Annotated in this window: 60 protein-coding genes and 2 pseudogenes (1 of these 62 cut by a window edge); 27 read left to right on the forward strand and 35 right to left on the reverse strand. The window is 57.1% G+C overall.

Going from position 1 to position 55,828, the window contains the following annotated elements; translation table 11 throughout:
* Together KHU33_RS10195 and KHU33_RS10200 are read right to left on the reverse strand one after the other, a co-directional pair.
* The coding region (locus KHU33_RS10195) for a P-II family nitrogen regulator (RefSeq protein ID WP_329956040.1) at positions 1-109 on the reverse strand (109 nt) is incomplete at its 3' end.
* 195 nt (positions 110-304) lie between these two features.
* The gene (locus KHU33_RS10200) at positions 305-2,362 is read right to left on the reverse strand and encodes an NAD(+) synthase (RefSeq protein ID WP_211462742.1); all 2,058 of its coding nucleotides are present in this window, start codon (positions 2,360-2,362) and stop codon (positions 305-307) included.
* Positions 2,363-2,508: 146 nt separating this feature from the next.
* Between KHU33_RS10200 and KHU33_RS10205 the strand changes: the two genes are divergently transcribed.
* A complete protein-coding gene (locus tag KHU33_RS10205) occupies positions 2,509-3,693 on the forward strand; it encodes a GNAT family N-acetyltransferase (RefSeq protein WP_230414174.1) in 1,185 nt (394 codons plus the stop codon).
* A 5-nt stretch (positions 3,694-3,698) separates the two neighbouring features.
* On the opposite strand, the gene KHU33_RS10210 is transcribed toward KHU33_RS10205, so the two are convergent.
* From KHU33_RS10210 to KHU33_RS10225, 4 genes are all read right to left on the reverse strand, one after another.
* Positions 3,699-5,060, reverse strand: a complete 1,362-nt coding sequence (locus KHU33_RS10210) for an MFS transporter (protein WP_211462743.1) — start codon at positions 5,058-5,060, stop codon at positions 3,699-3,701.
* A 133-nt stretch (positions 5,061-5,193) separates the two neighbouring features.
* Positions 5,194-6,753: an aldehyde dehydrogenase (NADP(+)) gene (locus KHU33_RS10215; RefSeq protein ID WP_211462797.1), complete on the reverse strand. Its 1,560-nt coding sequence runs from the start codon at positions 6,751-6,753 to the stop codon at positions 5,194-5,196.
* Positions 6,754-6,881: 128 nt separating this feature from the next.
* Entirely contained in the window at positions 6,882-7,796 is a 915-nt protein-coding gene (gene kdgD, locus KHU33_RS10220) for a 5-dehydro-4-deoxyglucarate dehydratase (protein WP_211462744.1), read from the reverse strand.
* 401 nt (positions 7,797-8,197) lie between these two features.
* On the reverse strand, positions 8,198-9,097 hold the full coding sequence (locus KHU33_RS10225) for a LysR family transcriptional regulator (protein ID WP_211462745.1): 900 nt from the start codon (positions 9,095-9,097) through the stop codon (positions 8,198-8,200).
* A 97-nt stretch (positions 9,098-9,194) separates the two neighbouring features.
* Here KHU33_RS10225 and KHU33_RS10230 point away from each other — a divergent pair, with 97 nt between their 5' ends.
* Positions 9,195-10,076 carry an EamA family transporter gene (locus KHU33_RS10230; RefSeq protein WP_211462746.1) on the forward strand — a complete coding sequence of 294 codons (882 nt, stop codon included), beginning with the start codon at positions 9,195-9,197 and terminating at the stop codon, positions 10,074-10,076.
* 300 nt (positions 10,077-10,376) lie between these two features.
* Here KHU33_RS10230 and ppa read toward each other — a convergent pair whose 3' ends face one another.
* The gene (gene ppa, locus KHU33_RS10235; RefSeq protein WP_211462747.1) at positions 10,377-10,916 is read right to left on the reverse strand and encodes an inorganic diphosphatase; all 540 of its coding nucleotides are present in this window, start codon (positions 10,914-10,916) and stop codon (positions 10,377-10,379) included.
* A gap of 236 nt (positions 10,917-11,152) precedes the next feature.
* Here ppa and KHU33_RS10240 point away from each other — a divergent pair, with 236 nt between their 5' ends.
* The 6 genes from KHU33_RS10240 to KHU33_RS10265 are packed head-to-tail and all read left to right on the forward strand — an operon-like array spanning position 11,153 to position 15,532.
* Complete coding sequence (locus KHU33_RS10240) at positions 11,153-11,809, forward strand: GbsR/MarR family transcriptional regulator (protein ID WP_211462798.1); 657 nt, start codon at positions 11,153-11,155, stop codon at positions 11,807-11,809.
* A 4-nt stretch (positions 11,810-11,813) separates the two neighbouring features.
* The gene (gene cydP, locus KHU33_RS10245) at positions 11,814-12,053 is read left to right on the forward strand and encodes a cytochrome oxidase putative small subunit CydP (RefSeq protein ID WP_211462748.1); all 240 of its coding nucleotides are present in this window, start codon (positions 11,814-11,816) and stop codon (positions 12,051-12,053) included.
* On the forward strand, positions 12,050-13,642 hold the full coding sequence (locus tag KHU33_RS10250) for a cytochrome ubiquinol oxidase subunit I (RefSeq protein ID WP_211462749.1): 1,593 nt from the start codon (positions 12,050-12,052) through the stop codon (positions 13,640-13,642). The genes cydP and KHU33_RS10250 overlap by 4 nt, the downstream gene beginning before the upstream one ends.
* A 10-nt stretch (positions 13,643-13,652) precedes the next feature.
* A complete protein-coding gene (cydB, locus tag KHU33_RS10255) occupies positions 13,653-14,795 on the forward strand; it encodes a cytochrome d ubiquinol oxidase subunit II (protein ID WP_211462750.1) in 1,143 nt (380 codons plus the stop codon).
* 48 nt (positions 14,796-14,843) lie between these two features.
* On the forward strand, positions 14,844-15,020 hold the full coding sequence (gene cydX, locus KHU33_RS10260) for a cytochrome bd-I oxidase subunit CydX (RefSeq protein WP_211462751.1): 177 nt from the start codon (positions 14,844-14,846) through the stop codon (positions 15,018-15,020).
* Entirely contained in the window at positions 15,017-15,532 is a 516-nt protein-coding gene (locus tag KHU33_RS10265; RefSeq protein WP_211462752.1) for a DUF2867 domain-containing protein, read from the forward strand. The genes cydX and KHU33_RS10265 overlap by 4 nt, the downstream gene beginning before the upstream one ends.
* Before the next feature lie 5 nt (positions 15,533-15,537).
* On the opposite strand, the gene KHU33_RS10270 is transcribed toward KHU33_RS10265, so the two are convergent.
* The gene (locus KHU33_RS10270; RefSeq protein ID WP_211462753.1) at positions 15,538-15,786 is read right to left on the reverse strand and encodes a hypothetical protein; all 249 of its coding nucleotides are present in this window, start codon (positions 15,784-15,786) and stop codon (positions 15,538-15,540) included.
* A 105-nt stretch (positions 15,787-15,891) separates the two neighbouring features.
* On the opposite strand from KHU33_RS10270, the gene earP reads away from it, so the two are divergent.
* Complete coding sequence (earP, locus tag KHU33_RS10275) at positions 15,892-17,052, forward strand: elongation factor P maturation arginine rhamnosyltransferase EarP (RefSeq protein WP_211462754.1); 1,161 nt, start codon at positions 15,892-15,894, stop codon at positions 17,050-17,052.
* 138 nt (positions 17,053-17,190) lie between these two features.
* Positions 17,191-17,760 (forward strand): elongation factor P, encoded by a 570-nt coding sequence (locus KHU33_RS10280; protein ID WP_211462755.1) that lies wholly within the window; start codon positions 17,191-17,193, stop codon positions 17,758-17,760.
* 91 nt (positions 17,761-17,851) lie between these two features.
* On the opposite strand, the gene KHU33_RS10285 is transcribed toward KHU33_RS10280, so the two are convergent.
* Positions 17,852-19,108, reverse strand: a complete 1,257-nt coding sequence (locus KHU33_RS10285; protein WP_211462756.1) for an MFS transporter — start codon at positions 19,106-19,108, stop codon at positions 17,852-17,854.
* A gap of 150 nt (positions 19,109-19,258) precedes the next feature.
* Positions 19,259-19,702 carry an Rrf2 family transcriptional regulator gene (locus KHU33_RS10290; RefSeq protein WP_211462757.1) on the reverse strand — a complete coding sequence of 148 codons (444 nt, stop codon included), beginning with the start codon at positions 19,700-19,702 and terminating at the stop codon, positions 19,259-19,261.
* A 174-nt stretch (positions 19,703-19,876) separates the two neighbouring features.
* Between KHU33_RS10290 and KHU33_RS10295 the strand changes: the two genes are divergently transcribed.
* Complete coding sequence (locus KHU33_RS10295) at positions 19,877-20,164, forward strand: helix-hairpin-helix domain-containing protein (protein ID WP_211462758.1); 288 nt, start codon at positions 19,877-19,879, stop codon at positions 20,162-20,164.
* Positions 20,165-20,184: 20 nt separating this feature from the next.
* On the opposite strand, the gene mmsB is transcribed toward KHU33_RS10295, so the two are convergent.
* The 3 genes from mmsB to KHU33_RS10310 form a co-directional block, all read right to left on the reverse strand.
* Entirely contained in the window at positions 20,185-21,078 is an 894-nt protein-coding gene (gene mmsB / locus KHU33_RS10300; RefSeq protein ID WP_211462759.1) for a 3-hydroxyisobutyrate dehydrogenase, read from the reverse strand.
* A 35-nt stretch (positions 21,079-21,113) separates the two neighbouring features.
* Complete coding sequence (locus tag KHU33_RS10305; RefSeq protein WP_211462760.1) at positions 21,114-22,625, reverse strand: CoA-acylating methylmalonate-semialdehyde dehydrogenase; 1,512 nt, start codon at positions 22,623-22,625, stop codon at positions 21,114-21,116.
* Between the two features lie 82 nt (positions 22,626-22,707).
* Complete coding sequence (locus KHU33_RS10310; RefSeq protein WP_230414178.1) at positions 22,708-23,880, reverse strand: ABC transporter substrate-binding protein; 1,173 nt, start codon at positions 23,878-23,880, stop codon at positions 22,708-22,710.
* Between the two features lie 229 nt (positions 23,881-24,109).
* Between KHU33_RS10310 and KHU33_RS10315 the strand changes: the two genes are divergently transcribed.
* From KHU33_RS10315 to KHU33_RS10330, 4 genes are all read left to right on the forward strand, one after another.
* Positions 24,110-25,042 (forward strand): LysR family transcriptional regulator, encoded by a 933-nt coding sequence (locus tag KHU33_RS10315; protein WP_211462799.1) that lies wholly within the window; start codon positions 24,110-24,112, stop codon positions 25,040-25,042.
* A gap of 55 nt (positions 25,043-25,097) precedes the next feature.
* Complete coding sequence (locus KHU33_RS10320) at positions 25,098-25,934, forward strand: GNAT family N-acetyltransferase (RefSeq protein WP_211462762.1); 837 nt, start codon at positions 25,098-25,100, stop codon at positions 25,932-25,934.
* 11 nt (positions 25,935-25,945) lie between these two features.
* Positions 25,946-26,155, forward strand: a complete 210-nt coding sequence (locus KHU33_RS10325) for a hypothetical protein (protein ID WP_211462763.1) — start codon at positions 25,946-25,948, stop codon at positions 26,153-26,155.
* An 85-nt stretch (positions 26,156-26,240) separates the two neighbouring features.
* Entirely contained in the window at positions 26,241-27,290 is a 1,050-nt protein-coding gene (locus KHU33_RS10330; RefSeq protein ID WP_211462764.1) for a threonine ammonia-lyase, read from the forward strand.
* A 133-nt stretch (positions 27,291-27,423) separates the two neighbouring features.
* On the opposite strand, the gene KHU33_RS10335 is transcribed toward KHU33_RS10330, so the two are convergent.
* Positions 27,424-28,419, reverse strand: a complete 996-nt coding sequence (locus KHU33_RS10335; RefSeq protein ID WP_211462765.1) for a TAXI family TRAP transporter solute-binding subunit — start codon at positions 28,417-28,419, stop codon at positions 27,424-27,426.
* Between the two features lie 183 nt (positions 28,420-28,602).
* On the opposite strand from KHU33_RS10335, the gene KHU33_RS10340 reads away from it, so the two are divergent.
* Positions 28,603-29,544 carry a LysR substrate-binding domain-containing protein gene (locus KHU33_RS10340; RefSeq protein ID WP_211462766.1) on the forward strand — a complete coding sequence of 314 codons (942 nt, stop codon included), beginning with the start codon at positions 28,603-28,605 and terminating at the stop codon, positions 29,542-29,544.
* 177 nt (positions 29,545-29,721) lie between these two features.
* Positions 29,722-30,114, forward strand: coding sequence for a hypothetical protein (locus KHU33_RS10345; RefSeq protein WP_211462767.1), 393 nt, complete (start codon positions 29,722-29,724; stop codon positions 30,112-30,114).
* A gap of 112 nt (positions 30,115-30,226) precedes the next feature.
* Here the strand turns inward: KHU33_RS10345 and KHU33_RS10350 are convergent, their stop codons facing one another.
* Positions 30,227-31,123, reverse strand: coding sequence for a LysR substrate-binding domain-containing protein (locus KHU33_RS10350; RefSeq protein ID WP_211462768.1), 897 nt, complete (start codon positions 31,121-31,123; stop codon positions 30,227-30,229).
* 166 nt (positions 31,124-31,289) lie between these two features.
* Here KHU33_RS10350 and KHU33_RS10355 point away from each other — a divergent pair, with 166 nt between their 5' ends.
* Complete coding sequence (locus tag KHU33_RS10355; protein WP_211462769.1) at positions 31,290-31,700, forward strand: tautomerase family protein; 411 nt, start codon at positions 31,290-31,292, stop codon at positions 31,698-31,700.
* 71 nt (positions 31,701-31,771) lie between these two features.
* Here the strand turns inward: KHU33_RS10355 and KHU33_RS10360 are convergent, their stop codons facing one another.
* Positions 31,772-32,317: a DUF1439 domain-containing protein gene (locus KHU33_RS10360; protein ID WP_230414175.1), complete on the reverse strand. Its 546-nt coding sequence runs from the start codon at positions 32,315-32,317 to the stop codon at positions 31,772-31,774.
* A gap of 160 nt (positions 32,318-32,477) precedes the next feature.
* Positions 32,478-33,452, reverse strand: a complete 975-nt coding sequence (locus KHU33_RS10365) for a zinc-binding dehydrogenase (protein WP_211462771.1) — start codon at positions 33,450-33,452, stop codon at positions 32,478-32,480.
* A 95-nt stretch (positions 33,453-33,547) separates the two neighbouring features.
* On the opposite strand from KHU33_RS10365, the gene KHU33_RS10370 reads away from it, so the two are divergent.
* Positions 33,548-34,435, forward strand: a complete 888-nt coding sequence (locus tag KHU33_RS10370) for a LysR family transcriptional regulator (RefSeq protein ID WP_211462772.1) — start codon at positions 33,548-33,550, stop codon at positions 34,433-34,435.
* A 61-nt stretch (positions 34,436-34,496) separates the two neighbouring features.
* Here the strand turns inward: KHU33_RS10370 and KHU33_RS10375 are convergent, their stop codons facing one another.
* Complete coding sequence (locus tag KHU33_RS10375; RefSeq protein ID WP_211462773.1) at positions 34,497-34,835, reverse strand: cupin domain-containing protein; 339 nt, start codon at positions 34,833-34,835, stop codon at positions 34,497-34,499.
* Between the two features lie 115 nt (positions 34,836-34,950).
* Here KHU33_RS10375 and KHU33_RS10380 point away from each other — a divergent pair, with 115 nt between their 5' ends.
* From KHU33_RS10380 to KHU33_RS10410, 7 genes are read left to right on the forward strand one after another with little or no spacing between them, the layout of a single operon-like run.
* A complete protein-coding gene (locus KHU33_RS10380) occupies positions 34,951-35,235 on the forward strand; it encodes a hypothetical protein (RefSeq protein ID WP_230414176.1) in 285 nt (94 codons plus the stop codon).
* Positions 35,236-35,293: 58 nt separating this feature from the next.
* Positions 35,294-36,220, forward strand: coding sequence for an ABC transporter ATP-binding protein (locus KHU33_RS10385; protein WP_211462774.1), 927 nt, complete (start codon positions 35,294-35,296; stop codon positions 36,218-36,220).
* A complete protein-coding gene (locus tag KHU33_RS10390) occupies positions 36,217-36,978 on the forward strand; it encodes an ABC transporter permease (protein WP_211462775.1) in 762 nt (253 codons plus the stop codon). The genes KHU33_RS10385 and KHU33_RS10390 overlap by 4 nt, the downstream gene beginning before the upstream one ends.
* A gap of 40 nt (positions 36,979-37,018) precedes the next feature.
* Complete coding sequence (locus tag KHU33_RS10395) at positions 37,019-37,402, forward strand: nuclear transport factor 2 family protein (RefSeq protein ID WP_211462776.1); 384 nt, start codon at positions 37,019-37,021, stop codon at positions 37,400-37,402.
* A gap of 47 nt (positions 37,403-37,449) precedes the next feature.
* Positions 37,450-37,659: a hypothetical protein gene (locus KHU33_RS10400; RefSeq protein ID WP_211462802.1), complete on the forward strand. Its 210-nt coding sequence runs from the start codon at positions 37,450-37,452 to the stop codon at positions 37,657-37,659.
* An 11-nt stretch (positions 37,660-37,670) separates the two neighbouring features.
* Entirely contained in the window at positions 37,671-38,051 is a 381-nt protein-coding gene (locus KHU33_RS10405) for a hypothetical protein (RefSeq protein WP_211462777.1), read from the forward strand.
* A 58-nt stretch (positions 38,052-38,109) separates the two neighbouring features.
* On the forward strand, positions 38,110-39,165 hold the full coding sequence (locus KHU33_RS10410; RefSeq protein WP_211462778.1) for a permease: 1,056 nt from the start codon (positions 38,110-38,112) through the stop codon (positions 39,163-39,165).
* Between the two features lie 121 nt (positions 39,166-39,286).
* Here the strand turns inward: KHU33_RS10410 and KHU33_RS10415 are convergent, their stop codons facing one another.
* From KHU33_RS10415 to KHU33_RS10435, 5 genes and pseudogenes are all read right to left on the reverse strand, one after another.
* Positions 39,287-39,757: a (R)-mandelonitrile lyase gene (locus KHU33_RS10415; RefSeq protein ID WP_211462779.1), complete on the reverse strand. Its 471-nt coding sequence runs from the start codon at positions 39,755-39,757 to the stop codon at positions 39,287-39,289.
* On the reverse strand, positions 39,754-40,212 hold the full coding sequence (locus tag KHU33_RS10420) for a carboxymuconolactone decarboxylase family protein (protein WP_230414177.1): 459 nt from the start codon (positions 40,210-40,212) through the stop codon (positions 39,754-39,756). The genes KHU33_RS10415 and KHU33_RS10420 overlap by 4 nt, the downstream gene beginning before the upstream one ends.
* Positions 40,213-40,255: 43 nt before the next feature.
* Entirely contained in the window at positions 40,256-41,311 is a 1,056-nt protein-coding gene (locus KHU33_RS10425) for an alpha/beta hydrolase (RefSeq protein ID WP_211462780.1), read from the reverse strand.
* Positions 41,312-41,410: 99 nt separating this feature from the next.
* Complete coding sequence (locus tag KHU33_RS10430) at positions 41,411-42,847, reverse strand: MFS transporter (RefSeq protein ID WP_211462781.1); 1,437 nt, start codon at positions 42,845-42,847, stop codon at positions 41,411-41,413.
* Between the two features lie 96 nt (positions 42,848-42,943).
* A pseudogene (locus KHU33_RS10435) lies at positions 42,944-43,707 on the reverse strand (SDR family oxidoreductase).
* 161 nt (positions 43,708-43,868) lie between these two features.
* Here KHU33_RS10435 and KHU33_RS10440 point away from each other — a divergent pair.
* Positions 43,869-44,780: a LysR family transcriptional regulator gene (locus KHU33_RS10440; RefSeq protein ID WP_211462782.1), complete on the forward strand. Its 912-nt coding sequence runs from the start codon at positions 43,869-43,871 to the stop codon at positions 44,778-44,780.
* A gap of 26 nt (positions 44,781-44,806) precedes the next feature.
* Here KHU33_RS10440 and KHU33_RS10445 read toward each other — a convergent pair whose 3' ends face one another.
* The 12 genes and pseudogenes from KHU33_RS10445 to KHU33_RS10500 all read right to left on the reverse strand — a co-directional run.
* On the reverse strand, positions 44,807-46,132 hold the full coding sequence (locus tag KHU33_RS10445; RefSeq protein ID WP_211462783.1) for an MFS transporter: 1,326 nt from the start codon (positions 46,130-46,132) through the stop codon (positions 44,807-44,809).
* 122 nt (positions 46,133-46,254) lie between these two features.
* Positions 46,255-47,187: a hydroxymethylglutaryl-CoA lyase gene (locus tag KHU33_RS10450; protein ID WP_211462784.1), complete on the reverse strand. Its 933-nt coding sequence runs from the start codon at positions 47,185-47,187 to the stop codon at positions 46,255-46,257.
* Positions 47,184-48,371 (reverse strand): CaiB/BaiF CoA transferase family protein, encoded by a 1,188-nt coding sequence (locus tag KHU33_RS10455; RefSeq protein WP_211462785.1) that lies wholly within the window; start codon positions 48,369-48,371, stop codon positions 47,184-47,186. Before KHU33_RS10455 ends, KHU33_RS10450 begins: the two co-directional genes overlap by 4 nt.
* 121 nt (positions 48,372-48,492) lie before the next feature.
* Positions 48,493-49,425, reverse strand: coding sequence for a LysR family transcriptional regulator (locus KHU33_RS10460; RefSeq protein WP_211462786.1), 933 nt, complete (start codon positions 49,423-49,425; stop codon positions 48,493-48,495).
* A 91-nt stretch (positions 49,426-49,516) separates the two neighbouring features.
* Positions 49,517-50,200 (reverse strand): glutamate/aspartate ABC transporter permease GltK, encoded by a 684-nt coding sequence (gltK, locus tag KHU33_RS10465; protein WP_211462787.1) that lies wholly within the window; start codon positions 50,198-50,200, stop codon positions 49,517-49,519.
* A 29-nt stretch (positions 50,201-50,229) separates the two neighbouring features.
* Positions 50,230-50,958 (reverse strand): amino acid ABC transporter permease, encoded by a 729-nt coding sequence (locus KHU33_RS10470; protein WP_211462788.1) that lies wholly within the window; start codon positions 50,956-50,958, stop codon positions 50,230-50,232.
* A gap of 14 nt (positions 50,959-50,972) precedes the next feature.
* Positions 50,973-51,539 carry a carboxymuconolactone decarboxylase family protein gene (locus KHU33_RS10475; RefSeq protein ID WP_211462789.1) on the reverse strand — a complete coding sequence of 189 codons (567 nt, stop codon included), beginning with the start codon at positions 51,537-51,539 and terminating at the stop codon, positions 50,973-50,975.
* 20 nt (positions 51,540-51,559) lie between these two features.
* A complete protein-coding gene (locus KHU33_RS10480; protein ID WP_211462790.1) occupies positions 51,560-52,465 on the reverse strand; it encodes a transporter substrate-binding domain-containing protein in 906 nt (301 codons plus the stop codon).
* Between the two features lie 44 nt (positions 52,466-52,509).
* Complete coding sequence (locus KHU33_RS10485; protein WP_211462791.1) at positions 52,510-53,853, reverse strand: aspartate aminotransferase family protein; 1,344 nt, start codon at positions 53,851-53,853, stop codon at positions 52,510-52,512.
* A gap of 201 nt (positions 53,854-54,054) precedes the next feature.
* Positions 54,055-54,951, reverse strand: a complete 897-nt coding sequence (locus KHU33_RS10490) for a MurR/RpiR family transcriptional regulator (RefSeq protein ID WP_211462792.1) — start codon at positions 54,949-54,951, stop codon at positions 54,055-54,057.
* A 365-nt stretch (positions 54,952-55,316) separates the two neighbouring features.
* Positions 55,317-55,445 (reverse strand): annotated as a pseudogene (locus tag KHU33_RS10495) (amino acid ABC transporter permease); the annotation flags it as partial.
* 125 nt (positions 55,446-55,570) lie between these two features.
* On the reverse strand, positions 55,571-55,828 hold the 3' end of the coding sequence (locus KHU33_RS10500; RefSeq protein WP_211462793.1) for a DotU family type IV/VI secretion system protein. Its footprint extends 492 nt past the window's final position; only the last 258 of its 750 coding nucleotides appear in the window; its start codon lies off the right edge, out of view; the stop codon is at positions 55,571-55,573.

The raw sequence follows: 55,828 nt of genomic DNA on the forward strand, positions 1-55,828 counted from the left end.
CAAAACCCTTTACTTCAGTCACGGTCAGGCCAGTGACACCCACTTCGGCGAGGGCTTCGCGCACTTCGTCCAGTTTGAAGGGTTTGATAACGGCGGTAATTTGTTTCATGACAACTCCTTTAGGCATTAAACATAAATCTTTGCGGCGCGCGTATCCGGAACCGCGATACAGCTTGGTGAAAGCACAATCCAGAGAGTATATGAAAATCTCTATTTGTCTATCACCGTAAAACAATATGTACATCTAAACGCATAACATCGCGCTTTTTTTCTGCGCATTTTCCCATTTTGGGTAGGCGAACGCTCAGTCGGGAATATTCGCCAGATCATTCAGCCACACGGTCGCTTCCGAATCGCTAGGCGCGCGCCAATCGCCGCGCGGCGACAAGGAACCGCCGCTGCCGACCTTGGGCGCGTTCGGCACACAGGAGCGCTTGAACTGGCTGGTGCGGAAAAAGCGGTCGAGGAAGATTGCCAGATTGCGCTTGATCGCCGCCAGATCGTACTGGTTCCGGGCCACCTCGGCGTCGTGCGGCCAGCTGCCTTTGGTCTTGTCTTGCCAGGCAGAAAATGCCAGGAAGGCGACTTTCGACGGTGCGAAGCCGTAACGCAGGATGTAATACAAATTGAAATCCTGCAACTCGTACGGCCCGATGACGTTTTCCGTAATCTGTTCAGGCTTGCTCCCAGCCCCGGCCTTTCCTGGCACCAGCTCCGGACTGATCTCGGTGTTCAGCACATTCAACAGCACATCCGAACCCTGGTTGCCGATAGCGCCGGTCTCGGCCACCCAGCGCACCAGGTGGCTGATCAGGGTTTTCGGCACGCTGGCGTTGACGTTGTAGTGCGACATGTGATCGCCCACGCCGTAGGTACACCAGCCCAAGGCCAGCTCGCTCAGATCGCCGGTGCCGATGACAATCGCATGATTGAAATTTGCCAGCCGGAACAGGTGGTTGGTGCGCTCGCCGGCCTGGACGTTTTCGAAGGTGATGTCGAACTGCTCTTGCCCTGCGGCATAAGGATGGCCAAGGTCTTTCAACATTTGCTGGCAGCTCGGACGGATGTCGATTTCCGCCGCGGTGCAGCCGACTACCTGCATCAATTGCCGGGCCTGCTGCAAAGTGCGGTCGCTGGTGGCGAAACCTGGCATGGTGTACGCCAGGATATGTGAACGTGGCAGGTTCAAACGATCCATTGCTTTAGCGCATACCAGCAAGGCATGGGTAGAATCCAGGCCGCCCGAAACGCCGATCACCACCTTGGATATCTTGCTGGCGGACAAGCGCTGAACCAGCGCCTGTACCTGGATGTTGTAGACCTCGGTGCAACGTTCGTCGCGCCGTTTGGGATCGGCCGGAACATAGGGGAAGCGCTCGACCGTTCTGGCCAGCGGCAAAGCCTTATCCAAGGGCAAGGCCAGCTCGAAACGGATCACTTCGAATCTGGCGACTTCCTCGGCATGACGCCGCACCGACTGTCCGAAAGTAGTCTGGCGCATCCGTTCCCGCGACAGCCGCTCCAGGTCGACATCGGCAAAGATGACGTGCGAGCTGTCCAGGAAGCGCTCGGATTCTGCCAGCAGTTCGCCGTTCTCGTAAATCAAGCCTTGGCCGTCCCAGGCCAGATCGGTAGACGATTCGCCCTTGCCGGCCGAGGTATACAAATACGCCGACAGGCAGCGCGCGGATTGCTGCGCCACCAGTTGATGGCGGTAGCCGGCTTTCCCCACCACCACATTGGAGGCGGAAAGATTGACCAGCACGCTGGCGCCGGCCAGCGCGGCAAACGACGATGGCGGAATCGGCACCCACACATCTTCGCAAATCTCAACATGGAATCTGAGCAAAGGCAGGTTGCTCACTTCGAACAGCAGGCCGGTGCCGAATGGAACACTGTCGCCAAACAATTGGATCTGCCGTACTGCGGTATTCTCAGCGGCGCTGAATTGGCGCATTTCGTAAAACTCGCCGTAATTCGGCAGGTAACTCTTCGGCACAACGCCTTGAATCCGGCCGCCGGCAATCACGACGGCGCAATTGAACAATTGATGTTCGACCCGTAACGGCAAGCCGACGATCATGGCCAGCGGCAGTTGGGCCGAAGCGGCCACTACTGTGGCCAAGGCGGCTTCGCAGGCATCCAGCAAAGCGCGTTGATGAAACAGGTCGTCGCAAGTGTAGGCGGACAAACCCAGTTCCGGGAACGCTACCAGCACGGCGCCTTGCTGCTGCGCCTGCTTGGCCAGCACGATAGTTTCGGCGGCGTTAAAGGCCGGGTCGGCGATCCGGCAATTCGGGATGGCGACGGCGACGCGCGCAAAATCATGGGAGTAAAGGTTCAGAAACTTATTAGTTGTCATCGTCGTTGTCATCATTCTTCCTGCGCTCTGCTTGATGAGTGCAATTATCGCACGCTAATGGCTTACCCTTAAGAGCGAACGGCAGAGCGCCGACGACGGTGCTAAACTTCTCTCTTTCGCCCTCCTATTCACGGCTAGCCAAGTCCTTGATTAACAAGACGACAACCCAGACAACAGCCAAGACCACCACGCGCATCGTTTCATCCCTGAGCGAGATCGGCCAGGCGGTGTGGGACGAACTGCTTGGCTTGCAAGCCGACGCCAATCCTTTTCTCTCATTTGCCTTTCTGCACGCCTTGCACGAAAGCGGCAGCGCTGCGGAAAAATCGGGCTGGCAGCCGCAATACCTGACTCTGTGGGACCAAGTTGACGGGCGGCCGCGGCTGATTGCCGCCCTGCCTCTGTATGTCAAGTTTCACTCCTACGGCGAATACGTGTTCGACTGGGCCTGGGCCGATGCCTATGAGCGCAACGGCCTGGAGTATTACCCGAAACTGCTGTCGGCGATTCCGTTTACGCCGGTCACCGGCGGCCGCTTGCTGGCGCGCGACGAGCAGGCGCGGACGGCGCTGATCGATGTATTGAAGTCACTGCGGAGAGATACGCAGACCTCGTCCACCCACATCCTGTATCCACCCGCGGCCCAAGCCGGCGCCTTGCAACAGGCCGGATTCATGCTGCGCAGCGGTGTCCAGTTCCATTGGCTGAATCCGGGTTATCGCGATTTCACCGAATTTCTCGATACGCTGGAACGCAAGAAGCGCAAGAATATCCTGGCCGAGCGGCGCAAGGTAGTCGATGCCGGCGTGCGCTTGCGCCGGGTGCGCGGGCAAGACGCGAGCGAGGCGGACTGGGTATTCTTCAATCGCTGCTATGCGCAAACCTATGCGGCGCATCGCTCCACGCCCTATCTGAACCTGGATTTTTTCCTCAGGATCGGCGCCAGCATGCCGCAGAATATCCTGCTGATCGTGGCCGAACGCGACGGCCGGCCGATAGCGTCGTCGCTATTGATTTATATCGATCAAACCTTGTACGGCCGCTATTGGGGTGCATTGGAATTCGTACCCTGCCTGCATTTTGAGACCGCCTATTACCAGCCGCTGGAATTCTGCATCGAACAAAAGGTCGCTTGCTTTGAAGGCGGCGCCCAGGGCGAGCACAAGATGGCGCGCGGCTTTTTGCCGCAAAAAACCTGGTCGGCGCATTGGCTGGCGCATCCAGCCTTTGCCGACGCGGTAGCCAATTTCCTGGAGCGCGAGGCTGACGGCATCGATAGCTACATGGACGAACTGAATGATCGCAATCCGTTTCGGTCAGCCTCGCTCTAGCCGCCTCACGTCATTTTGTGGTGATCAAGATCGGCCTGGCAGGTTTGCCGCCGCTGCTTTTTAGTCAGGAAGACCAACGCTGCCGCAACTATCGATGCAGCGGCCAGGCCATACAATCCGCCCTGGATCGACCCTGTTTTTTGCTCCAGATAGCCAAAGGTTGCTGGCGCAACGAAGCCGCCTAAATTCCCCAATGAATTGATCAGCGCGATAATGGCTGCCGCGATCCGGGCGTCCAGATAGCCTTGAGGAATCGGCCAAAAAAGTGAGGAAGCGGCCTTAAATCCTATCGCTGCAAAGCAGATCGCCACAAACGCAAAGACAGGGCCGCTCGTGGTTGACATGAACATCCCGCAGGCCGCGACAATGAGGGCTATGGCCACCCACATCTGCTGATGCTTGAAGCGCGCCGCCAGAGAGGCGAAAATGTACATTGCAACGATGGAGATCAGCCAAGGTATGGAGTTGAACAAGCCGATCTGAAAGTCGCTGAAATGCCCCATTTTCTTGATGATGCTTGGAAGCCAGAACGTCGCGCCATAGATGGTAAGCTGGATCGCAAAATAGATGAAACAGAAAAGCGCGATACGGCCATCTTTCAACAATGAAAGCGAACTCATATGTTTTGGCCGATTGGCCTCGCGCTCCTTTTGTTCGGCATCGATAACCTCCGCCAAAGCCCTTCGCTCGGAATCGGTCAGCCATTTCGCGTCGCGCGGATGGGAGTCGAGTCTGAACCAGACTACCAGGCACAAGACAATAGATGCGAGGCCTTCAATAATAAACATCCATTGCCAGCCATGAAATCCGCCGCCTTCGATCTGCAGGAGTGCGCCGGAAAGCGGGCCTGAAATCACCGAAGCCAAAGCCGACCCGCTCAGAAAAATCGCCATTGCTTTCCCGCGTTCGCTGTTCGGCAGCCACTGGGTAAAGTAATACACGACGCCTGGAAAGAAGCCGGCTTCTGCAACTCCCAACAACAGGCGCATCACATAGAACGATGTCTCACCGGTGATGAACGCCATTCCCGTAGCCACGACTCCCCATGTAAACATGATGCGAGTCAGCCAGGCCTTCGCCCCAACACGCTGCTGCAGGATATTCGAAGGCACCTCGAATACCGCATAGGCCACAAAAAACAGACCGGCTCCGAGCCCGAATGCCGCGGCGCCTATGCCGAGGTCCGTTTGCAAATGGGAGCGGACGAAGCCGATATTGACGCGATCTATGTAGTTTGCGATGAACATGATGACGAATAAAGGCAATATCCGCCATTTCACCTTACTGATCGCAACGTCCAATTCGCTTCGGACATTGCGATTGCTTGCGACATCGCCTTCAGCGCCAGTTGATAGAAGCGTACCCATGTTGCTGTCTCCTTAGATTCGGCTTGCCGGACCTGTTATATTTTTAGCGGACCATGCAAGGCATTTTGTTATTCAATTTTCACCCTGGAATGAGAGGCGGGTACTACCCGCAATGAAACGACACACGGCGTTTTCATGATTGAACCAGCTCGCTGTCACGTACCCGCCATAGTCCGAGCGGGTTATTGTTTTGTAGCGCTGCCGGCAGCAGGTATGCCGGCAAATCCTGATAACTGACCGGGCGCAGGAAACGATCGATCGCCGTGGCGCCTACCGATGTGCTGCGGCTGTCGGATGTAGCAGGGAAAGGGCCGCCGTGCACCATCGCATGCGACACTTCCACGCCGGTCGGGTAGCCATTGATCAGGATGCGGCCGGCTTTGCGTTCCAGCACCGGCAACAGTGCCTGGGCGGCGTCGCGATCGTTTTCAGTCAGGAACATGGTTGCGGTCAGCTGCCCTTCCAGATGTTCTGCAATCTGCTTGAACTGGTCGACGTCTTTGCATTTGACGATGAGCGAGCTGGCGCCAAATATTTCCTCTTCCAGGGCCGGATTTGACAGAAAGGTCGCCGCATCGGTCACGAACAGGGCTGCTTGTCCCGAGCAAGCATTGGCGCCGGCCTGTCCGCGCGCCAGCAGGCTGACGTGTTCGGCTTTGGATAAGCGTTCCACGCCGCTGTTAAATGCGGAATGAATGCCAGGCGTGAGCATGGTGCTGCCCGCTTTCGCCCGCAGTGCAACGGCTGCTGTATCGCAGAATTTGTTCAGCGCATCGCCGTCAACGGCAAAGACCAGTCCCGGGTTGGTGCAGAACTGACCGGAACCCAAAGTGAGTGAATCCACGAATCCGCTGGCAATGTTGCTGGCGCGTTGCGCCATCGCGTCAGGCAGCATGAACATGGGATTGATGCTGCTCATTTCTGCGTAGACGGGAATCGGCTCAGGGCGTTGCGCCGCGGTCTTCATCAGCGCAACACCACCCTGGCGCGAACCGGTGAAGCCGACCGCCTTGATTGCGGGATGCGCCACCAGCGCCTGGCCGATGGTGCGGCCATCACCATTCAGCATTGAGAATACGCCTTCGGGCAATCCGCAGCTGGCGACTGCTGCCTGTACTGCTTTGCCTACCAGTTCCGAGGTGCCAGGGTGGGCGCCATGCGCCTTCAACACAACCGGACAGCCCGCTGCCAGCGCAGACGCCGTGTCACCGCCTGCAACAGAAAATGCAAGCGGGAAATTACTGGCGCCGAATACTGCTACCGGGCCCAGACCGATTTTGCGCAGACGCAAATCGGGACGGGGCGGGCTGCGCTCCGGCAGGGCGGAATCGAGCGTGGCGTTGAGCCAGCGTCCATCCCTGACTACCTTGGCGAACAGGCGCAGCTGGCCTACCGTACGGCCGCGTTCACCTTCCAGGCGAGCTTGCGGCAAGCCGGATTCCAGCATCGCTCGCTCAATTAATGCCGGTCCCAGGTCAAGGATATTTTGCGCGATCTGTTCAAGAAATTCGGCGCGCTGCTCCAGCGATGCCTCCCTGTAGATGTCGAATGCCTGCTCTGCCAGCATGCAGGCGCGTTCGACGTCGGCGACGGCGCCGCCGCCAAACACGGGATCGAGCGCCAGTCCCGTAGCAGGATTGATGGCGCGGAAGGGACCCGAGGATCCTGGCGTGGAACTGGCGCCGATGAGCATGTTGCCATTTATTTCAGTATTCAAGACTGTCTCCTTGGAGCATATTCGGACGGCGCCCAGGTAAGGAATCGGGGCGCGCAAAGTCATTCGGGATAATTCGGGATACTTAGGTGACTTGCTGTGGAGACCTACTGCGGACCAAGGGATTTGATGAGTGCATCAAGCTGTTCGCATTCTTGCGGCGTCATATCCGTCAATGGCGTTCGTACCGGGCCGGCAGTGTGGCCGACCAAGGTTGCCCCGGCTTTCACGATACTGACGGCATAACCGGACTTCCGGTTCCTGATCGCCAGGTACGGCAAGAAGAAGTCGTCGATGAGGCGGTTGGTCGTCGCGAAGTCGTCAGTGCGCACCGCTTCGTAAAAATCGATGGCGGTTTTTGGGATGAAATTGAACACTGCGGAGGAATATACCGGCACGCCTATTGCCTTATAGGCGGAGGCATACACTTCTGCGGTAGGCAAGCCACCCAGGTAAGTGAAGCGATCGCCCAGTTTGCGGCGGATCGTGACCATCAATTCGATTTCACCTATGCCGTCTTTAAAACCGATCAGGTTGGGGCAACGGTCAGCCAGTTGCAGCAGCGATTCTGCATTCAGGCGGCATACGTTGCGGTTGTACACAACCACACCGAATTTGACCGATTTGCAGACTGCTTCGATGTGCGCTACCAAGCCATCTTGGCTCGCTTCCGTCAGATAGTGAGGCATCAGCAGCACGCCATGCGCACCTAGCTTCTCTGCCTCTTGCGCATAGGCAATCGCGGTACGGGTTGGGCCGCCGGCGCCAGCCAGGATAGGCACTTTGCCGCGACAAGTTTCAACTGCGACCTTTACAACCTGCGTGTAATCCTCTGGGGTCAAGGAGAAGAATTCGCCTGTTCCACCGGCAACAAATAGCGCGGTTGCACCATATGGCGCGAGCCATTCCAGACGATCTGCGTAGGGCTTGGAGACAAAATTGCCGCCTGCGTCGAAGTCCGTAATCGGGAAAGAAAGCAAGCCAGAAGAGAGAATTTGTTTCAGGTCTTGTGGTGTGAACATGATGGTCGTCGATAAAAGGTTGATAAAAGCGAAGGTGATTTATTGCATTTCGCGTCACTTGACGTCTGTCATCGTACAACTTAAATTATTACTCCGCAAGATTTGCCTGAAAATATTCTTCAAAAAATAAAACAGCACCGGCTTTCAAGAGCGCTGTTCGCAATGAATTCCTGAGTAACACGCAATGCTCGCCAGTGGCCGCATCGCAACCAGGCCCGCTGACTCTGCTCCAGGCTGATTTACAGCTCCAGTTCACAGCTCCGGGATTATAGTTGTATGTTGTCCGATAAGATGACTGAATTGGGGTTTCCGTAGACACTGTCTATCCGGGGTAGCGCCCGGACAATCCGCCGGCGAAGCAACGAAAACTCTCCCCTAGAGATTGCGAAGCGTGAGGCGGCTCAAGGGTTCAACCCCCGCTCCACCGCTTCCAGGAACAACCTGACCTTGGAGGATAGATAACGGTTCGGCAAATAGATGCCATACAGGTGGCGGCGCGGCAAGGGCGCATATTGCGGCAACAGCTTGATCAGCTTCTTTTGCGCCAGGTCGGCTCCTATCATGTAATCCGGCAGCAAACCTATTCCCATCCCGCGCAGCACGCATTCACGCAGCCAGACGCTGTTATTGCAGTTGATGTGCGGGTTGATCCTGATTTCATGGCGCTGCGCCTGCTTGCCGCCAAGCTCCTCGAATTGCCAGACATCCTTGGCCGACATCACGTTATCGGCAAGGCAATCGTAGGTCGGCAATTCGGCCAATGTTTGCGGCTGGCGGCGCGTGGCGAAATACTCGACGCTGCCGACCACGCTCCAGTCGATCTGATACAGCATGCGTGCGTGGACGTTTTCCGGCGGCGTGGTGGCGATGCGCAACGCCACATCGATGCCCCGCTCGGCTAAATCGAGGAACTGGTCGGACAGCGTCAGTTCCAGCTCAATATCCGGATGCTGCCGCATGAAATTGCAAACGATATCCGGCAGGCAGACATTAGAGAAATTGGCCGGCGCCGTCACCCGCAATATGCCCTGGGGCGAATCCTGGCGACGCAGCACCTCCTGCTCCGCTTCCGCCACATCCGACAAGATGGCCTTGCAACGCCGGTAAAACACCTCGCCGGCCTCGGTCAGGCTGAGGCTGCGCGTGGTCCGCTGCAGCAGGCGCACCCGCAACTCACGCTCCAGCGCGCTGATCTGTTTGCTGATATGCGAGTTCGACACTTGCAGCCGCGCCGCCGCAATCGAGAAGCTGCCGTGATCCGCCACCGCGGCAAACGCCACCATTCTTTGCAAATCGATCATATTTTTTATAGGGAAACAATGATTTTATAAAAGCTGATTTAATCATCATACAGAAACAATAAACTTGTTTCATCCTTCTCTTGCGGAGCACTCCCACATGCAAGCCACCGACATTTTGCTGGCAGTATTGACTGTCTCCATCTGGGGTTTCAATTTCGTCGTGATCAAGATCGGCCTGCAAGGTTTGCCGCCCATCCTGTTTTGCGCACTGCGTTTTATTTTTGCCGCCTTGCCTCTGGTATTTTTCATCAAACGGCCGGCGATTCCGTGGCGCTTGCTGATCGCCTATGGCGGCTTGCAGTTTGCCGGCCAGTTTTCCTTGCTGTTTTATGGGATCAAACTGGGATTTGCGCCGGGCCTGGCGTCGCTGGTGATGCAGCTGCAAGTCTTCTTCACCGTCGGGCTGGCAGTCCTGATCCTGGGAGAACGCCCACGCACCGCGCAGATTTTCGGCGCCTTGATTGCGTTTGCCGGCATGGGCCTGGTGGCCGCGCATCTGGACGGCGCCGCTACCGTCACCGGCTTCCTGCTGGTGGTCGGCGCCGGCCTGAGCTGGGCCGCCGCCAATATCGTCACCAAAAAAATCGGCAAGATCAATCCGCTGGCGCTGGTGGTGTGGGGTTCGCTGCTGGCAGTACCCGGTTTGTTGCTGGCTTCGCTGCTGCTCGAAGGCCTGTCCGCCTGGCAGGATGCGGCCAACCGTTTCAACTGGGTATCGGCCGGCGCTGTGCTGTTCCAGTCTTATCCGACCACCATCCTCGGTTTTGCCATCTGGTCGACCTTGATGCGCAAATACCCGGCCGCCACCGTCGCCCCGTTCTCGCTGCTGGTGCCGGTGGCCGGCATGCTGAGCGCGGCATTGGTATTGGGTGAAGCACTGCAGCCATGGAAAATCATGGCCGGACTACTGGTGCTGTGCGGCTTGTTGCTGAATCAGTTTGGCGGCCGCCTGATTTTGCTGGTAAAAGCGCCACGCTAATAAAAAAGCGCATCGGGGCACTAATGCCGTTCAGTTAGGGACAATTCCCCCATATGGCAGCCCCGTCATTCCCGCGAACGCGGGAATCCAGGTTGCTGAGTATGGCGGCGAAAATGGATTCCCGCGTTCGCGGGAATGACGCAACGGGGGAATCAGAGAACTCTGTGCCGCCTTCGCAGACCGTAACCTCAGCCACGCTGACTTGGCTCAAGTAGTCTGATCGAGAAGCGCAACTGTACGAAAGTACAGTGAGCATCGCAGACCAGAGATTGAGTTGCGCAGTAGGTCTGCGCAGGCGGATTATGCAGCAGTGGATTTCTTGTAAGCCTCTACGCCCGACAGGATTTCCTGGCGCGCTTCGTCCGGACCAAACCAGCCGTCGATCTTGACCCATTTGCCCTTTTCCAGATCCTTGTAGTGCTCGAAGAAATGCTGGATCTGCTTCAGGCGCAGTTCATTCATGTCTTCCGGCTTTTGCCAGTGGGTGTAGATGCTCAGCACCTTGTCGACCGGCACCGCCAGCAGCTTGGCGTCCTGGCCTGCTTCGTCCGACATCTTCAACACGCCGATCGGACGGCAACGCACCACCACGCCAGGGAACAACGGGAACGGCGTGATCACCAGCACGTCGACCGGATCGCCGTCTTCCGACAAGGTTTGCGGGATATAGCCGTAGTTGCATGGGTAGTGCATTGCAGTCCCCATGAAGCGGTCAACAAAAATCGCGCCGGATTCCTTGTCGACTTCGTATTTGATCGGATCGGCATTCATCGGAATTTCGATGATGACGTTGAAATCGTTTGGCAAATCGCGCCCGGCCGATACTTGATTCAGACTCATGGTGTGCTCTCGTCAATAATAAAAATTTGCTGCAAAAACCTTCTCAGCTCGAAATTATAACGGCTCAAAGCCCCATCGTGCGATGCAACATCAACTTAGTTGCTGGAGCAACACCAAACCATTTAATTGAATCAGTATTCAATTACTCCATGACAACAGTCTTGCAAAAATTCCTGTTTTATCCTATATTTCTGTTTTGCCTTATATTTCAGTAATTACTGAAAATTCAAAACATGATGCCTTCCACTCCTTCCAGCAATATCCCAGGCGCAAGCAGTCCGCTCACACCTCTCACGCCACTGACCCAGCGCTTCATCTCGCACTTCGGCGAAATGGGCAGCCGCTGGGGCATCAATCGCACTGTTGGCCAGATTTATGCGCTGCTTTACGTGCTGGGCCAGCCGCTCAATGCTGACCAGATAGCCGACTACCTGACTTTTTCGCGCTCGAATGTCAGCATGGGCTTGAAGGAATTGCAATCCTGGCGTCTGGTCAAGCTGTTGCACCAGCCGGGCGACCGCCGCGAATATTTCGAGCCGCCCAAGGATATCTGGGACATTTTCAAGACCTTGCTGGAAGAGCGCCGCCGGCGCGAGATCGAGCCGACCTTGTCAATGCTGCGCGACGCATTACTGGAAAATCCCGCCAACGACACCGACAAGCAGGCGCAACAACGTATGCGTGAGATGTACAACCTGATCGAACTGTCCAGTTCCTGGTTCGACGATGTGCAACGCCTGTCTCCGGAAACCCTGGCGTCGTTGATGAAGATGGGCTCCAAGGTCAAGAAACTGCTGGACGTGCGCGACAAATTCCGCGGCGTCTCCTCCAGCAGCAGCAAAACCCGTCACGATCACCCTGACCTGCAACTGACGACTCATCCAAAGGATTAGACGCATGCTGTCTTTCTCCGCAAAAAAAAGATTCACGCGCTTGCCGCTGGCGGTCGAGATCGGCCTGATCCTGATCGTCAAGATTACCCTGCTGACGCTGCTCTGGAAAGCCTTCTTCTCCGAACCGCAAACCAAGAAGATGCGCATGCCGACCGCACTGGTCGAACAGCATTTCCTGAGCCCGCCGCCGGTTGCGCTCCCATCCCACCCTTCCCGCTCATCCACCCTGGAGACCCAGCAATGATTCCTATTGATGAAGTCGTCGCGCTATCTCGCCTGCAGTTTGCAGCGACCGCGATGTTCCATTTTCTATTCGTACCGCTCACGTTAGGATTGGCGTGGATCCTGGTCATCATGGAGTCGGTCTATGTGATGACCGGCAGCCCGATCTATAAGGACATGACGCGCTTCTGGGGCAAATTGTTCGGGATCAACTTCGCCATGGGGATTGCCACCGGCATCACGCTGGAATTCCAGTTCGGCACCAACTGGTCTTACTACTCGCACTACGTCGGCGATATCTTCGGCACGCCGCTGGCGATCGAGGGCATGATGGCCTTCTTCCTTGAATCGACTTTCGTCGGCCTGTTCTTCTTTGGCTGGGATCGCCTGTCGCGGGTCCAGCATCTGCTGGTTACCTTCCTGGTGGCGTTCGGCTCCAGCCTGTCGGCGCTGTGGATCCTGATCGCCAACGGCTGGATGAATAATCCGGTAGGCGCCGAGTTCAACTATGAAACCATGCGCATGGAGCTGACCAGCATCGTCGACGTCATCTTCAATCCGGTGGCCCAGGTCAAGTTCGTCCACACCTTGTCGGCCGGCTACGTAGCCGCCTCCATGTTCGTGCTCGGCATCTCCGCCTACTACCTGCTGAAAGGCCGCGACACCGCGTTTGCCTTGCGTTCGTTTGCGATTGCCGCCGGCTTCGGCCTGGCCTCGGTGCTGTCGGTGATCGTGCTGGGCGACGAATCCGGTTATACCGCCGGCGAAGTCAACAAGGTCAAACTGGCCGCCATGGAGGCTGAATGGCATACCGAACCGGCGCCGGCCGGCATTACCGTAGTCGGCTGGCCCAACGAAAAAGAGCAGCGTACCGACTACGCTTTCAAGATCCCCTACGTGCTGGGCTTGATCGGCACCCGTTCGGTGGACAAGCAAGTTGCCGGCATACACGATCTGAAAAAGGAGCATGAAGTACGCATCCGCAACGGTATGCTGGCTTACGCCGCCTTGACCCGCCTCAAAGGCGGCGACAAATCGCCCGCAGCAATTGCCGATTTCGATAAGCTGAAACACGATCTCGGCTACGGCCTGCTGTTAAAGAAATACACGCCGAACGTGGTCGACGCCACGCCTGAGCAAATCGCCATGGCGGTCAACGACACCTTTCCCAAAATCGCACCGATGTTCTGGTCGTTCCGGCTGATGGTCGGCCTGGGATTATTGTTCCTGTTCATCTTCTCCTCCTCGTTCTATTTCCTGATCCGCAAGCAGTTGGCCAAGCAGCGCTGGCTGCTGCGCCTGGCGGTGTACAGCATTCCATTGCCGTGGGTAGCGATCGAACTAGGCTGGCTGCTGGCTGAATACGGCCGCCAGCCCTGGACCATCTCCGGCGTGCTGCCGACCCATCTGTCGGCCTCGACCTTGCAGCCAGGCAGCTTGTATTTCAGCCTGGCCGGCTTCCTCGGTTTCTACACCTTCCTGTTCGTCATTGAAATGATACTGATGGTGAAATATGCAAGAAAGGGACCAAGCAGCCTGCATACCGGCAAATACCACTGGGAAACCTTAGACCAGAAAATCGTCGCTCACGACACCACCGCCAAGGCATAAGGGGAAAACCATGATCTTTGACTATGAAACATTAAAAATAATCTGGTGGGGTTTTGTCGGCGCCCTGCTGATCGCCTTCGCCTTGACCGACGGTTTCGATTTCGGCGTCGGCATGCTGTTGCCGTTCATCGGCAAGACCGATGCCGAACGGCGCGTCATCATCAACTCGATAGGCAGCACCTGGGAAGGCAACCAAACCTGGTTCATCACCGCCGGCGGCACGATTTTCGCCGCCTGGCCGCTGGTATACGGCGCCGCGTTTTCCGGTTTTTATGTGGCGTTGATGCTGCTGCTGTTCTCGCTGTTCTTCCGCCCGGTCGGCTTCGACTACCGCAGCAAGGTGGCCGATACGCGCTGGCGCAACGCCTGGGACTGGGGCTTGTTCGCCGGCGGTTTCGTACCGCCGCTGATTTTCGGCGTGGCGTTCGGCAACCTGTTCCTGGGCGTACCTTTCCACTATGACGACACCATGCGGGTTGAATATACCGGCAACTTTTTCCAGTTGTTGAATCCGTTCGGGTTGCTGGCTGGCTTGTTGAGCGTTGCCATGCTGCTGATGCATGGTGCGGCTTACCTCCAAGTCAAGACCGATGCGCTGATTGCGCAACGGGCTCGCAGCGTGGCCAAGGTTGCCGGGCTGGCGACCGTGCTGCTGTTTGTCGCCGGCGGTTTCTGGGTCGCCTTCGGCATCCACGGCTATCGCATCACCGGCATGCCGGACGCAAATAGCGCCTTCATGCCGATTGTCAAAACCGTGGTCACGGCCAATGGCGCCTGGTTCGACAACTATGCGCGCTGGCCTGCCATCTGGGCTTTGCCGGCCGTCACCGTCGCCGGCGCGCTGCTGTGCGTAGTGTTCAGCGCCGCCAGCAAGCCCATGGCAGCGTTCCTGGCCAGCGGTTTCAGCGTGACCGGCGTCATCCTGACAGCCGGCGCCTCCTTGTTCCCGTTCATCATGCCCTCTTCGCTCAATCCCAACAGCAGCCTGACGATCTGGGATGCGGTATCCAGCCACAAGACGCTGGGCATCATGTTCTGGGTGGTGGCCATCATGCTGCCTACCATCATGCTGTACACCAGCTGGGTGTATCGGGTGATGCGCGGCAAGGTCACCTTGCAGCATATTGAAGACAACCAGCACACTGCTTATTAATCAGACAACTAACCGTGTAACCGGACAATCGGAATACAGGAGAAAATTATGTGGTACTTCGCATGGATTCTAGGAGTCGGCCTGGCGCTGGCTTTCGGCATTATCAACGTCATGTGGCTGGAAGCGAATTACGCCTTCGGCAGCCGCGACGAAGAAACCACCCGTGAGCGCTTTGAAAGTGCAGCGGCGGCCGAGCATGAGCGGGCCAGGAGTGGCAAAAAATGAGCGCCGCAGCGGCTGCAACGGCAACCCCGGTAGCGCCGAGCATCAGTTGCCGGTCGCTGTTGCCCGGCCATGATTTTGTCGACGCTTACCAGGTCCAGACTGCCATCCCGGGTCTGGACGCGCGCCAGGCCACCGACGCCATCATCAGGAATCCATCCGGCTGGATCAAGCAATTGAACGCGACGCGCAACCGGCTGGTGCGGCTGTTTCAATTGAAAACGGTTGAAATGGGGGTGGATGATCCTAATGCATCGCAGCACACGGTTGGCGGCTTTCCTATCGTCTCGCAATCACGGCAGGAAGTAGTGCTGGGATTCAACGACAAGCATCTGGATTTCAGGATCAGCGTGACAGTTGCGCCAGACGGCATTACCGGCACCCAGGTGACCCTCACCACCGTGGTCAAGACCAATAATCTTTTGGGACGGACTTACCTGGCGACGATCATGCCGTTTCACCGGATCATCGTCCGCCATTTGCTGGAACACGCCAGATTCGGCCAGGCTGCTTAGCCGCGTTAAGCTTCAGATCCAGCTTTAACTTCGGCTTCAATTCCCGCCACCGCGCCATTCACATTGCCGTCTCCGCCTTCACCGGCGGCGATGGCGATCGCCACCTGCTCCAGCTTGGTCACCGCCACATTCAGCGAATCGTTGATTTGCGCCTGGGTGTGCTCCGGCATGGTTTCCGCTACTTGCGCCACAGCCCCTGCCAAATCGATTACTGCCAGCGTCAGATTGGCAATCAGGTCGCGCACATCGGTCATCTTTCATCGTCCAGTATCATACGGGGCTGGCATTATTACATTACATGGCCAAATGCAAAACTGCCTGGCAATAAAAAGGCAGTAATTACTATTGGAATTTGAATCTTGGACCTCCCGAAAAAACATCAGGCAACATCGCTGGCATTGTTTTGCAAAGTCGTTGACAACTATGGCGACATAGGGATCTGCTGGCGTCTGGCAAGGCAACTGGAGCAGGAACATGGCATTGCCGTCACTTTATGGGTGGACGATTTGCGCAGTTTCCAGCGGATTTGCCCGGAAGTCGCTATCGATCTTGAGGTACAACAGATTGGCGCTGTGACGGTACGCCATTGGCCCGATCAGAACGGTGTATTTACTGTCAGCGACGTGGCCGATATCGTGATCGAGTTTTTTGCCTGCGACATACCGCCCGCCTATATTGCAGCGATGGCAGAGCGCGTACCGCATCCTGTGTGGCTGAACCTGGAAGGACTGAGCGCGGAAGCATGGGTGGAAGGTTGTCATGCACTGCCCTCGCCGCAATCGCGGTCTTTGACAAAATATTTCTTCTTTCCCGGCTTCACCGGCAAAACCGGCGGGCTGCTGCTCGAATCGGGATTGCTGCAACAGCGCCAGGCATTCCAACATGATCAAGCTGCAATCGCGGCTTTTCTCGGCCAGTTCGGCGTCACGCCGCCGGAGACGGCATCCCTGAAGGTCTCCTTATTCTGCTACCCGCAGGCGCCGGCAGCGGCTCTATTCAAGGTATGGCAAAGCGGCGGCAAAGCGATTACCTGCCTGGTGCCGGAAGGCGTTGCCGCCGATGCAGTCGAAGCATTTCTTGGGCAGGCCGCGAAAGCCGGAGCAACGGCGACCCGCGACGCCTTGACCGTGCGGGTGCTGCCCTTTATTCCCCAGCCGGACTACGACAAGCTATTGTGGTCATGCGACCTCAATTTTGTCCGAGGCGAGGATTCCTTCGTCCGCGCGCAGTGGGCCGGCAAGCCTTTTATCTGGCATATCTATCCGCAAGACGAAGACTTGCATCACGTTAAATTAAATGCATTTTTGCAGCGCTATACGGCCACAACGGACAGCCTGGCCGAGTTCTCTTTGAGCTGGAATGAAGCCGCAAAAGAAGCGGTGGACTGGGCCGCGCTATGGCCGCAATTCGAGGCCGAGCTGCCAAAAATTATCATCATGGCCACGGATTGGCAGCGCCAATTGTTAGAAAATGGCGACCTGATGTCCAATTTACTGAAGTTTGCCGAAACAGTAGCTTAAGAGATTCTCAAAATTAGGTTAAAATATAGGGCTAATTTTTAAGGCAATTTAAAATTCAATCATACGTGGGCTTGCGGCGCTTTTTGCCAGTAGGCTACAGATGATTTTTATGTAACCTACTTTTTACGTATATTCGCTATGAAACCAGCAAAAGAAATTCGTGTCGGCAACATCATTATGGTTGACAGTAAGCCTATGATCGTTTTGCGCTCCGACGTCAACGGTTCGAGCCGCACGGGCTTCACTTACAAGTGGAAGATGAAGAATCTTCTGACCAACAGCCCGCAGGAAAACGTTTTCCGTGGCGACGACAAGTTTGACGTAGTTGTGCTCGACAAGAAACCTGTGACCTATTCGTATTTCGCCGATCCGCTGTTCGTGTTCATGGACGCCGACTACGAACAGTATGAAATTGAAGAAGAAAACCTGGGTGATGCTTTGCACTACCTGAAGGACGGCATGGAATGCGAAGCTGTTTTTTACGACGGCAAGGCAATCTCGGTCGAACTGCCGACAACTATCGTGCGTCAGGTTGTGTACTCGGAGCCAGCGGTCAAAGGCAACACTTCGGGCAACGTCCTGAAAGAAGCCAAGATTGAAAATGCGATTGAAGCCAATCAGCACACAGTCATGGTGCCATTGTTCGTCAGCTCGGACGACTTGATTGAAATCGACACACGCACCAACGAGTTCAAGAAACGCGGTTAATACCTCCCGCTTGAAAAAAAACGCTGCCGATTATCCGCAGCGTTTTTTTTCGCCTGTCGCATGGCAATCAGAAGCGAAATTGATTCACGAATTACCTACTCAATACTTCGCCCAGCTTCTTGTTATTGATGCCAAAACTGGCGATCACTGCCAGGCCGGCCAGCGCCAAAGCGCCGCCCAGCCACAAGGTGGCGTGGATGCCGTGCGAATCGACCACCACCCCGCCGACGGATGAACCCACCGCGATCGCCACCTGAACGATGCTAACGAACAGCGCGGAACCGGCTTCCGGCAAATCAGGCGAGGACAATTGCAGCCAGATGCTGAGGCACAAGGGAATAGCGCCGAATGCAACGCCCCACGCCAATATCATGAACACCACCCCGGCCTGGGAAGCGTGCAACAGCGGCAATGCCAGCAGGGAAGCCATGAGTATCGCCACCACCACAAACAGCGAAAGTTGCAAGCTACGGCTGACGGTAGTCGAGATCACGAAATTCGAAATGAAACCGACCAAGCCGAAGCCCAGCAATATCGAGGTGATCGCAGGCAGGCTGAATCCGGCGCTTTGCACCAGGAACGGCGTGACATAGGTGTAGGACGAAAAGTGAGCGCCAAACACCAGCGCCACCATCAGCAAGCTCTTACGGGTATTAGCGCGCCCCAGCAAGGCGCGCAAATCGGCAAGGCGGATTGCCGCTTTCGACGGCAGCGACGGCAACAGCAATGCTTGCGCAGCCAGCGCCACCGCAGCCAGCACGCCGGTGGCGACAAACGATGCGCGCCAGGAAGCCAGGGTGCTGATAAATGTCCCGAGCGGCACGCCAATCACCGTGGCGAAGGTAACGCCGGTCAGTATCATGGCGGTCGCCTTGGCGGCGTGCTCCTCGTGCACCAGCCGCGCAGAAGTCGCCAGCGCCAGCGTCCAGAAACCGCCCAGTGCCGCGCCCAGCAAAGCCCGTCCCAGCAGCATCGCGCCAAAACCCGGCGCCATCGCCGATACAAGGTTGGACGCCAGCAGCAAGACCGACAAAGCCAGCAAGATCAGCCGGCGGTTGATGCGCCCCGCCCCCAGCATCAAGGCCGGCGCCGAGATCGCGGCGATGATCCCGGGCGTAGTCACCATCAAACCCGCCGTGCCGGGCGAAACGCCAAGGTCACGGGCGATTTGCGGCAACAGGCCGACCGGTAGAAACTCGGTTGTCACAAAGGCGAAAGCGCCGGTCGCCACCGCCACTACCGACAGCCAGGAACGCAAGGTTGATGGCGCGCTGCTGACGGGAGTGGGTAGATCGAGTAGGCTGTCGTTTTGGGCGCTGACCGTGACCGTAGCCAGATTTTTTTCCATGTGAAACTCCTGTTCGTTTTACGTCTGATAAGGCCTAACTTAACTGTATTATTTTTTAATACAGTTAAGAATATAAAAATAGGATCAAAAACGATCCATCTGCCGAATTAACTGTATTTAATTTCTATACAGTTAATCATAAAAAAACCACTACTTTTTAGTCTTGTCGGCAATCTTGCCGATCTTGTTGACTAGCTCAGACAATTTTCTTTCCCTCAGAATCTCCAGCAAGGCGTCTTCCACTTCCGACACCACCGGATCAAGCACCATATCCATGCCGCAGCTGACCGGACAACAAAGGTCTTTCGAGCGCGTATTGTGCTTCAGCACCGGCCCCTCCTCCACTGCCTGATAGATCTCGGCCAGGTTGATCGCTGACGCCGGCCGCGCCAGTTGCACGCCGCCGCCCTTGCCTTCCTTGGTCAGCACCAGCCTGGCCTTGCTCAGCTTGCGCAAAAGTTCTCGCACAAAAACCGGATTGGTATTGACGCTGGCAGCAATGGCGGTGGAAGGGAAATACACTTCCCCGCCCCTGGTAGCGTACTCGACGCTGACTAATATATGTGCCGCCACGGCAAATCGACTGGACTTCATACTGTCTTTATATTCGATACAGATACTAGCCGTCAACTAATTTTCTTGCATATGCTTATATACAAGGAGTCGCCCAGGCAATTCGATTGCCATGCCACGATGGCGCTGAAAGCGCCGTGTCACAATGCGTGAATCCGTGGAAATCTTATCTGACGCAATATCGATGGAGGTTCAATGCCCAAATACCTGGACAGAGCGGCTGTGGTCCGTCTGGAAGATTTGCCGAATATCGGCAAGGCCGGCGCTGCCGATTTGCGTTGCATCGGCATTCAGCGCCCGGAACAACTGGTCGGCAAATCGCCGCTGCAGATGTATGACGCGCTGTGCGCCAAGACCGGCGCCAGGCACGATCCATGCGTGATCGATGTGTTCATATCGGTGGTGCGTTATATGGAAGGCGCCGAGCCGCTGCCGTGGTGGTCGTACACGGCAGAGCGCAAGCGCCTGCTCAAGTCAGGCTGACCGGAAGCGCAAGCGCAAACTTATTCAGCCTTGGCCAGCAGATTGAAAATACTGGAAAAATCCAGGCCGCCGGCGCCGCTCTTGCTGTGGATGTCGTACAGATTACGCGCCAGCGCCCCCAATGGCACGCTGCTGTTGGTGGACAAAGAGTTCTCCACCGCCAGCCCCAGATCCTTGAGCATCAGATCGACGCCGAAACCACCGCTGTAACCTTTCGAGGCCGGCGCATTTTCCATCACGCCGGGACAAGGGTTATATACCTCCAGCGCCCAGTTGCGGCCCGAACTTTTCGCCATGATTTCCGATAGCACCTTAGGATCCATTCCGTTCGCCATGCCCAGCCTGATCGCCTCGCAACTGCCGATCATCAGAATCCCCAGCAGCATGTTGTTGCACACCTTGACGGTCTGGCCGCTGCCGTTGTCGCCGGCATGGAAAATCGCCTTGCCCATCTTTTCGAAATAAGGCTTGGCAAGCGCAAAGCCCTCATCCGAACCGCCAACCATGAAGGTCAGCGTGCCGGCGGCAGCACCGCCGGTGCCGCCCGAGACCGGCGCATCGAGCATGGTGAAACCTTTATCGCGCGCCGCGGCCGCTACCTTGCGGGCGGCGTCGGGCGCGATGGTCGAGCAATCGATCAGCAAGGCGCCCGGCGCCGCCTGCGCCAGTATCCCGGTAGCGCCCAGATAGGCCCCTTCGACATGGCGGCTGGCCGGCAGCATGGTGATGATGACCTTGGCGGCGCCGAGTGCGGCCGCCAGATCTTCAGTGGTACTGCCGCCGCCGGCAACAAACTGCTCGACACTGGCCGCCACCAGATCATGGCCGCTGACCTGGCAGCCGGCCTTCACCAAATTCAGCGCCATCGGCAAACCCATGTGGCCGAGGCCGATAAAAACGATTTCGCTAGTCATATGAAAATCTCCTGTGATCTATCTGCAAGCCGGCATCACTTCATGGAAATCGTGGTGTTGATTTCACCGCCATCCGCATCCGGCGCAAACCAGCGCGCTGTCACGGTCTTGGTCTGGGTCCAGAACTGCACTGCCTGCTTGCCGTTAGGGCCGAGATCGCCCAGCTTGGAAGCACGCGAACCGGTAAAGCTGAAATAAGCCACCGGCACCGGAATCGGCACATTGATGCCGACCTGGCCGACGTCGATCTCGTTCTGGAACTTGCGCGCAGCCCAGCCGGAGGAGGTAAAGATCGAGGTGCCGTTGCCGTTCGGATTGGCGTTGATGAAGGCAATCGCCTCGTCCAGCGTCTCCAGTTCGACCACGCACATGGCGGGGCCGAAAATCTCTTGCGTATAGATATCCATCTTGGCGGTGACGCCGGAAAAAATCGTCGGGCCGACGAAATTGCCGTCGGGGTAGCCGGCCACCTGGCAATCGCGGCCGTCCAGCAGCAATTGCGCGCCCTGCTCCACACCGGTTCCGATCAGACGCTCGGTGCGCGCCTTGGCGGCTTTCGACACCATCGGTCCAAGATCTGCCTGGCGATCGCTGCCGGGGCCGATTTTCAGGCCGCGTGAACGTTCAACGATTTCCGGCAGCCAGGAGCGCGCCTTGCCCACCAGCAGCACCATCGAGTTCGCCATGCAACGCTGGCCGGCGGCGCCGAAAGCAGCGCCCAGCAAATTGTTGATGGCTTGATCCTTGTTGGCGTCAGGCAGCACGATGCAATGGTTCTTCGCCCCCATCATGCACTGTGCACGCTTGCCGGCTTCGCTGGCGCGACGATAGATATGGGTACCGACGTGGGTCGAACCGATGAAGGAAATCGCCTTGATGTCAGGGTGATCGCACAACATGTTGGCCACCTCCGGGCCGCCATGCACCACGTTCAATACGCCCGGCGGCAAACCGGCCTGCTGCGCCAGCTCCACCAGGAACAGCGAAGATGAAGGATCCTGCTCGGACGGCTTCAGGATAAAGGTATTGCCGCAAGCCACCGCCACCGGAAACATGAAGCAAGGCAGCATCACCGGGAAGTTGAACGCCGTAATGCCGGCGCCGACACCCAGCGGTTGATTGATGGTGTAGACATCGACCCCGGTGGCGGCATTCTCAGCCAATTCACCCAATTGCAGCGAGGTGATGGAACAGGCATGCTCGACCACTTCCAGGCCGCGCATGACTTCGCCCTCGGCATCCGGCAAGGTCTTGCCGTGCTCGCGCGTGATCAGTTCGGCCAACGGTGCGATATTTTCGCGCAGCAGCTGCTGGAACTTGAGCATGATGCGCATGCGCTGCGCCAGCGAAGTGTTGCGCCAGCTGGCAAACGCCTGCTTGGCGTTGGCTACCGCCTGATCGACTTCGGCCTTGGTGGCGAACGGTACGCGCGCCACCACTTCCTGGGTTGCCGGATTAAGGATGTCGCGCCATTCGGTGCTGGTGGATTGGACGGCTTTGCCGCCGATGTATAGGGGAACATTAGGGATGTTGGCGGTAGCGGACATGATGACTTCCTCGAACGATTAAAAACAAATTGAAAATAAGTGGTGTTCCCGTCGTAGCACTGAACACCCTGTTGTGTTTGCCTTATTTGACCAAAGGACAGGAAGCATCCATCGGTTTGAAAGCCTGCTGCGCCGGAATCGTCGACTGCAGTTTCAGATAATCCCAAGGGCCTTTCGATTCGGCCGGCGTTTTAACCTGATACAGATACATGTCATGGATCACCCTGCCGTCCGGACGGATAGCAGCATTGCGCATGACAGCGTCACTGATCGGAATTTCGCGCATTTTCTGCGTCACCACTTTCCAGTCGTGCGACTTGCTGGCGGCCGCCGCTTTCAGATAATGGTAGACGCTGGAATAGACGCCGGCGTGCACCATGGTCGGCTTGTTGCCCTTGTAGAATGTTTCGAAACGCTTGGAGAAGGCGCGCGTATCGTTATCGAAATCCCAATAGAAACCGTCGGTATAGACCAGGCCCTGGGCGTCGTTCAGGCCGAGCGCATGCACATCCGACAAGAACACCAGCAACGCCGCCAGCCGCTGGTTCTTGCTGCCGATGCCGAAGGAGCGCGCCTGCTTGATCGCATTCACGGTGTCCTGGCCGCCATTGGCCAGGCCGATCACCTGCGCCTTCGAACTCTGCGCCTGCAACAGGAACGACGACAGATCGCTGGCGTTCAATGGGTGGCGGATCGATCCCACCACAGTGCCGCCGAGACGCTTGACGACATCGCCGGCATCTTTCTCCAGCGACTGGCCGAAGGCGTAATCGACAGTGACGAAGTACCAGGATTTCTGCCCCATCCTGGTCAATGCGGCAGCGGCTCCGGCGGCTTGCGAATAGGTATCGAACATCCAGTGGAAACCGTTGCTCGCGCATTCCGCTTTGGTCAGCACGGTGGTCGCCGGGCCGCTGTACATGGCGACGCCGCCCTTGTCGCGAATCAGGCGCTGCACTGCCAGCGCCACCGAGGAATTGGTCAGGTCGGCGATGGCGTCGACCTTGTCGCGGTCTATCCATTCACGCGCCTTGGAAGCGCCGATGTCAGCCTTGTTTTGGTGATCGGCAGTCAGCAATTCGATTTTCATACCCCTGCATTCGGCCTTCATGCAATCCTCGATCGCCATCTTGGCCGCCACCACCGAGCCCGGCCCGCCCATCGCCGAATACGGTCCCGACATATCGGTCAGGATGCCGACCTTGTACACCTCGCCTTCCTGGGCCAGAGCCTGGCTCCCTGCCAGCAAACCCATTAAAGAAAAGATCAAGGCCGAACTGCGTACAAGCAACTGGTGCTGCTTTGTCAACATCGTTGTCTCCTGTTTTTCGGTTCTAGCGGTCGTTGCGGACAGCGAACCGATTTTTATGAAATTTTCTATAGGGACATTCTGCATGTGCATTATTATTGAAACAATAGACAATAATCCACAATGACTTTGCATTTATGCACAGCAAGGAGGCGCAATGAAATCGACGAACGCCATGCTGGATTGGGATAACCTGCGCGTGTTTCTGGAGCTGACGCGCAGCCAGGGCCTGGTTGAAACAGCAAAAAAACTCGGCATCGACCACTCGACCGTATCGCGCCGCATGCGCCGCTTTGAGGAACAGGTCGGCAGCCAGCTATTCGAGCGCAACAACCAGGGTTACACCCTGACCGCAGAAGGCCATCGGCTGATCGAATATGCGGAACGGGTCGAAAGCACGGTGTACGCCGCCGCCGAGGAATTGAGCGGCCACAACCGCCTGCTGTCGGGCCAGGTCCGGCTCGGCGCCACGGAAGGTTTCGGCACTTTCGTGCTGGCGCCGCACCTGGCGCATTTTTGCGCACGGCATCCGCACATCACCGTCGACTTGCTGCCAGTGCCGCGCTTCGTCAACCTGTCCAAGCGCGAAGCCGACATCGGCGTCACCATCGAACGTCCGCAAAGCGGCAATTACGTAGTCACCAAGCTAACCGATTATTTGCTCAAGCTGTACGCCACTCCGTCATACCTGGCCAATCACGCGCCGATCAAGACGGTGCAAGATTTGAGCAGCCATGCTTTCATCGGCTATGTCGACGACCTGGTATTCAGCGAAGAGCTGCGCTACAAGGAAAATGTCGCGCCAACCGCATTCCGCGCCTTTCGCAGCACCAGCGTGATCGCCCAATACACGGCAGCGCGCAGCGGCCAGGGGCTGGCGATTCTGCCTTGTTTCCTGGCGCAGCAAAGCGAGGATCTGGTGCCGGTGCTGGATGGCCAGGTCGACATCCAGCGCGCGTTCTGGCTGGTGGCCGCCACCGAAACCCGCAATGTGGCGCGGGTTGCGGCGCTATGGCGTTACCTGCGCGAAGTGATCGAGCCGAACCGGGCGTTTTTGATGGGAGAGTCGCGGCAGATGATCTACTCGGATACAATCATCCCGGCTTGATTTGAGCGCCGCAAACAGACGACAGCCTCCTCCCGAAACCTTGCACCGACTTGCCATGATGTTGACCGGACCCGAACTCGCCCATACGCTTGAAGCCGCCGAAGCAACGCATTTGAGCCGGCAAGTTGCCGCATACAGGCAGTTGAGCGGACGCGAAGAATGCCGCGCCATCGCCATCTGCGGCGGCGTCGCAGCGCTTACCGATCCCGCTTTCGGACGCAAACTCAATCACGTCACAGGGCTCGGCATGGGAGCGCCGGTGAGCCGCGGCCAACTGGCGCAACTGGAAACAATCTATGCGGCGCAGGGCTTGGAGACGCAATGCGATGTCTGCCCGCATGCCGACAGCAGCACGCTAACGGTCCTGGCCGAGCGCGGATACGCCGTCAACGCTTTCAGCAACACCTACGTGAGTCATCTGACGCCGGCCGATAGCTACGCCGCCGCACATAGCGGGATCGAGATAATCACCGATAGAGCTTTAGTCACCCCCACATTTGTCAGCAACTCGATTGCCGGATTTTCCGTACAGGCGGTAAGCCGCCCGCCAATTCTGCTGGAAACGCTGGCGCAGATCGCGCTGCAACGCAGCGATACCTTTCTGTTTGCCGCGACCATAGACGACAAGGTAGCCGGCACCGCCGGCATGAGCCTGATCGAGACACCGCTGGGACGGCTGGCGCATTTATATATCGCCAGCACGCTGCCGCTTTACAGAGGGCGCGGGATTCAACTTGCGCTTCTGCACGCCAGACTGGCGGCGGCCCGGGATGCGGGCTGCACACTCGCCAGCGTCACCGCGCGGCCGGCCAACACCAGCGCCCGCAATACCGAGCGCGCCGGCTTTAGCCTGGCTTATACCAAGTCGACATTTATCAAGCGCCAGGCTTAAGCGGACAGGACATGAAACTTGCCGTTGTACCTCGCGCATCGAAGCGCTTGCCACGCCGCTGCTTCTTTGGCATGATTGAGCGCATGAATATGCACATGCTCACCGTTTCGAACCGCAGCGGCGTCACCCTCGACGCTGGCGCTGCCCTGTTCGCCGGTTGCGGCAAGTCCGCCCCCCGCTTTTCCGCCGTCTCCATTATTCGAATTATTCAGGGTCGCTGAGCTGCGGCGGCGCCGGTGCTCGGCGCCCCCTGACTCCGACGCGACCTTGGTCGCATCCCTTCGTCTATTCAATGGAGAAACACCCATGCATACCCACACGCTGACCGCGTCTTCCCACGCCTATCCATCACTGGCCCAGATCCGCGACACCGCCGACCGCCTGGCCGGAAAAATCCTGCACACGCCGGTCTGGCGCTGGCAAACCGGCATCATCGAAGAAGAATTCAAGGGCGTCGGCGAAATCTGGCTCAAGCTTGAATTGTTTCAAAAGACGGGCACCTTCAAACTGCGCGGCGCCCTCAACTGCATCGAGGCGCTCGACGAGGCGGCGCGGCGACGCGGCGTGGTCGCCGTCAGCGCCGGCAACCATGCGATCGCCGTGGCCTACACCGCGCGCCTGGCCGGCTGCAGCGCCAAGGTCGTCATGCCGCAGCACGCCAGCCAGGCGCGCATCGCCGCCTGCCGCGATCTGGGCGCGCAAGTGCTGCTGATGCCCGATGTGCACCAGGCCTTCGCGCACGGACGCGAGATCGAACGCGACGAGGCGCGCAGCATGCTGCATCCTTATGACGGGCCGCTGACCGCGCAAGGCACCGCGACCGTCGGGCTGGAACTGATGGCACAGGTGCCGGGGCTGGACGCGGTGGTGGTGCCGGTCGGCGGCGGCGGCCTGTGCGCCGGCATCGCCGCCGCCGTCAAGCAGATCAACCCCGCCTGCGCCGTGTACGGCGTGGAACCGTTCGGCGCCGACGCGCTGTATCGCAGCTTCCAGTCGGGCGCGCCGGAAACCTTGGAACGGGTCGACACCGTCGCCGACAGCCTGGGTGCGCCCTATGCGATGGCCTACAGCTTCGGCGTGTGCAGGCGCTTCGTCGACGAGATGGTGCGGGTAACGGACGATGAGATCTGCCGCGCGATGCTGTATCTGTTCCGCGACGCCAAGCTGGTCGCGGAGCCGGCTGCTGCGGTGGCGACGGCGGCGCTGTTCGGGCCGTTGCGCGACAAGCTGGCCGGCAAGCGAGTCGCTTTGCTCGTCTGCGGCTCGAATATCGATGCAGCGCGATTTGCCGAGCTGCTGTGCCGCGGCGCAAGCGCGCGCGATGACGAAAAATCGGCGCCCCAAGTGGAGGTGTGACGGCAGCGCAGCGGCAGGGCGAGCGCACAAAGGCTCGATCGTCTCGGATCGACAATAGGGAATTCCGGCCGCTGCGAGGCAAAAAAACTTGTGATTTATAAACGGGAAAACCTTAGCGTACTATTGTCGTCGTTCACGCAGGCACGGGAATGCTCTTTTCTTTGTAGTAGCCCAGCGCTCCAGCATGAAACGGTACAGAGGAACCGAGTACGGCATTTGCCGGCGTAATCTCCTTTGTCGCCGGAAGTGTGGTTATCAGTTCAGAACTGTGCTCTAGCAGCGCTTTGGTGATTTCATAGGCCTGCGACGCCTTCATTCGCTCATGGGCCACCAGCAGCGTTTTTCCAACTGCGACTGAAACATCCTCATCTATCCCGGGATAGCTGCCTTTCGGTATCGCTGCAGCAAAATAAAACGGACCGTACTTTTCCACCATCTTAGGGACCGCATCGCCAGTGGCGAGAAGGCGAATCCTGATCCCCGGCGTGGTGGCCAGGTCCATCACAGATTTGCCGGGCAATGTGGCATCCCACGCGAAGGCGTCAAGCTTGCCTTCCTTAAGCGCCTTGGCTGCCTCCGGGTATTCCTGGTGCACATGCATTCCCAGATTGTCAGGTGTGACGCCATAGGCTTCCAGTACACGCAGGGCTTTGACCTCTGTCCCGCTTCCAATCAAGCCAGTCGATACTCGCTTGCCTCTGAGATCTGCCACCGTGTCGATCCCAAGTCCTTCGAGTGTCACGATATGCATGTAACCTGAAGTTGTTCCCAGGAGAGCTCTCACCTGAACTTTTTCGGGCAAGCCGTTGAGTTGCCCTTGAGCGGCAACCCAGCAGACATCTGCCTGCGCCAGAGCAAGCGGGATCTTCCCTTCTTGCAGCAGTTTCATATTTTCAGCCGCGCCGCTGGTCACGAGAGCATCGGCCTCCATGTCAGGGGCGTACTTGGAAATGACGGCCGCCAAACCCTGACCCAGAGGATAGAACACGCCGCCTTTGCCGGCGGTACCGATAGCTAGCCGGTCCTTTGTCTGGGCCAACAATGATGCCGGGGTTGCCGCGATCATTAACGATGCCCCGATTCCTCTTCCAATATGTTGAACGACCTTCCTGCGGGTGATTTTTGCCATAGCATTTCCTTCTCTGTGATGAGTGACGTTGATCTCTTCGCGACGCCCGGCGGCATCCCCGTGCCTTCACTGCGCAGCTGATGTTGTGTGAATGGTAGTTTCTTAAGATGAGCGCAACAAACGATTTGTTTGGCACTTACACATGAGTTATAGTCATGCATGATTTACAGACACCCACTCTGAATGAAACGCGCCCTTCCCCCACTATTGGCGCTTCGGGCATTCGAAGCCGCCGCACGCGGCATGTCATTCACCAACGCAGCACTGGAACTCAACGTCACCCAGAGCGCAATCAGCCGCCAGGTGCGTACGCTGGAAGATTATCTGCAGCGCAAACTATTCACCCGTCTTACCAGAAAAATTGAGCTGACCGAAGAAGGAAAAGCCTACTATCAGGCAGTAGGCAAGATGTTTGCAGAGCTTGAAGAAGCGACAGCGCTCGCCAAGGGCCGGCGGGCCCGCACCGTACTGACTATCAGTGTGCTGCCTACTGTCGCTTCTTTTTTGCTGACACCGCGCCTGAGTTCATTCTGGCAGTCGAATAAGGATATTGAGGTCAGGATCATTTCATCAACCGAGCCGGTTAATTTTCATACCCAGCAGATCGATATGGCGATCAAGGTCGGGCCCCTGCCGGGCAAGCGCTACCATGCAAGGCGGCCACGCATTGGCGGCGAGATGGCGCAGGAGTGGCGTGATGTCCGAGCCGATCTCTTGTTTCCGAATATTCTTGCGACGGTCTGCAGCAAGCTCCTTATTGAGAGTAAGCAGCCGTTAACATCTCTATCCGACCTAGCCCACTATCGGCTAATTCACACTATGACGCAGCGCTACGCCTGGCAGGATTGGCTGAGCGCGCACGATGTCCATTTTGATCCATTGAAAAATGCAATCAATTGCGGCCAATATTTCATGTCATTGCAAGCCGCGCGCGACGGCCAGGGCATCGCTCTCGTACCGTCGATACTGGTCGACAGTTTCGACCCGAACGGTGATCTGGCTCGCCCCTTTCCCGCGAAACTGGCCAGTGCGGGGGAATACTATCTATTGACGCCCAAGGCACGGTATGAAGAACGGGCAATCAAACGCTTCCGGGAATGGATCCTCGCACAAGCGGTCAAATAGGTGCGCGTTTATCGATGATATTATTTAGAGATAATAAATATTTCTCTATTTATATTTACTTTCGTTGCCAATCGATCGATAAATCTACTTATATAATCCCTTGATCGTACTCGGTCGCACAAGCGTGCTATCCCGTTTGCTGATGGTTGAATTTTCACTGAAAGACAGAATTTACCTATGTCAGGCCTTCCAAAACTGGACTTCCCCACCCTCCTAGCTTTGGCCCAGGAATCTGCTCAAATTACCACTGAGTGCACATGCTGTACCGTCAGCCTGGAAAGCTGGAATAGTGTTCCCTTATCTTTAATTGAGGGCAATTTACAAGAGATCGGCACCTTGCTTGAGGATCCCTTCATCGATCCGACATTCGCTGAGTTCCATTCATCGGGCACTCGCTACGACTCTCCTGATGCACCAATTGCGCCGCGCTACTATCCATACAATCGATGCAATATCGCGAAATGCCAGGTTTGCAGCCGTTATTTTCTGCGCTACACCGAGGCTGGGGGCTATTTCGTAGACCGGCGGATTCGTTTGCTGATATCAGAGCGGCTGATCGACGCGGCATAGCGAAAGAGTAATAAATTATCGCCATTTCTTCCGTAATGAAGCCAAACGTGCAGAAACGATAAAACCGCAAATCGTCCCCTTAGCCACTATCGATTTCATCTTTTTATTGCTGCTATTTCACACCCGTCGGGAGCGCGGTCTGTTCGGCCTGAGATATTAGCCATGCACAGAAGTTATCCAGTTTCTTGTCACGCTGTCGACTCCGTTTCGCTACGTAGCGATAAGAACTTTCGTGGAAACCGAACGGCGCCACTAAACGGCCAAGTCGGATGTCATCGATCACAAGATGCCATGGTGCGACACAGATCCCTAGACCGGCAATTGCGGCTTCCAGCGTAAAGTAATAATGCTCGAATTCTGCCCCACTCGGGACAGATCCCTCGTAGCCAATAGCTTTGCCCCACATCTGCCAGGCATTGGGGCGCGTCTTGGTATGCAGTAACGGCTTATCGGCAAGATCTTCCGGTTTAAGCAATTGGATTGCTGTCGCCAGGGCAGGCGCCAATACTGGTCCTAACCGTTCCGGAAAAAGCGACAATACGTTTACTTGATCGCAATCACTCGCCGCATCGATGGTGATGATCAAGTCATAGCGCTCGCGGTCCAGATTAATTACTCGATCGCTAGAACTCAGACGAATATCGATCTCTGGGTGCCGTGAGTTAAAGTCATACAGGCGCGGGATCAGCCATTTGAGCGTAAAAGTGCTGAAGCAGGACACATCCAGAATTCCATTTGCATCATCACTCACTGCGCTCACCGCAGCGTCAATCTGATCCAGCGCGGCCGATAAGGCTGGTAATAGCTCCTTGCCGGCTGCGGTCAGCAATGGCTTGTTTTTCGGCCCTTCGAATAATTGAACTCCAAGGCTAAGTTCAAGCTGGCGCACCTGGCGGCTAATTGCACCGGGTGTGACAGCCAGTTCATCGGCGGCAACTGTCATCCGGCCAAGTCTGGCGGCGGCCTCAAAGGAGCGGAGTGCATTTAATGGTAGTAGTCGACGTTTCATTACGTGAGTTTATCGCACATAGAAAATTCACAGAAATCGCTTTTCTTGAACTGTGGCTTCCATAAGAATGGGCGAGTCTCATCTAGAAGACATGCGTAAATATTCCTCTGATTCCGCGCCTCTCCTATACGTACCACCTATCAATAACATTTTTAGGAAATATCACATGCCATTCATCCGCACCAATGTTAGCAAGCACACCAGCCAGCAGCAGCGTCAAAAAATCGTCGATGGCATACATCAAGCACTAGTGGGGAGCATAGGCATGCCGCAAGACGAATTGTTCAATCTGGTTACGGACTATGAGCCCGAACAATTTTTCTACAGCCGCAACTTTAATGGCATTGCTCGTTCGGATAGTTTGGTCGTTATCGAAATCACCTTGCGGCGCGGCCGTAGCGACGCGATGAAGCGCGATTTATACGCCAGGATTGCAGAAAATCTGCAGAGTAAGGCCGACGTGCTGCCACAGGACGTATTTATTTTTATGCATGAAAATGATTACTCGGACTGGTCAGTCGGGAACGGTAAATTTGCCATGGCACTGGTGCAACAGGTGGGAACGGATTTTTCGTGATTGAACGCCGCCCTTTTTTTCAAAGACAAGCGAATGCACGCCATCTTTCGTCTCAAGCCACATAACTGAAGTCAGGACTCGTTGATTTCCACCGCAATGCCGTCAGGCTGCACGGTGATGGCGCCGGGTTCAAAGGTTTTCCCGCTCAAGCGCAGCTCGTCGCCGGTGAAAGTGTGAATCGGATAATCCTTCAACACCTGCTCCGCCACGATAGCGCCAATCTGGCTCAGCTGCGGCTTGTATTGCGCCGGCACGGCGCTGAAATCGATGCTGTCGACCGTCGGCTTGTCAAGCTGAATGGCGCGGGTCGCCTTGTCATATTTCAAGCCGCTGCTCAGCGTAATCGCGCCATTCAATGGCGCCGCCAGCAACAGCGGACTAAGCACACTGACATTCACCTGCGTCAACACGCGGTTTTGCGACGGATTGAGCGTCAGGCGAGGATTCTTCAGGTTGACATTGAACACCTCCGCATAACGCAGCTGCTGCGGGAACTTGCGTTCGATAGCGCTCTGCAGTTGCTGTTGCGAAAACGTATATTCGTTGGACCAGATGTTGTAACCGGCCCAAGCCGTGGCGGCGACACCCAGCGCGCTCAGGGCCAATAGGGATTTCATCAGTTTGCGTCGTGTTGCATGCATTGTTTCTTGTCGCTTGCGGTGTGCGGCGATTGCAATCGCCCATGGACCATCAGCCGTTGTGTGACTCAAACATGCAGTATAGATGGATATGGCCGACAGCAGATATTGACGAATTGATAGTGGCGCTTCGATAGCCCTAGCAGAGTACGACGAACTTGCCCAGCGCCTCGTTGCGTTCCATTAGCTGGTGCGCATGGGGCACCTCGGAAAATGTGAAGGTACGCGCTGGCCGCCCTCGAAGCTGCCCGTCCGCGATCAGATTGACGATCTGCTGCATCGGCACGCCCGACAAGGGAAAGTCGCCGGAACCAAAATTGAAACTACCGAAAAAACTCAGATGGACCCCGCTTGGCATCTGGCTGAGCGGATTGAAATCGGCCAAGGGAGCGAGACCGCCGAGGAAGCCCGCCAGACACACCCGGCCGCCGCGCCGCGTGGCGCGCAATGAATCGACAATGCTGCTGTTACCCAGCAGATCGAGTACCGCATCCACCCTGCCGCCGGTGGGCGCCAATGCTGCGGACAACTCACCGTCTGGCCTTACCACATGATGCGCCCCGAGCCTGCGCAAAAGCGGCTCACGCTCGGCGTTGCGCGTGGTAGCGATCACCTCGGCGCCCAGTTGTACCGCGATGTCGATGGCGGCCTGTCCCAGGCTGGAGGTGCCGCCCCGCACGACGAGCCGCTGTCCGGCCTTGAGCTCAAGATTGCGGTGCAAACAGGTCCATGCGGTGGCATAGGTTTCCGGCAACGCGGCAAGCAGCTCCCACGGCGCGCTGGTCTCAATGGCAATGACATTGCTTGCCGGGACCACCGTATAGTCGGCATAGCTGCCATCAATGGTGCGGCCCATGCCGCCCATTAACGCCATGACCGTTTGTCCCTGCCGCAGCCGATTGGTGGCGTCGGCTACGACGCGACCGACACATTCGATACCGCTGATCGCCGCCACCTCCCCCCACTCGCCGCGCCGCATGTACAACTCGGCCCGGTTCAGGCCGAATGCGCGCACCTCGATCATGACGGTGCCTGGCTGCATGGTCGGCACCGCAACATCGACCACTTCCAGCATCTCCGGCCCGCCAAACTGTTTACGTGTGATTGCCCTCATTTCGATCTCCAAAGTAGGTTGATGCACCATGTTAAGATCGATCAATGTTTGAAAAAATTACTTTGTTTTTACAGAGAGAGAAGGATTTATCGACAATGTCAGAGCCAACGCTATTGCAGCTGCAATGCTTCGCAGCGCTGGTTGCGCATGGCAGTTTCTCGGCCGCGGCAACCCATCTCAATCGCACGCACCCGACCGTGCATGCCGCGCTCAAGTCGCTGGAAGAGCAACTCGGTATCGTCCTGCTCAATCGCGGCGGATACAGGGTCGCGCTGACCGCTGAAGGTGCGGCGTTTCACGCGCGCGTGGTCTTGTTTCTGCGTCAATTCGACGAATTGAGGCGCGAAGCTGCGCAACTGGCAGCCGGCAATGAACCCGAATTGCGCGTAGTTGTAGGCGATCTATGCCCGCTTCCGGAAACGCTGGGCATGCTGCGACGATTTTTTGGGGCAAGTACCGGCACGCGCTTGAACTTGATGGTCGAGACCATCAGCGGTCCCTGGGAACGCCTGGCTGACGGCGACTGCGACCTGATCTTTCACCACCTCGACAAGCCAGACCCGCAAATCGAAGCCATCGCACTGTTCGAAGTACAGTTGCTGCCGGTTTCCGCTCCGGGATTTTTTGCCGGCCAGATCAGCGACGCGCTCACACCTGACGACATGCGCCCGTACATGCAGTGCGTGATCAAAGATTCGAGCCGGCGTCCGTCGCAGGCCAACTATTACCTGATTGAAGGCGCACGCACATGCAGCGTCGCCGACCAGCTGATGAAACGTGAGCTCATCGTGCAAGGTCTGGCCTGGGGCCATTTGCCCACCCACCTGGTTCAAGCCGACCTGAAGGCAAACCGTTTGATCTCGCTTGAAGGGCGGCATTTGCGAGGCGCCAAGCTCCAGCACTATGCGGCACGCCGGCGCGATGTCGTCCACGGGCCGGTAGCCGAACGGCTTTGGTCGCAGTTGCGCAAGCCTGCCTCCTGAGACAGCGGGGAACGTTTCAGAATTCGGAAATAAGCTATCCGGAAAGGCGAACCCGCAATCATTACCAATTGCAGGTTTGCCGTTCCGGACTGGCTGCAGCAGCGGTAAGCTGTTCGCACCATGCTTCGAATTGCGACTGTTCCAGCGGCAATTCCTGTCCCGTATGCGGATTCCACATATGACGCCTGGCCGCCGTAAGATCGCCGCCATAGACATGCAGTCCCAGCGACTTCGTCCCCCGTGGATTGCGAATCTTGTGAATCGCGTCCGGCGCCAGGATGATCGCTTCACCGGCGTTCACTTGAACTCGTTTCACCTTATCGATCAAGCCCTTTTCGCTGCGCGCAAAGAATGCGTTTTCCTCGCAGCCGTCGGCAATTCCACAATTCGACAGCGCCATCCTTGTCCTGATGTCGATTTCAGCGATATCCGTTCGACTAGATCTCGAAGCTCCTTGAAATACGCGGCTCGGTAGCCTCTTCTTGCAGAGTCCGACATCTTTGGAAAGATCTGATATGACTGAAAATTCCGCCTCCACCTTCACCGCAAGCGGGCATCGTGAGCGGCGGCCCGGAGCGGTAAAACTTGTCTACCTTCACGAGAGAGATATGTTTGACAAAAAAATAATCGCAGCATCTATCGACGAGACTGAGTATCGCTTGATCGTGGCTGAATTCGACCTTCTGTGGAGTCGCGCAACCACGCCGCAGGAACAGTCGCGCATGGAAAACATGATCAAATTGATCAATGCCTTTGAGAATCTGGACAACCGGGAGAAGCTGGGGCGCCGCCAAAAATAAATTGCAATCAGGATTAGAATGCATGGCTAATCCTGCATTTACCATGATCGATAGGCTCATGCAAAATATCATTTCCATCGCAAATCTCGGCAAGACCTATGCCTCCGGCTACCGGGCTCTCAGCAATATCAATCTGGACATCCGCCGTGGAGAAATCCTGGCCCTGCTGGGCCCGAACGGCGCTGGAAAAACCACGCTGATCAGTTGCATCTGCGGCATCCTCAACATATCCGAGGGATCGGTGCGGGTGGACGGCCACGACATTGTCGGCGGCTTCCGGGCGGCCCGGTCCCTGATCGGCCTGGTGCCGCAAGAACTGACTACCGACGCCTTCGAAACGGTATGGGCGACCGTCTCCTTCAGCCGCGGCCTGTTCGGCAAACCGGCCAATCCCGCTTACATCGAAAAAGTGCTCAAGGATTTATCGCTATGGGATAAGAAAGACAATAAGATCATGACCCTGTCCGGCGGCATGAAGCGGCGGGTGCTGATTGCCAAGGCCTTGTCGCATGAGCCGCAGATCCTGTTTCTCGACGAACCGACCGCCGGCGTCGACGTCAACCTGCGGCACGACATGTGGCAACTGGTGCGCTCTCTCAGGGAAAGCGGCGTGACCATTATCCTGACCACGCACTACATCGATGAAGCCGAAGATATGGCCGACAGAATCGGCGTGATCAACAAGGGCGAGATCATCCTGATCGAGGACAAGAAAGAACTGATGCGCAAGCTTGGCAAAAAACTGCTGACCTTGCAGCTGGAGAAACCGCTAGAGCGGATTCCGCCCGAACTTGCCGCCTACCGTCTGGATCTGGCCAGCGACGGCAGCCAGCTAGTCTATACCTACGAAAATAACGGTGAGCGCGTGACCATCATCTCGCTGCTCAACGCCCTCAGCGAAGAAGGCATCCAGTTCAAGGATATTCAAACCACGCAGAGTTCGCTTGAGAATATTTTCGTCAACCTGATCAAGGACGAGCAATGAATTTCCATGCAATCCGCGCAATCTACATGTTCGAAATGGCGCGCACCTGGCGCACCCTGCTGCAGAGCATCGTCGCCCCGGTGATCTCGACCTCGCTGTATTTCGTCGTCTTCGGCGCCGCCATAGGTTCGCGCATCGCCCAGATCGACGGCGTCAGCTACGGCGCATTCATCGTGCCGGGGCTGGTCATGCTGTCGCTGCTCACGCAAAGCATTTCCAACGCCTCTTTTGGCATCTACTTCCCCAAGTTCACCGGCACCATCTATGAACTGCTGTCGGCGCCGGTTTCGTATCGGGAAATCGTCGTGAGTTATGTCGGCGCCGCTGCCACCAAATCGATGCTGCTCGGCCTGATCATTCTGGCCACGGCTGGACTATTCGTGCCGCTGCATGTGGAGCACCCGTTCTGGATGATCCTGTTCCTGGTGCTGACCGCCGTGACTTTCAGCCTGTTCGGTTTCATCATCGGCATCTGGGCCGACAATTTCGAGAAACTGCAGCTGGTGCCGCTGCTGATCATCACGCCGCTGACTTTTCTCGGCGGCAGTTTCTACTCGATCAAGATGCTGCCGCCGGTGTGGCACACGATAAGCCTGTTCAATCCGGTGGTGTACCTGATCAGCGGTTTCCGCTGGAGTTTCTATGGCACGGCCGATGTCAGCATCGCCATCAGCCTGACCATGACCATCGTGTTTCTGGCGGTGTTCCTGGCAATCGTGGCCTGGATCTTCAAGACCGGGTATCGGCTCAAGTACTAAAGAATTAATCGCAAACAGCCCATCAACCTTGAAAGCAATCATGTCCCTGCCATCGCCTCTTGCCATAGTTCAAGCTCAGCTTGATGCCTATAACGCCAAAGATATCGAAGCCCTGCTGACGACTTACGCACCAGATGCCGAGCAGTACCAACTCCATGGCGAGTTGCTGGCGCGTGGCCATGAACAGATGCGATCGCGCTTCCTGACCCGCTTCGCCGAACCGGATCTGCACGCCTCCCTGATTTCACGCACAGTCATGGGAAATATCGTGATTGATTTTGAACTCATCACCCGGACTTTTCCTGAAGGCGCAGGGAGCGTCGAAATGCTCTGCATCTACGAGATTGCGAACGGACGCATCCAGAAGGCGTCGTTTGCAACTGGCAAAACCAGGTTGAATACGCCGTCCCATGCTACGGCTTAGACAACGCAGTAATTGACGATAAAAATCGCATGGACCGGAGGCAGCTTATGCAGACTAAAGCACCCGTCGCAGCTCACGAAGCTCAGCAGCCTGGCTGCCGTCTCCGCCCCGCGCAATTAGCCGACGTTGCAACTCTTGAAGCGCTGATCGCCCGCTCCGGCGTCGGCCTGAGCGTGGGTTTCTATTCGGATCGGCAGGCTGCGGCCGTGACGCGCATGAGGCGTAACATCGAAGCAAAGAAACTTCCGGCGATATGAATGGATACGGTATGCGCGGCAAGCTTTCGAATCTCCAGCTATCCCTTTATCTGATAGGGGCGGCGGTCCTGCTGGTCGGACTCTTGTCTGCCGGCTTGATCTATCGTGCGGCTACGGAACAGATGAGCGCCGCCAGCAATTACCAGGTCGTGGACGGCAATGCCTATGAAGTCGCACCCGGAGATTCCAAGGCCTATCGGCGCGATGCCGAACTATATGGCGGCACCTCGCTGATATTGATCGCTGATTTCAATCGATGGCTGGGCAACCTGTGGCATGGCAAGCGGCTGGCCTATGTCCTGGCTATCGGCTCAATCGGCGTTGCCCTTATCTGTTTCGCGGTGGCGCGCGATCAAGTCCCAGATCAAGCCCCGGATCAGCCAGAAAGATAGAAAACGCGGGTTGTGGCGGGTTATGATGCGCTGTTATTTTCTACAGGGTGAATTCTCCATGTACAGTCTATCCCCCCCATCCCGCACCCAAGGCTGGTCGTTCTGGTGGAAGCCGGCGCTGTTCGTACTGGTAGCCGTGGTCGGCCTCTATTACGTCAAATGGTCGCCCTACTACGTCAAATCCTTCCTGGCCGCAGACAAGCACAGTATCGGCGCGTCAATTCTCGACGATAAGCAAGGCGCACCCGTCGCCGCAGCGCTGAGCTACGCCAAAGTGTATTTCCTGGCAATCTGGAAAGCTGCGGTACTGGCGGTGATCCTGGGTTCGCTGCTGCAAGTGCTGATCCCGCGCGACTGGCTGCTGCGCCTGTTCGGCCGAGCCGGTTTTGGTTCGGTCTTGCGCGGCGGCCTGTTCGCCCTGCCTGGCATGATGTGTTCCTGCTGCGCTGCCCCGCTGGTGGCCGGCATGCGCCGCCAGCAGGTTTCGGTAGGCGCGGCGCTAGCCTTCTGGATCGCCAATCCGGTGCTTAATCCGGCAACGCTGGTATTCATGGGTTTCGTGCTGGGCTGGGGTTTTACCGCCCTGCGCCTGGTGGCCGGCCTGGTGCTGGTACTGGGCGTCTCGCTGATCGCGCAGCGCATTTCCGGCCCTGAAGAAATCCCTGAGCCGGCGCAAGAAGCGGTCGCTGAAGCCAGCTCGCCCGATCCGCAAAATTTCCTGGCACGCTGGACGCGCAGCCTGTGGCAGCTGTTCTGGAGCACTATCCCGGTGTATGTGCTGGCGGTACTGGCGCTGGGAGCGGCCCGGGTCTGGTTGTTTCCCCATATCGATGGCGCCATGGGCAACAGCCTGCTCTGGCTGCTGCCGCTAGCCATCGCCGGAACATTGTTCGTGATCCCGACGGCGGCCGAAATTCCCATCGTGCAGACCATGCTGGCGCTAGGCCTGGGCATGGCTCCAGCGGTAGCGCTGCTGATGACCTTGCCGAGCATCAGCCTGCCGTCGCTGCTGATGCTGCGCAAGGATTTCAACGCCAGGGTATTGGTGGCGGTGGCCTTGCTGACTATGCTGGTCGGGGTGATCAGTGGTTTGGTGGGCGCTTTGCTGCTTTAAGCGCCAATATGCGCTGGCAGCAACTGCATTGAGTGCGTTTTTTTTCAGAGTTGTAGGCTGGTCTGATCGCTTGCTTTATTCGAAGGTCGACTGTTTGTTATCGGCCAGAAGCAATTAATAGTCATTTCTCATATTGTTCGTCGGTGGCTTTCTCCATCCACGTCACGGTTTTGCCATCGAGCGACTCCGCGATTGCAATGTGCGTCATGCCAGTTGTAGGTGCTGCGCCGTGCCAATGTTTGGTATCAGGTGGAATCCATACGATATCACCTGCCCGAATGTGCCGGATCTTCCCGCCCCACTGCTGGACCAGTCCCGCTCCCGCAGTGACAATCAATGTTTGTCCAAGAGGGTGGGTATGCCATGCGGTGCGCGCGCCGGGTTCAAAAGTCACGATTGCGCCGCCGACTCTCGCCGGCGTGGTGGCACGAAACGGGGAGTCGACACGTACCGTGCCGGTGAAATAAGCAGCCGACCCGACAGTTGAGGCTTGCGAGCCGACTTCGGTGACAGTAATTTGTTCATCCAGTCCACCGGAAACGGCAGAGTTGGCAATTAACGAGGCGGCTGCCAATGCAGCGTAGGTTTTCACGGTATTCCTTTCTTGTCTTCGGCAGGCGGCTTTTTAAAAACCTCTCTCGCCACCGAAATTGCTGTCACAGCATTTGGCCACCCGGAATAAAACGCCAGATGCGTGATCGCTTCAATGAGTTCTTCTTCACTCAGCCCATTCTCGCGCGCTAAAGCAAGATGGGCACGCAGTTGATCCGGGCGATTCATGGCGACCAGTGCGCTCACGGTGACGAGGCTGCGATCCCGTTTGGATAGCTGGGGCCTCTGCCATACGTCGCCGAACAAGACGTCGTCCGTCAGCTCTGCCATTTTGGGGGCAATGTCGCCCATCAACTGCTGAGCCCGCGTCGGTTGCTTGCTAGCGCTGATCTCTGTGACAGCAACAGGCGTTGCGGCCTGGGCATACGCCTCGACCGACAGACCGCAGACCATCATGTTTGCTGTGTGGAACAGACTAATTACGCGATTTTTCAAGTGTTTCTCCCGAGTGATTTCTATGGGCCATCCGCCGTTCGCTCTAGAGAGTTCTCACGTAAAACTTGGTCAGTTTTTCCATTGCGGCGTCCACATACTTAGGTACCCAGTAGGTTTCAATATGCGTTGCGCCATCAATTTTGAACAACTCTTTATCCTTCGTTCCAGTTGCTTTGGCAAAAGCTTGCTCTGTCATGTACAGGCTATCGGCTTTGCTGCCGGCGATCATCAACAGCGGCTTGTCAATCAGACCAATGTGATCCGTGGCATCGAAACTCATCAGGTCCAACAGGCTGCCCAATGTATATTTAGGATCGGAATTCGGGTGGGCGTGGGTTTTGCCGTAGTACTCAAATCCTTGGCGATACATTTCAAACGGAAGCTTGGCAATTTGCTCGTCGGTCAATTGCACGTTGTTCGCATAGAGGATCTCCCCGCCTGCCGCTTCCTGAGCGCGGGCATTGGAGGCTTGCTGAAGGCGTTCTTGAATGGTGGATAGTTGCGAATCCATGAAGCCATTGCGGCGAACCATTCCAGAGTTGAACATGCTCAAAGTCGCAATCGATTTGAATCGTTTGTCGGTTTGAGCCGCCGCCAAAGAATATCCGCCGCCGCCGCAGATGCCGAGCAGGCCTAAACGGGCATGATCTACTCCGGGATACCGGGTGATGAAATCCGCCATTCCATGGATATCCTCAATACGGTTTGCCGGCTTGTCCACATTGCGTGGTTGGCCTCCACTCGCGCCTTGATACGCTGCATCCGCGGTGATCGTGATGTAGCCTTGTTCCGCCAACCTCTGGGCATACAAGCCTGCCGTTTGCTCTTTCACTCCGCCATTCGGATGCGCCACCACCACAGCAGGATAGCTTTTCTTCGGATCGTAGTTGGCCGGGGTATAGATGTTGGCGGAAATATCCAGGCCGTTCAGCTTGTACGTGACCGGATGAATATTGACCTTGCCCGGCATATTTTGGGTAATCGCACCCTCGTAGGTCAAAGTGAAGGGATTCTTTCTGTAATCAGCCGCATCGGCTTGGCTTGCCGAGACCGCAATGGCCGCTGCCAAGACGATAGAATTTAAAGTTGTGTGCGCCATATGAATACTCCTTGTTTGTAGAACTCAAGTTTCAGAAATTTGAATCGGTTGTTGTCGCTATTTCGGTTTGCCCACGAGCGATGAGGGCAACGATGGTGATCAGGCATCTGCCTGCATAGTTCGCACCGTATTCCGTCGAGCGATGCTGAATAAGGAAATAATCAATGCCAGCGCCAGAAGAACTGCGCCGGCAGACATCACTGTCGCAATGCGATGCGCCAGATCAACCCGGCTATCGGAAATGCCAGCGCCTCCGGCAGACGCAAAGACAACAATCAGCGTTGCCAGCCCGAGGGAGCCGCCCAGTTGATGGGCTACGTTCACCAGGCCCGAGGCTGCTCCTGCGTCTTCCGCAGCAACCCCAGCAACACCCGCAACCGTGAGCGGACTGAGCGAGGCTCCCTGACCGGCGCCAATGAGCAGCATCGGCAACGCGATACCTGTTAAATACGAGGTGTCGGCGGTGACCTGTGCCAGCCATGTCATTCCGATGACGGAGATGGCAAGCCCCCCAACAAGCAAGCGAGAATTGCCGAAACGCTGCGCCAGCCTTGGCACCATCATCGCCACCGCAAAATTCATTAGCGTCGCAGGCAAGAATGCCAATCCGGCTTGCATCGGCCGCATGCCCAATATGCCCGGCAAGAACTGTGTGGTGTAAAACCAGAAACCGATCATGCCGCCGAGGAACAGCATTCGCGACAGATAGGCGCCATTGCGCGCCAGATTGGAGAATAAGCGTAATGGCAATATTGGCTGCTGCACCCGAGACTCGTTGAAAACGAACAATGCCAACAAAATCAGACTGGCTCCCAGCGTCGCCACCGTCTGCGAGTTGCTCCAGCCACTGGCGGCGGCATTGACCAGACCATAGACCAGAGCGGTCATGCCAAACGTTGAGGTGGCGGCACCCACGATGTCGAACTGGCCAGAGCGGCGTGGTGTCTCCTGGATATACTTTCGCGCCGCCCAGATCAGGGTGATACCGATTGGCAGGTTCAGGAAAAAACCGACACGCCAGGAAAGCAGGTCAGCCAGGATGCCACCTGCCACCAAACCGACGCGGGCACTGATGCCGGCCGTCGCACCGTAATATCCGAGCGCACGAGTACGCTCGGGACCTTCGGCAAAATTTGTCGATAGCAACGCCAAGGTAGATGGCGCCAGAATGGCGGCACCCACACCTTGTACCGCACGTGCGCACACCAGCCAGGTAGGGGTTGCCGCCAGTCCGATCGCCATCGATGCTCCCGTGAATACGGCCAATCCGGTGATGAGCATTGCGCGTCTGCCAAGGATGTCGCCGGCACGCGCGCCCAACAATAGCAAACCGCCGAACGTCAGGGTATATGCGTTCTGTACCCAGGACAAGGTCGTGGCGGAGAAGCCCAAGCCGTCACGAATTTTCGGGAGACCTGTAATCACGATGGAGACATCGAGCACGATCATCAGATAGCTCGAAAGGATAATCGCGAGCAAGGGACCTCGACGTGCCAGGTGTACTTCCTCATACTGATTGAAAGTAGCCGCCTTCATAAGTGGCTCATGCTCATGCCACCGAATCCAGAAGCGAAGGCCTCGATACTGTTAAGACCAAACTTGTGTTTCTGTATTTTTTCATATTTACAAGGCTCAACCTTCTTGGCGTGTCGGCCGGAATAAGATTTCGTTCACATCGATTTCCGGCGGCTGGCTAATTGCGAAGGCGACCGCCCGTGCAAAGGACTCCGGTGGGACCGCATATTCTTCATAGAACTTACTGATAAAGCCGGCGACATCCGGCTCGGTAATGCTGCCCGGAAGGTCTGTTGCGACAGCACCTGGCGAGATCACGGTGGTGCGCAAGTCATATGGCTTCACTTCCGGCGCAGGCCTTCCGAAATCATCAGCACGGCGGCTTTGGTTGCCGCATAGACGGCACTGCCGGGCCGAACCTGACGGCCTGCAACCGATGAGACATTAATAATGTGACCGCTCTTCTGCTGTTTCATATGCGGCAGCGCTGCTGCGATGCCATACAACACGCCCTTGATGTTCACATCGATTGTTTGGTTCCAGTCATCGATCTTCAGGCGCTCAAGGGGGGAATGCGGCATTAGTCCGGCATTGTTGATCATCACATCGATGCGCCCGAAGGAAAGCACCGCTGTGTCGACCAATACTTTCACTGCTTCGTGGTCGGTGACGTCAGTTGCGACTGCGATAGCCTTTCCGCCAACGCGGGTCAGTTCTTCCGCCAATGCTTGAATACGATCTGCACGTCGAGCACCTAGCACAACTGTGGCGCCCAGCGCGGACAGGTGCCGGGCGGTTGCTTCACCTAGCCCGCTGCTTGCACCGGTGATGACGACGACTTTTCCTTCAATGTTGTTGCCAGTAGGGTTGTGCGTTTCCATACAATTTTTCCTTTTGAAGTGTCGCGGGCTAACTGTTGCCGTGTGGTGGGAGCGGATCACCGTTACACGCCTCGCGGCGTTCTAGCAAATGCAGTATAGGTTGCTGTGCAATACTCAACAATCCAGTAAAATATGCACAATCTATTGAGCAAAATTCACCTATGTTGCAAGCAGGCTTATCCGAACTCACGGCTTTTGTTGTTATCGCAGAACAGAAAAGCTTTCGTGCGGCTGCACGCGGGATGGGAGTCTCGCCATCGGCATTGAGTCACGCCATGCGGAACCTCGAAGAGCGACTTAACGTGCGATTGTTCAATCGAACAACCCGCTCGGTCGCTCTTACAGAGGCGGGCGAGCAGCTACTCCGACGTGTTAAACCCGCTATCACCGATCTGGCGGACGCAGTGAACGAAGTCGCGTCTGCCATCAACCGTCCTTCCGGATCGATACGTATCAGCGCGTCCGAAGCCGGCGCCAGGCCTTTGGTGCGCCACGTACTTCCAGACTTTCTGAAGAAATATCCTGATATTCATGTGGAAATCGTTGTGGATACAAGATTCGTGGATATCGTGGCCGATGGTTTTGATGCAGGTATGCGGATATTGGAAGACGTACCGCGCGACATGATCGCTATTCGACTCGGCCCCGATATGCGGTTCGCTGCAGTTGCGTCACCAGATTACCTCTCCAGGCACGCGCCGCCGAAGACGCCACAGGATCTGGAGCACCATCGATGCATACGTTTTCGGTTCGCGAGCGGTGCACTCTATCGTTGGAATCTAGAACATCAGGGTGCAAATGTGAACATGGATGTCGCTGGACCAATGACACTTGGTAATACCAACCTGATGGTAGATGCAGCATTGGCTGGAATTGGCATAGCCTGGGTACCGGATTATCACGTGAAAGAGCATTTGCTATCAGGTCGCCTGATTCAGCTACTTCCGGAGTGGAGTCCTTCCTTGCCAGGCTTGTGTCTCTATTACCCGGCTAACCGCCACCCGCCGACGGCACTGAAACTGTTTACGCAGGCCGTGCGTGAGTGGGCAAGCCTTGACCAATCCACACAATGAAAATCAGCAATTAAGCGCTTTGTACACTACTCTTTTTGCTGCAGCTTTTCCGGCAAGCCGTACATCAGGATCAACGCACATAACAAGGTCATGCCGCCGATCGCATACAGTGCCGGCGTAGTGCTGCCGGTGAGATCCTTGATGCGTCCCACCATCACCGGACTGACAATGCCGCCGAGCTGACCCAAAGTGTTGATCAAGGCGATCCCACCGGCCGCACCGGCTCCCGTGACCAGCTTGGGCGGCAATGCCCAGAATGCGGGAATAGCCGCAACCACGCCGGTGCCCATGACGCCCAGAGCAACGATCAGCAGGATAGTCTGCTTGTCAAACAAGCCCGCAGCGAAAAAGCCGACGGACGCCAGCACCATCAGGCCGACCACAAACTTGCGCCGCTCGCCGCTGGCGTCAGACATGCGGCCAACCAGAACCATGCAGATTGCGCCGCACACGTAAGGTACGGCGGTAAGCATGCCGATGATGCTGGGGTTTTGGGTCCCCGCGCTCCGGATCAGGTGCGGCGCCCAGAAATTCAGGCCGTAGGAACCGACCTGGATCAGGAAATACACCAGGCCCAGCGTCAGAAATCCCGGCGTTTTGATTGCGCTGAGCAGCGAGTGTCCGCCGTCGCGTGGATTGTGTTGGGCGATGCAACTGCCTAGCAGTTCCTTCTCCGGCTTGGATAGCCAGCCGGCATCTTCAATCCGGTCCTTAAGTTGATTCAGCACCACCAGGCCGAGCAGCACGCACGGCAAGCCGCCCAGCATGAACAGCCAGTGCCAGCCGCGTATCCCTAATACCCCCTCCAGATTCCCCAGGATCAGGCCCGAAACAGGCGCGCCAATCAGGCCCGCGAAGGCCGACGCCAGGAACAGCAAGGACGTAATGCGGCCGCGGAACGTGGCGGGGAACCACAGCGTAAGGTAATACAGTACGCCAGGGGCGAAGCCCGCTTCCATCATCCCGATCACAAACCGCAGTCCATAAAACTGCCATTCGCTGGAGACGAAAATCATCGCCGCCGTGGCCAGCCCCCATGAAATCATGATGCGGGCGATCCAGCGACGCGCACCGACTTTGTAGAGGAACATATTGCTCGGCACTTCGAACAACACATATCCGACGACGAACAAGCTGGCACCGAGACCATACGCGGTATCGCTCAAACCCAGGTCGCCCTGAAGCTGAAATTTGGCGAAGCTGATATTGATGCGGTCAAAGAAGGCGAACAGATAGCAAATCATGATCAACGGCATGATCCGCCATGCCACCTTGCGAATGACAGTGGATTCGTCAACTGCTGCAACTACTGGAATACTGCCGGCAGATAAAGTGCTGGTGCTGGGGTTCATAATGTCTCCATCCCGACACATCTAGGTGTCGATTTTTTTAAGATTTAAGAAGCGATCGGATCAGCCCTCGCATCACACGCTTGGCCGATAAAAAAGCAAGTAAATGGCAGTAGGTAGAGTCTTTAAAGTCCTCCAGGCGCCGGATGTAAATCGCAATTCCGCCCGGCCTTGGCGACCTGCCCCGGTACTTCGTGGCCCAGCAATGCAGGTAATGCGCGCGACATGCCAATCAATTTCGGCAAATCAATCCCTGTTTCGATTCCGATTTCTTCGCACAGATTCACCAGGTCCTCGGTGCAGATATTGCCCGAAGCGCCGGGCGCAAACGGGCAACCGCCAAGGCCGCCAAGCGCGGCATCAAAGCGGCGTGCGCCCGCCTCATACGCTGCCAGCACATTGGCCAGACCGAGTCCGCGGGTGTTATGGAAATGCAGGGTCAGGGCCGACGCCGGCAACCGTAAGAGCACCCGTTCGACGAGGCGGGCCACCTGGCGAGGATTGGCCATGCCGGTGGTATCGGCCAGCGTGATTGCCCCGATTCCCAGCTCCAGATAGTGTTCGACGATAGCCAAAACGCGGTCTTCATCGATCTTGCCCTCGAACGGACAACCGAACGCGGTGGCGATCGTGCCGTTGAGCGTCGCCGCAGTACCGGAGCTCAGCGCCAGGATGTCGGCAAACGCCGCCAGCGAGTCCTCGCAACGCATCCGCATGTTGGCAAGATTGTGCGTCTGGCTGGCGGACATCACCAGGTTCAGCTCGTCGGCGCCAGCCTGCAAGGCGCGTTGCGCGCCCTGCATGTTGGGGACCAGCGCAACATACACCACGCCAGGCTGGCGCCGGATGCGCGCGAACACTTCTGAGCCGTCGCGTAGTGCCGGAATGGCTTTGGGCGACACGAAAGACCCCGCTTCGATTCGCGTAAAACCGGCACTGGACAGTTGATCGATGAGCGCCACCTTGTCGTCGGTCGGGACCCAGGTCGGCTCGATCTGCAGGCCGTCGCGCGGCGCAACTTCCTGCACAATAAGCCGCTCGGAAAAATTGCCGATCATTGGATTACACCCTCATCTCTTAAGCGTTGAATGTCGCTGTCGCCAAGACCGAGCTCGGCCAGCACCTCAGACGTATGGGCGCCGAGCGCCGGTCCTTGCCAATTGACTTGGCCCGGGGTTTCCGAAAGCTTGGGCACGATGCCCGGCATCTTGACTTTGACCCCGCCGGGCAATTCTGCCGACAGGATCATGTCGCGCGCCTGATAGTGAGGATCGGCAACGATATCGGCGACCGAGTAGATGCGGCCGGCCGGCACCCCGGCCTGTTCCAGCGTGGCTAGCACGCTTGCAATCGGGTGCGCCGAAGTCCAGCCGGCAATCGCCGCATCAAGCAAGGCGACCTGGCCGACGCGCCCGTCGTTATGCTCGAAATTCGGGTCTTCGGCCAGATCGGCGCGGCCAATCGCCTGCATCAGGCGCTTGAAGATCGGATTGCTGTTGCCGGCGATGACCACGTAGGCGCCATCGCGGGTCGGATAGGTATTGGAGGGAGCGATGCCGGGCAAAGCGCCGCCGCTGCGCTCGCGTACGTGGCCGAGCAGATCGTATTCCGGCACCAGGCTTTCCATCAGGTTGAAGACGCTTTCCACCAGCGACACGTCCACCACCTGGCCCAGGCCCTGGCCGGTCTTGACGCGCAGCACCGACATCAAGGCGCCCATCACCGCATGCAGCGACGCCAGCGAGTCGCCCAGACTGACGCCGACGCGGGCCGGTACGCCAGCGGGCTCGCCTGTGGTGTAGCGGATGCCGCCCATGGCTTCGCCGATGGCGCCAAAACCAGGCCGGTACGGCCCGGTTTGGCCGTAGCCAGAGATACGCACCATGGTCAGCCTGGGATTCAAGGCGTGCAGAACGTCCCAGCCCAGGCCCAGCTTCTCCAGCGCACCCGGCTTGAGATTTTCGATCAGGACGTCCGCCTTGCCGGCGAGGCGCTTGACGATCGCTATGCCTTGCGGTGACTTCAGATTGATCGAGATGGATTTCTTGTTGCGCGATTGCAGATACCACCAAAGCGACGTCCCTTGGTGCAGCTTTCTCCATTTTCGAATCGGATCGCCGTCAACGGGGGCTTCGATTTTGATCACTTCAGCGCCGAATTCCGCCAGCATGCGCGCCGCGAACGGCGCCGCGATCAACGTGCCGATCTCAATGACACGAATACCTTTGAGAGGTCCACTCATTACAGTCTCCTTCTATCGTTTTTTGTCAGGATAGATAAAGACCGGGACGCGCGTCCAACCGTAAATTTTCAAGGAGCGTTCGCCAAATCAGAACGCTCGCGGGCAGCGAGGGCCGCTGCGGCTACTTGTTTGGCTGCACTGCCCGCGCTTCAGCCGTGCGCAAATGGTCAAATAAGGCTTGGGTCACTGGCGATAAGCCCTTGACGTCGCGCACTACAATTTTGAGTTCCCGTTGTGCCCAGTCGTCGTCCAGTGCCACCGATACCAGGCCGAGCGGACGCCCGATCGCCAGATAAACGTCGTACGGGATCACGCCCAGTCCCATCCCCACCTGCGCCATCCGGCACACGGCGTCGAATCCCGGAACGTGGATCGGCATCTTTAACGATCTGCCCGCTGCATGCGAGGCCAGGTGGGTGCGGGTATTAATCGAGCTGTCGGCATGCAAACCGACATGATCACTGTCCAGTGTTTCGGCAAATTCAACGCGGCTGCGATGGGCCAGCGGGTGATCGTCGCGCATGACCAAGACTAGCTGGTCGCGCCTGTACAGTTCCGAGTGCAAATCGCGGGTATCGACGTCACCCGAGCAGATGCCGATGTCGGCCCAGCTGTCCTCGACGCCCTTGACCACGCTGCCGCTGGGCCGCTCTTCGAGGTCGAGTTTCACCTGCTCATGCAATTGGATAAACGCCCTTAAATCCTCCGGCAAAAATTCCACGATGGCCGACAGATTAGCGACCATCCGCACATAGCCCCTTACGCCTTGCGCGTGTTCGGCCAGCTCCAGGCCGATTTTTTCGACACTGAGCAACATGCGCCTGGCATGCGTCAGCAGTGTTTCGCCCGCCGGCGTCAGATCCATGCCTCTGGCCTTGCGTACGAACAGCGTAACGCCGATCGCCTGCTCCAACTCAAGCAGCCGCTTGCTGGCAGCCGAAACGGCGATCGCTTCACGCGCCGCTGCGCGGGTGAGCGTGCCTTCCTCGTAAATCGACAGGAACAGTTGCAAGGTGGTGAGGTCGAGACGCCTCAAGAGATTGCTTAATGCCACGTAGTTAGGTGCCGAAAGTGGATGTATGCCTACTTTATAACAAGTTATTGATGCCGCTGGCAACGCCTTCAGACTTTATGCCTATATTGAATCACGCTGCAAGCTTCTTTTTGTACCGCCTCACCATCAGAGAAATACTGAAGCAAATAATAAAATACACCGCACCGGCAACAAACAGCAATTCAATGATGCGGCCATTGCGTTCGCCGATGCTGTACGCTCGCCCAAAGAAATCGGCAAGCGCGCTGACATAGACCAGCGAGGTATCCTGGAACAACACGATGCCTTGCGTCAACAGCAAGGGAATCATGTTGCGGAACGCCTGCGGCAGGATCACCAGACGCATTGCTTGCGGGTAGTTCAACCCCAGCGCAAACGCAGCATTGATCTGCCCGCGCGCCACGCTGTTGATGCCGGCACGGATGATTTCAGAGTAATACGCGGCCTCGAACAAGGAGAAGGCCACCAGCGCCGAGGTCATGCGCAAATCATTCGATGCCGACAGATTGAACAGTTTCTGCAACAGCTGCGGCACGATCAGGAAGAACCACAACAGCACCATCACCAGCGGAATCGAGCGGAACAGATTGACGTAGCCTAGCGCAAACCATTGCAGCGGCTTGATGCTGGACAAGCGCATCATGGCCAGCATGGTGCCCCAGACGATGCCGAAGGCGATCGCCACGGCAGTGATTTTCAGCGAGATCAGCATGCCGTCGGCCAGTACATTGATCGCCGCCGGGGTAATGGCGCTGAAGTCGAATTGATAGCTCATGGCGTTCTCACCTGATTTTCACCGGGTTCTCACTTAGCACCCGCCAGACCCGGCAGGCTGGTCTTGTGTTCGATCCAGCGCATCAGGCTCATCACGCTGATATTGATCAGCATGTAGGCCACCGTCACTGCAATGAACGCTTCGTACGGCTGCGCGGTGTAGTCCACCAGTTGGCGGCCCTGTGCGGCGAGCTCCAGCAAGCCGATGGTGGACGCCACTGCCGAATTCTTGAAAATGTTCAGGAACTCGGAAGTCAACGGCGGCAGCACGATGCGGAACGACATCGGCAGCAAAACATAGCGATAGGTCTGCGCCAGCGTGAAGCCGACTGCCAGGCCGGCATTTTTTTGCCCTTTCGGCAATGATTCGATCCCGGCGCGCAGCTGCTCGCAAACGCGCGCGGCAGTGAACAGGCCGAGGCACAGCATGGCTGTCACGAATTGCTGCGCCATCGGGTTGAGCGCTTTGATCGCATCGCCGAAAGGCAGAATCTCCGGCATCGCAAAGTACCAGATGAAAATCTGGACCAGCAACGGCACATTGCGGAACAGCTCCACGTAACCGGCTGCGAGACCGGCCAGCCATTTATTCGGCAAAGTGCGCATGATGCCGAGCACGGTGCCAATCGCCAGCGCAATCAGCCAGGACGCCAGGCCAAGCGACAGCGTGACGCCCAGCCCCGACAGCAGCCAGTCCAGATAACTTGTATTGGCGCTCGGCGCTTGCAGAAACACATTCCAATGCCACTGATAGTTCATGCTGTCTCCCGCTCTCAGTCCGGCTCGGCGAACGGCAGCGTGGTCTGCCCTTCTGCGCGCATATCGAACACATTCAAGGTCATGGCGACCAGCGCGTAATAGCCCAGCAACCCCACCAGATTGACCACGACCGCCAGCCCGAAGCGTTTGCATGCCGCTTGATAGGTCATCTCGGATACCCGCTTGCGCGCATACAATTCGCTGGCGAATTGCCACACCAGGCGCTCATCCTGATCGACGAAATCCGGCGTTGCGCCGATTCTGCATTGCTCGGCAATATCTGCCGACAAGCCGGCCTCGATCGCAATCGGCAGATGGATATGCCACTCCGCCTGAGATTGCCATTGCGCCGCCGTGGCCAGGATCGCCAGCTCCGACAGGCGCAGCGGAAAACCAGTCTCATAGCGGCAGTAAGCCCCGAGCCGCTGCGCCAACTCCCCCAGTTGCGGGCTGTGGATCCAGGCCACGAACGGCCCGTTCAAGTTCTTGCGCGGGCCGGCAGCGATTGCATCCAGCAGCGCCTTCTGCTCGCTCGTCATCTGCTCCCGCTGCAAGGGCGGCAAACGGCTTGGCTTTTCCATATCGGCCTCTCCTGTTCTGTTCAATCCATCGGCTTGTCGCTCGGCGTCGCGTACAGCTTCGCCACCGTTTCCGACATCGGGAAATTGAAGCTCACATTCTTGGGCGGGATTGGCGAAGTGAACCATTTCGCGTACATCTTCTTGATCTCGCCGCTCTTCATCAGATCGCTCAGCGTGGCATCGACCAGTTGCTTGAATTGCGGATCGTCCTTGCGCACCATGAAGCCATACGGTTCGGCGCCGAACGGCGTGCCGACCAATATCCAGTCGGCAGGCTTCTGCGCGGTAGTGCGGGCGCCGGCCAGCAGTACGTCATCCATCACATAGGCGGCTACCCGGCCCGATTGCAAAATCAGGAAGGCTTCGCCGTAATCCTTGGCGCTCTGGATCTGCATGTTCATCTTGCGATGCTCATTCAGATTGCGCAGCAATTGCTCGGAGGTGGTGCCGGCGTTGGTCACTACCGACTTGCCTGCGAGGTCGGCGAAGTCTTTGATGCCGCTGTCTTTCCTGGTCAGGATGCGGCTGCTGGCGACAAAGAAATTGGTGGCGAACGACACTTGCGACCAGCGATTCTTCAAATTACTGGTGACGCCGCATTCCAGGTCAATCGTGCCGTTCTGCAGCAAGGGCGTGCGGTTCTGCGACGTCACCGGGATCATGCGCACTTCCAGATTCGGCTGCGCCAGCTTGAGCTTGACGTTGTCGATAATTTTCTGGCACAGATCCTGCGAATAGCCAATCACCTTCTGGTTTTCGTCATAGAAGGAAAAAGGGATGGAGCCGGTGCGATGGCCGATCGCAATCAGCTTGCCGTCCTTGATTTTTTGCAGGGTCGGGCCAAGACTGGCGTCTGCCGCCAGCGTACAGGCTGATGCCGACATCAGCGACAACACGACTGCGGCATGGAATAGATGACGTTTCATTGCGACTCCCTCAATGTGGAAAATACGGCTCGGCAAAATACGATTCAACATCTGGCTGCCGTAGCGCCAGCGGTTGCGGCGTTGATCGCCGGCAGCAGGCGATTGACAATCTCGTCGATATCGGCGGCGGTACAGATAAACGGCGGCGCCAGCAGGATATGGTCGCCTTGCCGGCCGTCGATAGTTCCGCCCATCGGATACACCAGCAAACCGTTCGACATGGCTTCCGATTTCACCCTGGAATGGGTGCGGCGGGCCGGATCGATCGGCGCTTTGCTGGCGCGCTCGGCCACCAGCTCAACGCCGACAAACAAGCCGCGGCCCCGGATATCTCCGACATGGGGATGATCCGCCAACGCCTGGCGCAGGCGCGCGCGCAGCTGTTCGCCACGGGCTCGCACGTTGCTCAACAAATCGTCCTCTGCAATGGTCTTTTGCACCGCCAACGCAGCCGCGCAGGCCGTGGCGTGTCCGATGTAGGTGTGGCCATGCTGGAAAAAACCCGAGCCGGCTGTCACCGCATCAAAAATACGATCCGAGCAGATCATCGCGCCTATCGGCTGATAACCGGCGCCCAAACCCTTGGCGATCACCACCATGTCCGGCTCCGCGCCATCTTCTTCGCAAGCAAACAAATAGCCGGTGCGCCCCATGCCGGACATGATTTCATCCAGGATCAGCAATACGCCGTATTTGTCGCAGACGGCGCGTATCTTCTTGAAGTAATCCGCCACCGGCGGCACCGCGCCGGCAGTCGCGCCAACCACCGTCTCGGCGACGAAGGCCGCAACCTGCTGCTCGCCCAGCGTCAGAATCTTGTGTTCCAGCTCGTCGGCCAGGCGCTGCACGTACTGGGCGTCGGTCTCGCCGTTTTCCTGGTCGCGATAGGCGTAACACGGCCCGACATGATGGGCGGTAATCAGCAGCGGCAGGAAGGCTTCGCGGCGCCAGGCGTTGCCGCCGATGGCCAGCGCGCCAAGCGTGTTGCCGTGATAACTTTGGCGGCGGGCGATGAAATACTGACGTTCTGCTTGCCCGATCTCGACAAAATACTGCCGCGCCAGCTTAAGTGCGGCCTCCACCGCCTCCGATCCGCCCGACAGGAAATAGACATGGTTCAGCGATCCCGGCGCCGCCGCAGCCAGCATGCTGGCCAGTTGTTCCGCCGGCTCGGTGGTGAAGAACGAGGTGTGGGCATAAGCCAGAGTATCGACTTGCTGCTTGATTGCCTCGATCACCCGCGGATGCCCATGCCCGAGACACGAAACCGCAGCACCGCCGCAGGCATCGATGTAGCGTTTTCCTTGCTGATCGATCAACTCAATACCTTGGCCGCCGACCGCCACTGGCATTTTTTGCTTGGGATTCCGATGAAAAATCTGGGTCATTTTGACATTTCTTCAGTTAAAGGCGTAATGCAACGTATGTTGCATAATTCAACTAAATTGCAATATAAATGAAGATAGACCCACCCGCAACATATGTTGCAGATTATTTTTAAAATATTCTATTTGGTGCAAGCGCAACCATTCTGAGACAGACAAAAAAAGCCGGCTGACACCGGCGTATCTGCTGCATGCAAAAAACGGTTATTTGCTGTTAGGCCTCAAATAAGCGCCGGTGCGATGCAAGTCGCGCTCCGCGATTTCCAATCGTTTGACGGCTTTTTCATCATCGATTGAGATCACCAGTTCGATCAGGCTCTCTGCAACAGCTGTTGCAGCAGCCATCGACGGGAAGAAGGACGGACTGTCGTGAGAAAAAAGGATGGTGTGATCGGCCTTGAGCGCGAAAGGCGCCACCACGCTGTCGGTCAGGGCAATCAATTTGCTGCCGGCAAGCTTGGCGGCGTCCGCAACCCTTACCGCTTCCGCCGAATACGGGGCAAAACTGATCACGACTACGGCGTCGCCGGCGGCAATTGCGCGTAATTCAAGTTCCAGGGAGCCGGCGCCACCGTTGACCAGGCTGACCGAACTGCGAAACAAGCGGTACAGATAGTGCAGCAAGAATGCGATCGAGAATGCGGCGCGGAAACCGGCGACGTGAACATGCTTGGCTTTTACCAGGGTTTTCGCCGCAGCCAATAATTGATCGGCGCTTTTCGGCTCGGACGCGTCCAGATTGGCGCGCTGCGCGGCGAATATCTCCGCAATCAAGTTATCGCTGTTGCTGCGCTTGACGATGTTCTTGGCTTTAAAGGCATAGGCCTTGGGATCGCCGGCCAGCCGCTCTACAAACAAGGCGCGCAAGTCAGCCCAGCCGGCAAAACCGAGATATTGCGCGAGCCGGACAAAGGTCGAAGGCTGCACCCCCGCCTTTGCCGCAATCGCACGCATCGTCGAAACCGCCACTTCACCGGGATTGTCGAGTAAAAACGCGGCTCCCGCCTGGAACTGCGGCCGCATATCGGGATAACAATTGCGGATCAATGCTTCCAGGTCGCTGAAAATGGCGGGAGCTTGATTCTGGGTTTCAGTAGTCATGGTGCTGCTTGGGTTCTTGTTGTCACGGTGTTGATAGTAGCAAAATATTGCCGAAATCTGTCAACCGGCAACAAATGTAGCAGTCTTAGGCGATCGAGCGCCGCCGGCAAATTAGGCTCGATGAAACGCTTCTCTACATGCTTATCGACGTTTATCATGGGAATCTTGAAAGCAAAACTGACACGCCATGAACGACAACGCCCCTGAATTTATCCAACCCACTTTGGTCGGCGACACAATTGAACTCCAGCCCCTTCAGCAGGAACATGCATCGGCACTGCTAAACGCCGCGGCAGACGGTCAATTGTGGAACATGAAGCTGACCGTCATTCCTGGCCCCGAAAGCGTCGACAAATACATCGCTACCGCATTGCCTGCGGGTAGTTCAGCCCCAGTACGAATGCCGCATTGATCTGCCCGCGCACCACGCTGTTGATACCGGCAGGGATAATTTCAGAGTAGGACGCGGCCTCGAACAGGGAGAAGGTCACCAGCCCCGAGGTCATGCGCAAATCATTCGATGCCGACGAGCCAGCCGATTTGTGTACAGCTAAGCAACGCGGTGATCTTATTATTGAAAACTCGCGTGTCTTGATCGGCCGATTTTCTGAGCGGTCAATCACTTGCTCGGAGAGGCCGGCGGCGGCGTCATTTTACCGATAGCGGCAATCTCTTCTTCGATGCCCTTACGCATGGTCGTGAGCTGATATTGGCGCCAGGCGAACACCCCCAGCACCGCAACCGTCACCCATACCGGAATATCAAACAGCAGCTTGAATTTCCCCCCGCTTTCTCCCCGCCAATGCGGCGACAATTCCTGCGGTACCGGCTCACGTCCTGCCATATACAACTGATACAGGTTTTTCCGCATCGCCTC

Source organism: Collimonas silvisoli, from assembly GCF_018305005.1.
Classification (GTDB): domain Bacteria; phylum Pseudomonadota; class Gammaproteobacteria; order Burkholderiales; family Burkholderiaceae_D; genus Collimonas; species Collimonas silvisoli.

Excerpts from the sequence above, each read along its gene's own strand:
- KHU33_RS10340 (WP_211462766.1), top strand. The coding sequence starts at position 28,603 with ATGAAACGCGCCCTTCCCCCACTATTGGCGCTTCGGGCATTCGAAGCC.
- cydX (WP_211462751.1), top strand. The coding sequence starts at position 14,844 with ATGTGGTACTTCGCATGGATTCTAGGAGTCGGCCTGGCGCTGGCTTTC.
- KHU33_RS10400 (WP_211462802.1), top strand. The coding sequence starts at position 37,450 with ATGCAGACTAAAGCACCCGTCGCAGCTCACGAAGCTCAGCAGCCTGGC.
- KHU33_RS10200 (WP_211462742.1), bottom strand. The coding sequence starts at position 2,362 with ATGACAACTAATAAGTTTCTGAACCTTTACTCCCATGATTTTGCGCGC.
- KHU33_RS10430 (WP_211462781.1), bottom strand. The coding sequence starts at position 42,847 with ATGAAGGCGGCTACTTTCAATCAGTATGAGGAAGTACACCTGGCACGT.
- KHU33_RS10225 (WP_211462745.1), bottom strand. The coding sequence starts at position 9,097 with ATGATCGATTTGCAAAGAATGGTGGCGTTTGCCGCGGTGGCGGATCAC.
- KHU33_RS10215 (WP_211462797.1), bottom strand. The coding sequence starts at position 6,753 with ATGCTCATCGGCGCCAGTTCCACGCCAGGATCCTCGGGTCCCTTCCGC.
- KHU33_RS10355 (WP_211462769.1), top strand. The coding sequence starts at position 31,290 with ATGCCATTCATCCGCACCAATGTTAGCAAGCACACCAGCCAGCAGCAG.
- KHU33_RS10390 (WP_211462775.1), top strand. The coding sequence starts at position 36,217 with ATGAATTTCCATGCAATCCGCGCAATCTACATGTTCGAAATGGCGCGC.
- KHU33_RS10280 (WP_211462755.1), top strand. The coding sequence starts at position 17,191 with ATGAAACCAGCAAAAGAAATTCGTGTCGGCAACATCATTATGGTTGAC.
- KHU33_RS10410 (WP_211462778.1), top strand. The coding sequence starts at position 38,110 with ATGTACAGTCTATCCCCCCCATCCCGCACCCAAGGCTGGTCGTTCTGG.
- KHU33_RS10285 (WP_211462756.1), bottom strand. The coding sequence starts at position 19,108 with ATGGAAAAAAATCTGGCTACGGTCACGGTCAGCGCCCAAAACGACAGC.
- KHU33_RS10450 (WP_211462784.1), bottom strand. The coding sequence starts at position 47,187 with ATGATCGGCAATTTTTCCGAGCGGCTTATTGTGCAGGAAGTTGCGCCG.
- KHU33_RS10375 (WP_211462773.1), bottom strand. The coding sequence starts at position 34,835 with ATGGCGCTGTCGAATTGTGGAATTGCCGACGGCTGCGAGGAAAACGCA.
- KHU33_RS10250 (WP_211462749.1), top strand. The coding sequence starts at position 12,050 with ATGATTCCTATTGATGAAGTCGTCGCGCTATCTCGCCTGCAGTTTGCA.
- KHU33_RS10360 (WP_230414175.1), bottom strand. The coding sequence starts at position 32,317 with ATGAAATCCCTATTGGCCCTGAGCGCGCTGGGTGTCGCCGCCACGGCT.
- KHU33_RS10295 (WP_211462758.1), top strand. The coding sequence starts at position 19,877 with ATGCCCAAATACCTGGACAGAGCGGCTGTGGTCCGTCTGGAAGATTTG.
- KHU33_RS10380 (WP_230414176.1), top strand. The coding sequence starts at position 34,951 with ATGACTGAAAATTCCGCCTCCACCTTCACCGCAAGCGGGCATCGTGAG.
- KHU33_RS10480 (WP_211462790.1), bottom strand. The coding sequence starts at position 52,465 with ATGAAACGTCATCTATTCCATGCCGCAGTCGTGTTGTCGCTGATGTCG.
- KHU33_RS10405 (WP_211462777.1), top strand. The coding sequence starts at position 37,671 with ATGCGCGGCAAGCTTTCGAATCTCCAGCTATCCCTTTATCTGATAGGG.
- KHU33_RS10290 (WP_211462757.1), bottom strand. The coding sequence starts at position 19,702 with ATGAAGTCCAGTCGATTTGCCGTGGCGGCACATATATTAGTCAGCGTC.
- KHU33_RS10350 (WP_211462768.1), bottom strand. The coding sequence starts at position 31,123 with ATGAAACGTCGACTACTACCATTAAATGCACTCCGCTCCTTTGAGGCC.
- KHU33_RS10485 (WP_211462791.1), bottom strand. The coding sequence starts at position 53,853 with ATGACCCAGATTTTTCATCGGAATCCCAAGCAAAAAATGCCAGTGGCG.
- KHU33_RS10345 (WP_211462767.1), top strand. The coding sequence starts at position 29,722 with ATGTCAGGCCTTCCAAAACTGGACTTCCCCACCCTCCTAGCTTTGGCC.
- KHU33_RS10385 (WP_211462774.1), top strand. The coding sequence starts at position 35,294 with ATGCAAAATATCATTTCCATCGCAAATCTCGGCAAGACCTATGCCTCC.
- KHU33_RS10470 (WP_211462788.1), bottom strand. The coding sequence starts at position 50,958 with ATGAACTATCAGTGGCATTGGAATGTGTTTCTGCAAGCGCCGAGCGCC.
- KHU33_RS10425 (WP_211462780.1), bottom strand. The coding sequence starts at position 41,311 with ATGGCGCACACAACTTTAAATTCTATCGTCTTGGCAGCGGCCATTGCG.
- KHU33_RS10490 (WP_211462792.1), bottom strand. The coding sequence starts at position 54,951 with ATGACTACTGAAACCCAGAATCAAGCTCCCGCCATTTTCAGCGACCTG.
- kdgD (WP_211462744.1), bottom strand. The coding sequence starts at position 7,796 with ATGTTCACACCACAAGACCTGAAACAAATTCTCTCTTCTGGCTTGCTT.
- cydB (WP_211462750.1), top strand. The coding sequence starts at position 13,653 with ATGATCTTTGACTATGAAACATTAAAAATAATCTGGTGGGGTTTTGTC.
- mmsB (WP_211462759.1), bottom strand. The coding sequence starts at position 21,078 with ATGACTAGCGAAATCGTTTTTATCGGCCTCGGCCACATGGGTTTGCCG.
- cydP (WP_211462748.1), top strand. The coding sequence starts at position 11,814 with ATGCTGTCTTTCTCCGCAAAAAAAAGATTCACGCGCTTGCCGCTGGCG.
- KHU33_RS10305 (WP_211462760.1), bottom strand. The coding sequence starts at position 22,625 with ATGTCCGCTACCGCCAACATCCCTAATGTTCCCCTATACATCGGCGGC.
- KHU33_RS10395 (WP_211462776.1), top strand. The coding sequence starts at position 37,019 with ATGTCCCTGCCATCGCCTCTTGCCATAGTTCAAGCTCAGCTTGATGCC.
- KHU33_RS10370 (WP_211462772.1), top strand. The coding sequence starts at position 33,548 with ATGTCAGAGCCAACGCTATTGCAGCTGCAATGCTTCGCAGCGCTGGTT.
- KHU33_RS10210 (WP_211462743.1), bottom strand. The coding sequence starts at position 5,060 with ATGGGTACGCTTCTATCAACTGGCGCTGAAGGCGATGTCGCAAGCAAT.
- KHU33_RS10320 (WP_211462762.1), top strand. The coding sequence starts at position 25,098 with ATGATGTTGACCGGACCCGAACTCGCCCATACGCTTGAAGCCGCCGAA.
- KHU33_RS10315 (WP_211462799.1), top strand. The coding sequence starts at position 24,110 with ATGCTGGATTGGGATAACCTGCGCGTGTTTCTGGAGCTGACGCGCAGC.
- KHU33_RS10440 (WP_211462782.1), top strand. The coding sequence starts at position 43,869 with ATGTTGCAAGCAGGCTTATCCGAACTCACGGCTTTTGTTGTTATCGCA.
- KHU33_RS10270 (WP_211462753.1), bottom strand. The coding sequence starts at position 15,786 with ATGACCGATGTGCGCGACCTGATTGCCAATCTGACGCTGGCAGTAATC.
- KHU33_RS10325 (WP_211462763.1), top strand. The coding sequence starts at position 25,946 with ATGAAACTTGCCGTTGTACCTCGCGCATCGAAGCGCTTGCCACGCCGC.
- ppa (WP_211462747.1), bottom strand. The coding sequence starts at position 10,916 with ATGAGTCTGAATCAAGTATCGGCCGGGCGCGATTTGCCAAACGATTTC.
- KHU33_RS10335 (WP_211462765.1), bottom strand. The coding sequence starts at position 28,419 with ATGGCAAAAATCACCCGCAGGAAGGTCGTTCAACATATTGGAAGAGGA.
- KHU33_RS10265 (WP_211462752.1), top strand. The coding sequence starts at position 15,017 with ATGAGCGCCGCAGCGGCTGCAACGGCAACCCCGGTAGCGCCGAGCATC.
- KHU33_RS10240 (WP_211462798.1), top strand. The coding sequence starts at position 11,153 with ATGCCTTCCACTCCTTCCAGCAATATCCCAGGCGCAAGCAGTCCGCTC.
- KHU33_RS10330 (WP_211462764.1), top strand. The coding sequence starts at position 26,241 with ATGCATACCCACACGCTGACCGCGTCTTCCCACGCCTATCCATCACTG.
- KHU33_RS10230 (WP_211462746.1), top strand. The coding sequence starts at position 9,195 with ATGCAAGCCACCGACATTTTGCTGGCAGTATTGACTGTCTCCATCTGG.
- KHU33_RS10310 (WP_230414178.1), bottom strand. The coding sequence starts at position 23,880 with ATGGGTTTGCTGGCAGGGAGCCAGGCTCTGGCCCAGGAAGGCGAGGTG.
- KHU33_RS10445 (WP_211462783.1), bottom strand. The coding sequence starts at position 46,132 with ATGAACCCCAGCACCAGCACTTTATCTGCCGGCAGTATTCCAGTAGTT.
- gltK (WP_211462787.1), bottom strand. The coding sequence starts at position 50,200 with ATGAGCTATCAATTCGACTTCAGCGCCATTACCCCGGCGGCGATCAAT.
- KHU33_RS10365 (WP_211462771.1), bottom strand. The coding sequence starts at position 33,452 with ATGAGGGCAATCACACGTAAACAGTTTGGCGGGCCGGAGATGCTGGAA.
- KHU33_RS10455 (WP_211462785.1), bottom strand. The coding sequence starts at position 48,371 with ATGAGTGGACCTCTCAAAGGTATTCGTGTCATTGAGATCGGCACGTTG.
- KHU33_RS10475 (WP_211462789.1), bottom strand. The coding sequence starts at position 51,539 with ATGGAAAAGCCAAGCCGTTTGCCGCCCTTGCAGCGGGAGCAGATGACG.